Source organism: Streptomyces sp. XH2 (assembly GCF_049725035.1).
In the GTDB taxonomy this organism is placed as follows: Bacteria; Actinomycetota; Actinomycetes; order Streptomycetales; family Streptomycetaceae; genus Streptomyces; species Streptomyces roseoverticillatus.
This window is the reverse complement of sequence record NZ_JBMMMZ010000003.1, coordinates 167,887-223,638: the sequence shown is the minus strand read 5'-3', so window position 1 is coordinate 223,638 and position 55,752 is coordinate 167,887. Positions and strand designations below refer to the sequence as shown.

Annotated in this window: 52 protein-coding genes, 1 tRNA gene and 1 pseudogene (2 of these 54 cut by a window edge); 28 read left to right on the top strand and 26 right to left on the bottom strand. The window is 72.5% G+C overall.

Features of this window, described 5'->3' with window-relative positions:
* Positions 1–70, top strand: the final stretch of a protein-coding gene (locus ACOTKD_RS08015; protein WP_424888166.1) for an MFS transporter. The gene continues 1,217 nt to the left of window position 1, outside the view; only the last 70 of its 1,287 coding nucleotides appear in the window; its start codon lies beyond the left edge, outside the window; it ends in the stop codon at positions 68–70.
* Positions 71–167: 97 nt separating this feature from the next.
* Here the strand turns inward: ACOTKD_RS08015 and ACOTKD_RS08010 are convergent, their stop codons facing one another.
* Entirely contained in the window at positions 168–1,823 is a 1,656-nt protein-coding gene (locus ACOTKD_RS08010) for a long-chain fatty acid--CoA ligase (protein WP_424888165.1), read from the bottom strand.
* A 436-nt stretch (positions 1,824–2,259) separates the two neighbouring features.
* On the opposite strand from ACOTKD_RS08010, the gene ACOTKD_RS08005 reads away from it, so the two are divergent.
* Positions 2,260–2,547, top strand: coding sequence for a hypothetical protein (locus tag ACOTKD_RS08005; RefSeq protein WP_424888164.1), 288 nt, complete (start codon positions 2,260–2,262; stop codon positions 2,545–2,547).
* A gap of 273 nt (positions 2,548–2,820) precedes the next feature.
* Here ACOTKD_RS08005 and ACOTKD_RS08000 read toward each other — a convergent pair whose 3' ends face one another.
* From ACOTKD_RS08000 to ACOTKD_RS07970, 7 genes are all read right to left on the bottom strand, one after another.
* The gene (locus ACOTKD_RS08000; protein WP_030366730.1) at positions 2,821–3,360 is read right to left on the bottom strand and encodes a SigE family RNA polymerase sigma factor; all 540 of its coding nucleotides are present in this window, start codon (positions 3,358–3,360) and stop codon (positions 2,821–2,823) included.
* Between the two features lie 142 nt (positions 3,361–3,502).
* Positions 3,503–4,336, bottom strand: a complete 834-nt coding sequence (locus ACOTKD_RS07995; protein WP_424888163.1) for a DUF1906 domain-containing protein — start codon at positions 4,334–4,336, stop codon at positions 3,503–3,505.
* Positions 4,337–4,389: 53 nt separating this feature from the next.
* Complete coding sequence (locus tag ACOTKD_RS07990) at positions 4,390–5,535, bottom strand: lipid-transfer protein (RefSeq protein WP_424888162.1); 1,146 nt, start codon at positions 5,533–5,535, stop codon at positions 4,390–4,392.
* Positions 5,532–6,002 carry an acyl dehydratase gene (locus ACOTKD_RS07985; protein ID WP_424888161.1) on the bottom strand — a complete coding sequence of 157 codons (471 nt, stop codon included), beginning with the start codon at positions 6,000–6,002 and terminating at the stop codon, positions 5,532–5,534. The genes ACOTKD_RS07990 and ACOTKD_RS07985 overlap by 4 nt, the downstream gene beginning before the upstream one ends.
* A complete protein-coding gene (locus ACOTKD_RS07980; protein WP_424888397.1) occupies positions 5,999–6,976 on the bottom strand; it encodes a bifunctional MaoC family dehydratase N-terminal/OB-fold nucleic acid binding domain-containing protein in 978 nt (325 codons plus the stop codon). The genes ACOTKD_RS07985 and ACOTKD_RS07980 overlap by 4 nt, the downstream gene beginning before the upstream one ends.
* A 299-nt stretch (positions 6,977–7,275) precedes the next feature.
* Positions 7,276–7,596 (bottom strand): hypothetical protein, encoded by a 321-nt coding sequence (locus ACOTKD_RS07975; protein WP_235481427.1) that lies wholly within the window; start codon positions 7,594–7,596, stop codon positions 7,276–7,278.
* Positions 7,597–7,896: 300 nt separating this feature from the next.
* Positions 7,897–8,790, bottom strand: a complete 894-nt coding sequence (locus ACOTKD_RS07970; RefSeq protein ID WP_424888160.1) for a putative protein N(5)-glutamine methyltransferase — start codon at positions 8,788–8,790, stop codon at positions 7,897–7,899.
* Positions 8,791–9,116: 326 nt separating this feature from the next.
* Between ACOTKD_RS07970 and ACOTKD_RS07965 the strand changes: the two genes are divergently transcribed.
* On the top strand, positions 9,117–10,367 hold the full coding sequence (locus tag ACOTKD_RS07965; RefSeq protein WP_424888159.1) for a DUF2993 domain-containing protein: 1,251 nt from the start codon (positions 9,117–9,119) through the stop codon (positions 10,365–10,367).
* Between the two features lie 104 nt (positions 10,368–10,471).
* Here ACOTKD_RS07965 and ACOTKD_RS07960 read toward each other — a convergent pair.
* Both ACOTKD_RS07960 and ACOTKD_RS07955 read right to left on the bottom strand, forming a co-directional pair.
* Positions 10,472–10,558: transfer RNA gene (locus tag ACOTKD_RS07960), tRNA-Ser, on the bottom strand.
* A 43-nt stretch (positions 10,559–10,601) separates the two neighbouring features.
* Positions 10,602–12,182, bottom strand: coding sequence for a S1C family serine protease (locus ACOTKD_RS07955; RefSeq protein ID WP_424888396.1), 1,581 nt, complete (start codon positions 12,180–12,182; stop codon positions 10,602–10,604).
* 274 nt (positions 12,183–12,456) lie between these two features.
* On the opposite strand from ACOTKD_RS07955, the gene ACOTKD_RS07950 reads away from it, so the two are divergent.
* From ACOTKD_RS07950 to ACOTKD_RS07940, 3 genes and pseudogenes are all read left to right on the top strand, one after another.
* On the top strand, positions 12,457–13,281 hold the full coding sequence (locus ACOTKD_RS07950; protein WP_424888158.1) for a glycerophosphodiester phosphodiesterase: 825 nt from the start codon (positions 12,457–12,459) through the stop codon (positions 13,279–13,281).
* Positions 13,282–13,433: 152 nt separating this feature from the next.
* A pseudogene (locus tag ACOTKD_RS07945) lies at positions 13,434–14,060 on the top strand (ATP-binding protein).
* 342 nt (positions 14,061–14,402) lie between these two features.
* Positions 14,403–15,371: a DUF5926 family protein gene (locus ACOTKD_RS07940; protein WP_424888157.1), complete on the top strand. Its 969-nt coding sequence runs from the start codon at positions 14,403–14,405 to the stop codon at positions 15,369–15,371.
* 296 nt (positions 15,372–15,667) lie between these two features.
* Here ACOTKD_RS07940 and ACOTKD_RS07935 read toward each other — a convergent pair whose 3' ends face one another.
* Both ACOTKD_RS07935 and ACOTKD_RS07930 read right to left on the bottom strand, forming a co-directional pair.
* Positions 15,668–16,396, bottom strand: a complete 729-nt coding sequence (locus ACOTKD_RS07935; RefSeq protein ID WP_424888156.1) for a hypothetical protein — start codon at positions 16,394–16,396, stop codon at positions 15,668–15,670.
* 510 nt (positions 16,397–16,906) lie between these two features.
* Entirely contained in the window at positions 16,907–17,707 is an 801-nt protein-coding gene (locus ACOTKD_RS07930; protein ID WP_424888155.1) for a bifunctional DNA primase/polymerase, read from the bottom strand.
* Positions 17,708–18,572: 865 nt separating this feature from the next.
* Here ACOTKD_RS07930 and ACOTKD_RS07925 point away from each other — a divergent pair.
* The 3 genes from ACOTKD_RS07925 to ACOTKD_RS07915 all read left to right on the top strand — a co-directional run bounded on the left by ACOTKD_RS07925 (position 18,573) and on the right by ACOTKD_RS07915 (position 22,268).
* The gene (locus tag ACOTKD_RS07925) at positions 18,573–20,222 is read left to right on the top strand and encodes a PP2C family protein-serine/threonine phosphatase (RefSeq protein ID WP_424888154.1); all 1,650 of its coding nucleotides are present in this window, start codon (positions 18,573–18,575) and stop codon (positions 20,220–20,222) included.
* Positions 20,223–20,418: 196 nt separating this feature from the next.
* On the top strand, positions 20,419–21,879 hold the full coding sequence (locus ACOTKD_RS07920) for an aminopeptidase P family protein (RefSeq protein WP_424888153.1): 1,461 nt from the start codon (positions 20,419–20,421) through the stop codon (positions 21,877–21,879).
* Between the two features lie 137 nt (positions 21,880–22,016).
* Positions 22,017–22,268: an SCO4226 family nickel-binding protein gene (locus ACOTKD_RS07915; protein WP_424888152.1), complete on the top strand. Its 252-nt coding sequence runs from the start codon at positions 22,017–22,019 to the stop codon at positions 22,266–22,268.
* A gap of 52 nt (positions 22,269–22,320) precedes the next feature.
* Here the strand turns inward: ACOTKD_RS07915 and ACOTKD_RS07910 are convergent, their stop codons facing one another.
* Positions 22,321–22,791 carry an ATP-binding protein gene (locus tag ACOTKD_RS07910; RefSeq protein ID WP_424888151.1) on the bottom strand — a complete coding sequence of 157 codons (471 nt, stop codon included), beginning with the start codon at positions 22,789–22,791 and terminating at the stop codon, positions 22,321–22,323.
* Between the two features lie 222 nt (positions 22,792–23,013).
* On the opposite strand from ACOTKD_RS07910, the gene ACOTKD_RS07905 reads away from it, so the two are divergent.
* From ACOTKD_RS07905 to ACOTKD_RS07865, 9 genes are all read left to right on the top strand, one after another.
* Positions 23,014–23,838, top strand: a complete 825-nt coding sequence (locus tag ACOTKD_RS07905; RefSeq protein WP_424888150.1) for a hypothetical protein — start codon at positions 23,014–23,016, stop codon at positions 23,836–23,838.
* Between the two features lie 230 nt (positions 23,839–24,068).
* Entirely contained in the window at positions 24,069–24,818 is a 750-nt protein-coding gene (locus ACOTKD_RS07900; RefSeq protein WP_424888149.1) for a YcnI family protein, read from the top strand.
* 119 nt (positions 24,819–24,937) lie between these two features.
* Positions 24,938–25,591: an SCO family protein gene (locus ACOTKD_RS07895; protein WP_424888148.1), complete on the top strand. Its 654-nt coding sequence runs from the start codon at positions 24,938–24,940 to the stop codon at positions 25,589–25,591.
* A complete protein-coding gene (locus tag ACOTKD_RS07890) occupies positions 25,591–26,067 on the top strand; it encodes a copper chaperone PCu(A)C (protein WP_424888147.1) in 477 nt (158 codons plus the stop codon). Before ACOTKD_RS07895 ends, ACOTKD_RS07890 begins: the two co-directional genes overlap by 1 nt.
* Positions 26,068–26,084: 17 nt before the next feature.
* Positions 26,085–27,995, top strand: coding sequence for a copper resistance protein CopC (locus ACOTKD_RS07885; protein ID WP_424888146.1), 1,911 nt, complete (start codon positions 26,085–26,087; stop codon positions 27,993–27,995).
* Positions 27,995–29,284, top strand: coding sequence for an iron uptake transporter deferrochelatase/peroxidase subunit (gene efeB / locus ACOTKD_RS07880; protein WP_424888145.1), 1,290 nt, complete (start codon positions 27,995–27,997; stop codon positions 29,282–29,284). The genes ACOTKD_RS07885 and efeB overlap by 1 nt, the downstream gene beginning before the upstream one ends.
* Before the next feature lie 61 nt (positions 29,285–29,345).
* On the top strand, positions 29,346–30,281 hold the full coding sequence (gene pheA / locus ACOTKD_RS07875; protein WP_424888144.1) for a prephenate dehydratase: 936 nt from the start codon (positions 29,346–29,348) through the stop codon (positions 30,279–30,281).
* Between the two features lie 642 nt (positions 30,282–30,923).
* Positions 30,924–32,201 (top strand): serine--tRNA ligase, encoded by a 1,278-nt coding sequence (gene serS / locus ACOTKD_RS07870; RefSeq protein ID WP_302862710.1) that lies wholly within the window; start codon positions 30,924–30,926, stop codon positions 32,199–32,201.
* Positions 32,198–33,013, top strand: coding sequence for an HAD family hydrolase (locus ACOTKD_RS07865; RefSeq protein ID WP_424888143.1), 816 nt, complete (start codon positions 32,198–32,200; stop codon positions 33,011–33,013). The genes serS and ACOTKD_RS07865 overlap by 4 nt, the downstream gene beginning before the upstream one ends.
* On the opposite strand, the gene ACOTKD_RS07860 is transcribed toward ACOTKD_RS07865, so the two are convergent.
* Positions 32,955–33,776: a rhomboid-like protein gene (locus ACOTKD_RS07860; protein ID WP_424888142.1), complete on the bottom strand. Its 822-nt coding sequence runs from the start codon at positions 33,774–33,776 to the stop codon at positions 32,955–32,957. The genes ACOTKD_RS07865 and ACOTKD_RS07860 overlap by 59 nt on opposite strands.
* 106 nt (positions 33,777–33,882) lie before the next feature.
* On the opposite strand from ACOTKD_RS07860, the gene ACOTKD_RS07855 reads away from it, so the two are divergent.
* From ACOTKD_RS07855 to ACOTKD_RS07845, 3 genes are all read left to right on the top strand, one after another.
* A complete protein-coding gene (locus tag ACOTKD_RS07855) occupies positions 33,883–34,593 on the top strand; it encodes a FadR/GntR family transcriptional regulator (protein ID WP_424888141.1) in 711 nt (236 codons plus the stop codon).
* Positions 34,594–34,640: 47 nt separating this feature from the next.
* Complete coding sequence (locus ACOTKD_RS07850; RefSeq protein ID WP_424888140.1) at positions 34,641–35,915, top strand: CynX/NimT family MFS transporter; 1,275 nt, start codon at positions 34,641–34,643, stop codon at positions 35,913–35,915.
* A gap of 65 nt (positions 35,916–35,980) precedes the next feature.
* Positions 35,981–36,928, top strand: a complete 948-nt coding sequence (locus ACOTKD_RS07845; RefSeq protein ID WP_424888139.1) for an aminoglycoside phosphotransferase family protein — start codon at positions 35,981–35,983, stop codon at positions 36,926–36,928.
* Between the two features lie 74 nt (positions 36,929–37,002).
* Here the strand turns inward: ACOTKD_RS07845 and ACOTKD_RS07840 are convergent, their stop codons facing one another.
* Genes ACOTKD_RS07840 through ACOTKD_RS07825 form a run of 4 tightly spaced genes read right to left on the bottom strand, consistent with a single transcriptional unit; the run spans position 37,003 to position 40,589 of the window.
* A complete protein-coding gene (locus ACOTKD_RS07840) occupies positions 37,003–37,722 on the bottom strand; it encodes an ABC transporter permease subunit (protein ID WP_424888138.1) in 720 nt (239 codons plus the stop codon).
* Positions 37,723–37,737: 15 nt separating this feature from the next.
* Positions 37,738–38,649, bottom strand: coding sequence for an ABC transporter ATP-binding protein (locus tag ACOTKD_RS07835; RefSeq protein ID WP_424888137.1), 912 nt, complete (start codon positions 38,647–38,649; stop codon positions 37,738–37,740).
* A 52-nt stretch (positions 38,650–38,701) separates the two neighbouring features.
* Positions 38,702–39,601, bottom strand: coding sequence for an ABC transporter permease subunit (locus ACOTKD_RS07830; protein ID WP_424888136.1), 900 nt, complete (start codon positions 39,599–39,601; stop codon positions 38,702–38,704).
* Positions 39,591–40,589, bottom strand: a complete 999-nt coding sequence (locus ACOTKD_RS07825; RefSeq protein WP_424888135.1) for an ABC transporter ATP-binding protein — start codon at positions 40,587–40,589, stop codon at positions 39,591–39,593. Before ACOTKD_RS07825 ends, ACOTKD_RS07830 begins: the two co-directional genes overlap by 11 nt.
* A gap of 234 nt (positions 40,590–40,823) precedes the next feature.
* Here ACOTKD_RS07825 and ACOTKD_RS07820 point away from each other — a divergent pair, with 234 nt between their 5' ends.
* From ACOTKD_RS07820 to ACOTKD_RS07805, 4 genes are all read left to right on the top strand, one after another.
* Positions 40,824–41,687 (top strand): M24 family metallopeptidase, encoded by an 864-nt coding sequence (locus tag ACOTKD_RS07820; protein WP_424888134.1) that lies wholly within the window; start codon positions 40,824–40,826, stop codon positions 41,685–41,687.
* Entirely contained in the window at positions 41,684–43,468 is a 1,785-nt protein-coding gene (locus ACOTKD_RS07815) for an SDR family oxidoreductase (protein WP_424888133.1), read from the top strand. The genes ACOTKD_RS07820 and ACOTKD_RS07815 overlap by 4 nt, the downstream gene beginning before the upstream one ends.
* Positions 43,469–43,491: 23 nt before the next feature.
* Positions 43,492–44,406: a metal-dependent hydrolase gene (locus ACOTKD_RS07810; protein ID WP_424888132.1), complete on the top strand. Its 915-nt coding sequence runs from the start codon at positions 43,492–43,494 to the stop codon at positions 44,404–44,406.
* Between the two features lie 93 nt (positions 44,407–44,499).
* Positions 44,500–45,489 (top strand): MerR family transcriptional regulator, encoded by a 990-nt coding sequence (locus ACOTKD_RS07805; RefSeq protein WP_424888395.1) that lies wholly within the window; start codon positions 44,500–44,502, stop codon positions 45,487–45,489.
* 19 nt (positions 45,490–45,508) lie between these two features.
* On the opposite strand, the gene ACOTKD_RS07800 is transcribed toward ACOTKD_RS07805, so the two are convergent.
* Together ACOTKD_RS07800 and ACOTKD_RS07795 are read right to left on the bottom strand one after the other, a co-directional pair.
* Positions 45,509–46,861 carry a carotenoid oxygenase family protein gene (locus tag ACOTKD_RS07800; protein WP_424888131.1) on the bottom strand — a complete coding sequence of 451 codons (1,353 nt, stop codon included), beginning with the start codon at positions 46,859–46,861 and terminating at the stop codon, positions 45,509–45,511.
* An 82-nt stretch (positions 46,862–46,943) separates the two neighbouring features.
* Positions 46,944–47,501 (bottom strand): hypothetical protein, encoded by a 558-nt coding sequence (locus tag ACOTKD_RS07795; RefSeq protein WP_424888130.1) that lies wholly within the window; start codon positions 47,499–47,501, stop codon positions 46,944–46,946.
* A gap of 112 nt (positions 47,502–47,613) precedes the next feature.
* Between ACOTKD_RS07795 and ACOTKD_RS07790 the strand changes: the two genes are divergently transcribed.
* Positions 47,614–48,138, top strand: a complete 525-nt coding sequence (locus ACOTKD_RS07790; RefSeq protein ID WP_424888129.1) for a PadR family transcriptional regulator — start codon at positions 47,614–47,616, stop codon at positions 48,136–48,138.
* Positions 48,138–48,680, top strand: a complete 543-nt coding sequence (locus ACOTKD_RS07785; RefSeq protein WP_424888128.1) for an RNA 2'-phosphotransferase — start codon at positions 48,138–48,140, stop codon at positions 48,678–48,680. Before ACOTKD_RS07790 ends, ACOTKD_RS07785 begins: the two co-directional genes overlap by 1 nt.
* An 82-nt stretch (positions 48,681–48,762) precedes the next feature.
* Here ACOTKD_RS07785 and pspAB read toward each other — a convergent pair whose 3' ends face one another.
* The 3 genes from pspAB to ACOTKD_RS07770 all read right to left on the bottom strand — a co-directional run bounded on the left by pspAB (position 48,763) and on the right by ACOTKD_RS07770 (position 51,390).
* On the bottom strand, positions 48,763–49,347 hold the full coding sequence (pspAB, locus tag ACOTKD_RS07780) for a PspA-associated protein PspAB (RefSeq protein WP_359104378.1): 585 nt from the start codon (positions 49,345–49,347) through the stop codon (positions 48,763–48,765).
* Positions 49,348–49,399: 52 nt separating this feature from the next.
* Complete coding sequence (gene htpX, locus ACOTKD_RS07775) at positions 49,400–50,311, bottom strand: zinc metalloprotease HtpX (protein ID WP_424888127.1); 912 nt, start codon at positions 50,309–50,311, stop codon at positions 49,400–49,402.
* A 176-nt stretch (positions 50,312–50,487) separates the two neighbouring features.
* A complete protein-coding gene (locus tag ACOTKD_RS07770) occupies positions 50,488–51,390 on the bottom strand; it encodes an LLM class flavin-dependent oxidoreductase (protein WP_424888126.1) in 903 nt (300 codons plus the stop codon).
* A 117-nt stretch (positions 51,391–51,507) separates the two neighbouring features.
* On the opposite strand from ACOTKD_RS07770, the gene ACOTKD_RS07765 reads away from it, so the two are divergent.
* On the top strand, positions 51,508–52,398 hold the full coding sequence (locus ACOTKD_RS07765) for an HAD family hydrolase (protein ID WP_424888125.1): 891 nt from the start codon (positions 51,508–51,510) through the stop codon (positions 52,396–52,398).
* A gap of 29 nt (positions 52,399–52,427) precedes the next feature.
* On the opposite strand, the gene ACOTKD_RS07760 is transcribed toward ACOTKD_RS07765, so the two are convergent.
* The 3 genes from ACOTKD_RS07760 to cydD all read right to left on the bottom strand — a co-directional run.
* Complete coding sequence (locus ACOTKD_RS07760) at positions 52,428–53,558, bottom strand: peptidoglycan DD-metalloendopeptidase family protein (RefSeq protein WP_424888124.1); 1,131 nt, start codon at positions 53,556–53,558, stop codon at positions 52,428–52,430.
* A gap of 90 nt (positions 53,559–53,648) precedes the next feature.
* A complete protein-coding gene (locus ACOTKD_RS07755; protein WP_424888394.1) occupies positions 53,649–55,337 on the bottom strand; it encodes a GAF domain-containing sensor histidine kinase in 1,689 nt (562 codons plus the stop codon).
* A gap of 94 nt (positions 55,338–55,431) precedes the next feature.
* On the bottom strand, positions 55,432–55,752 hold the 3' end of the coding sequence (cydD, locus tag ACOTKD_RS07750; RefSeq protein ID WP_424888123.1) for a thiol reductant ABC exporter subunit CydD. The gene runs 3,357 nt beyond the window's last position; the window shows 321 of its 3,678 coding nt (coding positions 3,358–3,678); the start codon falls outside the window, past its right edge — the gene reads right to left on this strand; its stop codon occupies positions 55,432–55,434.

Here is a 55,752-nt window from a genome sequence, read left to right as displayed (position 1 = left end):
CGCCATCGCGGCCGCGGCGATCGCCATCGGCTGGGCGGGCGGCGCGGCGGTGGCGCGCAAGGGCCGCTGAGACGTGTAAGACCGCTGGCAGGGACGCCGGCAAGAGCCGCTGCACGAGCCGTTGACCCACGGGGCGGCCTCCGGATGCCGGAGGCCGCCCCGCTCCGCTACCCGAGGACGGTGACCTCCAGCTCCCCGTCCGCGTACTGCTTGCGCAGCACCTTCTTGTCGAACTTGCCCACCGACGTCTTCGGCACGGTCACGACCGACGCCCAGCGCTCGGGCAGCTGCCAGCGGGCCACCCGCTCGCCGAGGAACGCCCGCAGGGCGATGTAGTCCGCGCTCTTGCCGTCCTTGAGGACGACCGTGGCGAGGGGGCGCTCGCCCCACTTCTCGTCGGGGACGGCCACGACGGCCGCCTCGGCGACGTCCGGGTGGGCCATCAGGTGGTTCTCCAGCTCGACGGAGGAGATCCACTCACCACCGGACTTGATCACGTCCTTGGCGCGGTCGGTGAGGGTGAGGAAGCCGTCGGCGGTGATCGTGCCGACGTCGCCCGTGCGCAGCCAGCCGTCCGGGCTGAACTTGTCCTCGGGCCGGACCGGCTCGCCGGCCGCGCCGCCGTAGTACGCGCCCGCGATCCACGGCCCGCGCACCTCCAGCTCGCCGGCCGACTTGCCGTCCCACGGCAGGAGCTCCCCGCCGGGACCGGCCAGCCGGGCCTCCACGGAGGAGGGCAGCCGGCCCTGGGTGACGCGGTAGGGCCACTCCTCCTCCTCGCTCAGACCGGCCGGCGGGTAGGCCACCGAACCCAGCGGCGAGGTCTCCGTCATCCCCCAGGCCTGCACGATCCGCACGCCGTGGCGCTCGTGGAAGCCCCGCATCATCGCGGGCGGCGCGGCAGAGCCGCCGCTGATGACCGTGCGCAGCGAGGACAGGTCCCGCGGCCGGGCGTCGAGCTCGGCGAGCAGGCCGGCCCAGATGGTGGGGACGCCGGCGGAGACCGTGGGCCGCTCGGAGGCGATCATTTCGGCGAGCGGGGCGGGCTGCAGGAAGCGGTCGGGCATCAGCAGGGACGTGCCGGCCATGAAGGCGGCGTGCGGCAGGCCCCAGGCGTTGACGTGGAACATCGGCACGACGGGCAGGCAGGTGTCGGCGGGCGTCAGGCCGAACGCCGAGGCCGCGTTGACCTCCATCGCGTGGAGGTAGACCGAACGGTGGCTGTAGAGCACGCCCTTGGGCTCGCCGGTGGTGCCGGAGGTGTAGCAGAGGGCGGCGGCCTGCCGCTCGTCGAGCTGCGGCCAGTCGAAGCCCGAGACGGGGCGGCCGGCGAGCAGCTCCTCGTACTCGTGCACGCGGGGCCGGCAGCCCTCCAGCACGGAGCGGTCGCCCGGGCCCGAGACGATCACGTGCTCGACGGAGGGGAGGTGCGGCAGGAGCGGCGCGAGCAGCGGCAGCAGCGAGCCGTTGACGAGGACCACGCGGTCCGCGGCGTGGTTGACGATGAAGACGAGCTGCTCGACGGGCAGCCGCAGGTTCAGCGTGTGCAGGACGGCGCCCATGGAGGGGATCGCGAGATACGCCTCCAGGTGGTCGCTGTTGTTCCACATGAGGGTCGCGATGCGCTGGTCACCGGTCACCCCGAGCTCGTCGCGCAGCGCGTGGGCCAGCTGGACGGACCGCTCGGCGACCTCCCGGAAGCTGCGCCGCAGTGGCTCACCGTCCCCGGTCCAGGTGGTCACCGTGGCGCCGCCGTGCACGAGCGCGCCATGGGCGAGGATGCGCGTGACTGTGAGCGGTACGTCCTGCATCGTGCTCTGCACCGGGGTCCTCCCGAAGACCTGGTACGGCGGGTGTCGTCCGCTGATTGTGCTGGGGTATCTCGCGGTAAGTCACTACCCCGGGCATGCGGGGACGACGTGATCGGGACAACGCGGGGCGGCCGCGGCACGGCTTCCCGCATTCCGGCGAACGCAGAATCCCTGCCGAGCGATTAGTCGCATTTCCTGCTCATACGCACTGCAGCGTCAACAGCGGGACGCTCACCAACGAGTGAGTTCATCGATGAACCGAAGAGCGGAAAACCTCCCGGCAGAGGCGCGAAAAACGGCCCGTGAGGCCCTGCGGAAACCCCGTCAACGACGCCGGAAACGACCTCGGTACGACGGGGGGCCACCGCTGTTTCGGCCATAGCCTGAACGCCCCGCGGCCTCTTCGAAAACTCGCGGGGAATCCGAACCCCCAACACAGGAGATTGACATGACCACGAACGATGGCCCCCCTGCTGGGGGGCCGGGTGCCACCGTCGCGCGCACCCGGGAGCCAAGGCGCCTGCCCGACGGCGCGGGCCTCGACAAGGCGGTGACAAAGCTCGCCGCCACCGTCGCCTTCGTCTCGCTGATCCACGGACCCAGGATGGAGCCCCGTGCGGCGGGCCTGCTGACCCTGGAGATCATCGCCGGCATTTGCCTGATCCACTCCGCCGGTTCCGCCATGCGGAACAGCGGAACGAAGGTCAAGCAATTGCTGAGCGCAATCACCAGCTAGCCGCCCTCCCTATTGATCATATCTTCGTTGCCTCTGTTCGAGCCGGGCATCCGGTCCGGCTCGAACGGAGGTACGTCCATGCGCACATATGAAGTCGCAACTATGGAGTATCCCGCCGAGTGAACGACATGGTGGCAGTAAAAGCAGCGGCGCGCGAGCAAGTAGCCACCCGTTCGAGGGATGCGGGCCGGCCTTCGCCACCCTTCGCCACCCCGCGCCATGCTGCGCCATGCCCCTGGCCCGTACTCGGCCGTGCCGGACGCCCCGCGCGGGCTACGCCGCGCAGGCCAGCTCCGGATCCTCGCGGAGCTTCCCGAGCGCCCGGGAGACCGCGCTCTTGACCGTGCCCACGGAGACGCCGAGCAGCTCGGCCGTCTGCACCTCGGTGAGGTCCTCGTAATACCTGAGGACGACCATGGCCCGCTGCCGCACCGGCAGCCGCAGCACGGCCCGCCACATCGCGTCGCGCAGCGCCTGCTGCTCGGCGGGGTCCGCCGACGGGGCCGCGTCGGGCTCCGGCAGCTCGTCGCAGGGGAACTCCTCGACCTTGCGCTTGCGCCACTGCGAGGTGCGGGTGTTGACCAGGGCGCGGCGGACGTAGCCGTCCAGGGCCCGGTGGTCCTCGATCCGCTCCCAGGCCAGGTAGGTCTTGGTGAGCGCGGTCTGCAGCAGGTCCTCCGCGTCGCACGGGTTCGAGGTCAGGGAGCGCGCGGTGCGCTGCAGCACCGGACCGCGTGCCCGTACGTAGGAGGAGAACGACGGGTACACGGCGGTGGATGCGCTGGTGCACACAGGCGTCGTGGTTGCTGTCATGCCTCAACGCTAGGAGCGCACCTGTACCCGGCGGATCGCCCGCAGGTGCCGAAGCGCGATCCGCCTCAGGTCGTACAGGTGGGGCTGCCCCCACCTCCCGGAGGGGGAGAGGACCGGGGGACCCGTCGGGGTCGGCCCCGGCCTAGTCGATGATCGCCACCGGCGCGTCCACCAGATTGCGGTCGACGGTCAGCTTCCGCCCGCCGTGGGACTCGGTGACGTTCCCCTTGTACTGGTGGATGCGGCGGTGCGGCTGCCAGGCGCCGCGCCCGATCGAGGGCTCCTCGTCCGTCGTGGGGTCCACGCGCCAGCGGGCGAACCACAGCACGTCGGGCAGCGACGTCGCACCCGAGCGGCGGGCCCGGTCCATGTGCCGCACCCCGGACTCGGCGCTGCTGTAGAAGCCGGGCAGGTAGCCGGCGCTGCGCACGGCCGTCGCCCAGCCGCGGATGAAGGACAGCGTCGTGCGGGCGCAGTCGTCGTCCTTGTCGTTGTACGCCTCCATGTCGAGGTAGAGGGGGCTGTGGATGTCGATGCCGAGGCCGGAGGCGCGGGAGACGGCCTCCTCGCCCTCCGTCTGGCCCTGGTCGAAGGGGTAGGAGCCGATCGGGTAGCCCTTCTTGTTGGACGCCCGCACGCAGGGCGACTGGGAGCCCACGTAGATCGGCAGGATGCGCCAGCCGAGGTCGTCGGCGCCCTCCAGCCACCGCTCGCTCAGATACGTCTGCCGCGGGCAGGCACGGGCGCGGCCGGCGAAGTAGACGCCGACGGCGCGGTAGTCCGACGACTTCCACGCGCTGAGCGTGGTCAGCGCGGGGGCCTGGCAGGTGTCGAAGCCCCACCCCTTGAAGACGGACGCCCCCTCGTTGCGCGGATCGCCCCGGTCACCGGCGCCCGCGGGTTCGGCGCCGATCAACTGGGCCACCACCGCCATAAGGGCGAGGAGATATCCGATGATCTTCCTTCGTCGGTCCATACCCGGAGTCAAAGGCGCGGGGACCCGGCGCCGTTCCGTGACACGCCCTCCGTTCATCCGTCTGCCCCGAGAAGCAGCCCGGACGTGGGAACTCCGGTTCCTGCGGTGACCAGCACCCGGGCGGCGTCCGGCACCTGGTTCGCGGCCGAGCCGCGCACCTGCCGCACCGCCTCCGCGATGCCGTTCATCCCGTGGAGGTACGCCTCCCCCAGCTGGCCCCCGTGCGTGTTCAGCGGCAGGAGGTCCGACTCCACGAAGGCACCGCCCTCGCCGGGCGCGCAGAAGCCGAACTCCTCCAGCTGCATCAGCACGTACGGCGTGAAGTGGTCGTAGAGGACGGCCACATCGACGTCCTCGGGGCCCAGGCCGCTGCTGCCCCACAACTGCCGGGCGACGACGCCCGTCTCGGGGAGGCCGTCGATGCCGTCCCGGTAGTAACTGGTCATCTGCTCCTGCGCGCGGCCCGCGCCCTGCGCCGCCGCGATGATCACGGCGGGCGGGCGCGCGAGCGTGCGGGCCCGCTCGACGGAGGTGACGACCAGGGCCTGGCCGCCGTCCGTCTCCTGGCAGCAGTCGAGCAGCCGCAGCGGCTCGGCGATCCAGCGGGACGCGGCGTGGTCGGCGAGGGTGATCGGGCGGCCGTGGAAGTACGCGGCCGGGTTCGTCGCGGCGTGGCGGCGGTCGGTGACGGCGACGTGCCCGAAGACCTCGGGCTCCAGGCCGTACGTGTGCAGGTAGCGGCGGGCGGCCATGGCGACCCAGGACGCCGGCGTGAGCAGCCCGTACGGCAGTCCCCAGCCGAGCGCCGTGCCCTCCGCCGAGGGCTCGCGCGACTGCACCCCGGCGCCGAAGCGGCGGCCGGAGCGCTCGTTGAAGGCCCGGTAGCAGACCACGACCTCGGCGAGGCCGGCCGCGACGGCGAGGGCGGCCTGCTGGACGGTGGCGCAGGCCGCGCCGCCGCCGTAGTGGACGCGGGAGAAGAAGGTCAGCTCGCCGATGCCGGCCGCCTGGGCGACGGTGATCTCGGGGCTGGTGTCCATGGTGAAGGTGACCATGCCGTCGACGTCGCGGGGCCCGAGCCCGGCGTCGTCGAGGGCCGCGCGGACGGCCTCGGCGGCCAGGGCGAGCTCGCTGCGCCCTGAGTCCTTGGTGAAGGCCGTCGCGCCGATGCCGGCGACGGCAGCGGTGCCGCCGATCACGGGGCGGTCCGGGAGCGGAGGGGGTGGGCGTCGACCACGACCCGGCCGGTGACGTGACGACCGAGGCGGTTCGTGCCGACGACGGAGATCTCGATGGTGCGCTCGGTCGCGGAAGCGGGCTCGTTCACGGAAGCGGGCTCGTTCACGGAGGTGCGATCGTTCACGGAAAGGATCCTTCCGGTCAGCACCAGAACGTCGCCTGGATAGCTGGGCACCCCGAGCCGGATCGAAACCTTGCGGAGGACGGCCCTCAGGCCGGAACGGCCGGTCACGTAGTCGGTGATATAACGGCCGACCAGGCCATTGGTGGTGAGGATGTTCAGGAAGATGTCAGGGGTGCCCTTCGCGCGGGCCGCCTCGGCGTCGTGGTGCACGTCCTGGTAGTCACGGGAGGCGATGGCGCCCGCGACGACGAGCGTACGGGTGATGGGGACGGTGAGGGACGGGAGTTCTTCACCGGGCGTCATGCGGCCGCCCCTTCCGGTCCGCCCGACCGGGCGCGGAACACCGGGAGTTCCCACTCCCCGTCCACTCGTATGAATTCCAGATCGACGGACATTCCGATGCGCACGCCGTCGTACGGGACGCCGGTGATGCTGCTGATCATCCTTACGCCTTCGGCGAGTTCGACGAGCGCGACGGCGTACGGCGGGTCGAAGGCCGGGAAGGGCGGGTGGTGCACGACGACGTACGAGTGGACGGTCCCGGAACCGCAGGCCTCGACGGTCCCCCACTCGGGCGAGCCGCAGCGGCCGCAGCCCGGCAGCCACGGGAAGCGGAGGATGCCGCAGGCGGTGCAGCGCTGGATGAGCAGCTTGTGCGCGGCGACGCCTTCCCAGAAAGGGGCGTTGTCGCGGTTGATCACGGGGCGGGGGCGCGCGGGCCGGGTGGGGGAGGCGGGCTGGACGGGAGCAGCAGGCTGGGCTGAGGCACCGAGCGGGGCGGAGGCAGCGGGCTGGGCGGATGCAGCGGGCTGGGCGGGCGCCGGTGCGTACTTGAGGATCCGGAAGCGGTGGGTGCCGACGAGCTCGCCGGCGGCCCGCACGCGCATCGTCGTGGTGATGAAGTAGCCGGCCCCGAGCCTGGTGGTCTTGCGGGGCGAGACGGTCTCGATGACCGTGTCGAAGGTGAGCCGGTCCCCGGGGCGGAGCGGGCGCACGTACTCCTGCTCGCAGTCGGTCGCGACGACCGCGGCGTACCCGGCGCCGTCGAGCAGGGCGAAGAGCTCGTCGTAGGCCGGGGTGCGGGCGGAGGCGGCGCCGGAGAGCCCGGGCATCGTCCACGCCTGGAGCATGGTGGGCGGGGCGATCGCGTCGTCGCCGGCGTAGGCGGGGTTGGTGTCGCCCATCGCCTCGCACCAGTGCCTGATCATGGGGAGGTTGACGGGGTCGGGAGCGGAAGCGGAGACGGCGGCGGGCCGGCCCTCGAAGGCCTTGAGCAGGTGGTGGACATCGGGGAGGTGGTGGGCGCCGGGCGGGTGACCGGCGTCGGGCGGGTGGTGGACGTCGCTGGTGGGACGCACGGGCAACCCCCTTCTCTGCAGATCTGACTATCCGTCAGATCTGCGAGGGCGGTCAAGGGCCGTGGGCCGCCGGGCACGGCCGGGCACGGACACGGCTGCGCGGCGGCACCGAAGTGCCGCCGCGCAGCCGTCATCACCAGACCCTCTGACCCGGTCACCTGGTCACATATGCCACCCCCGGCCGTACCACCCCCGGACCCGGACCCGGCCGCCTCGGCCTACCAGCGGTCGTCGGTGAAGATGATGGTGACGTTGTCCTGGCGGATGGCCGTGTGGGCGGGGCCGTTGACGCTCGCGGTGTTGGCCGCGTTGTGGGCGCCGGCACCGGTGGCCTGCTGCTGCGTCGTAGTGGAGTTCCCGTGGTTGCTCCCACCGACGCCGCTCCCCACGACGGCCGCGGCAGCGGCGTTCGACCCCCGGTTCGCCACCTGGTTGCCATTGCCGTCGTCCGAGGCGTGGGCGACGCCGGAGAGGAGGACGGCGGCCACGGGGACGGCGGCGGCGGTGGTGAGGACGCGAGCAGTGCGGGTGCTTGCCATTTCAATTCCTCCGGAACGCTGAGCGGAACTACTGCCCAATAGACAGAACTACTCGGCAGCGCAGGGTGGTTGGCCGACCACCCGGCGAGGTTTCGACGTCGCGCTTCAAGATTGCCCGCCGAATCCCCGGCGAACCACCCGTCGCTCGCCATTCCCTCGCAAGCATGACCACTCAGGAATAAACCCTGTCACTTCCCCGCTCCCCCGGCCCGCGCCCCCCAGAGAGCCCTTGAGGACCAAGAGCCACAAGGGCAGAACCGTTCCGGCGAAATTTCGGCCAGTTCCGTAAACGTGGCCGACTCAACACGACCCGGAGGTCACAACCGCTCCGGGCCGGCCACGACCGGTCCGGGCCGGCGGCCCCGGACGCGCCGTACCGACCACCACGGTCGCGTCCAGGTCATCGCATTCGGCGACCTGGGCACGCAGCCCGGCCGCCTCGAACGCCCCGACCGTCCGCGCCGCCTGGCGCTCGCTCGTCTCGACCAGCAGGTGCCCGCCGGGCGCGAGCCAGTCCGCGGCCGCCGCGGCGACCCTCCGCTGCACGTCGAGCCCGTCCGACCCACCGTCCAGCGCCACCCGCGCCTCGTGATCGCGGGCCTCGCCGGGCAGGAGGGCGATGGCCTCGGTGGGCACGTAGGGCGCGTTGGCCACGAGCACGTCTATCCGCCCCCGGAGTTCCGGAGGCAGCGGCTCGTACAGATCCCCTTCGTACACGGCGCCGCCCGCGCCGATGTTCCGCCGGGCGCACCGCACCGCGGCGGGGTCGATGTCCGCCGCGTGCAGCTCGACGTCACCGAGCACCGTGGCCAGCGCGGCGCCCACCGCGCCGGAGCCGCAGCACAGGTCGACGACCACGGCACGCGGGGAGGTCAGGGCGAGGGCGAGCGCCGCCGCCTGTCCGACCAGGAACTCCGTACGCCTGCGCGGCACGAAGACCCCCGCGTCGACGGCCATGCGCAGGCCGCAGAACTCGGCCCAGCCGACGACGTGTTCGAGCGGCAGCCCGGCCGCGCGCCGGGCGACCATGTCCTCGACCTCGCGGGCCGTGCGCGCCGCGGAGAGGATGAGCCGGGCCTCGTCCTCGGCGAACACGCAGCCGGCGGTGCGGAGCACGGAGACGACACGAGGAAACAGCGAAGGAGAGGAAGGAGAAGAAGGAGAAAGGGAAACGAGAGGAGAGGAATCAACCATGAGAGCCTTCCGGATCACCGAAGGGCGCTCTCGCCGGTCGACCCGGCCGGCTACAGGGAGGTAGCGACCGTACAACCGTGGGGAGAGAGCACCCGGCTTGCCACTGCGGTAATGGGTCTCACCTCCTGGGACGGATTTCTGCCAACTGGCCGGGAGCCACAGTACATGATCTCCGGAGAGCCGGGCAGGTCCACGTCAAAGCGGAATCCGGAGCCGGCGACAGCCCCACGAACGGCACCACCGACAGCACCACCATTCGCGCCGTTTTCGGACGTACTGCCGGTAGCCCTTGCGTTCGAGGGGATCGCGCGTGGTGGGATATGGCGATGCGAACCCCCACACGCATACCTTCCCGTCCCCCCAACCCGTACGAAGAACTGGCCGCGCTGGCCGACCCCGATCCCCACGCCGACCCGGGCCCCCACACCGAACCGCTCCCGCTCATCCCCCTCCGCCTCACGTACCCGGAAGCGGAACCGGACGCGGAGCCGGACGACGACGCCTGGTCCCCGCCGAACCACCGCCGCGCCAAACGCGGGCGGCGCCGTCGCCGCAGCCCGTTCGCGGCCGTGCCCCGCGCCCTCAAGCTGCTGGTCGCCCTCGCCGTCTGCGCCGGGATCCTGGTCCTGGCGGACCGCTGCGCACAGATGTACGCGGAGAAGCAGGCGCAGCACAAGCTCCAGCAGGAGCTCCACCTCGCGGCCGCTCCCCAGGTGGACATCCACGGCTTCCCGTTCCTCACCCAGGTCCTGGAGAAGCGGCTGCGGCGCGTGGACGTCACCGTGCCGCACGTGGCCGCCGACCGCGTGTCCCTCGCGGAGGTCCGGGCGAGCGCGCGCGACATCCGGCTCACCGGAAGCCTCCCGAAGGCCGTACGCGGCGCGGTCGTGGGAGACCTCGACGGCGAGGTCCGGCTCTCCTTCGACGACATGAACCGCGAACTCGCGGCCTCCCAGGTCCGCTTCAGCCGCCGCGACGACCATGCGGTCGACGCCGCCGGAAAACTGACGATCGCGGGCCAGGAGCTGCGCGTACGGGCCCAGGCCCGCCTCCAGCTCTCGGGCGGTCACAGCCTGTCGACGAACGTCGACGACATGAGCCTGGACCTGCCCGGCATCGCCACCTACCGCCCCGGCAAGGGCAAGGGCCTCACTCTCCACCACGAGACCGCCGAGCGCATCAGCCGCGACGCGGCACGAGCGAAGGCCCTGCTGTCGGTGCCGGCCCTGGCGGAGCGGCTGGGCGTCTCCGGCGCCGACGTCGCGGCGGCCCTGCGGAGCGAGGAGGAACTGCACCGGCTGACGGGCGCCCCCCGCTTCGTGGAGAAGCTCACCCGCCTCAACCTGATCGACGCCGCCGTCGACCACCCCTGGCTCCTCCGGAAGCTCGGCATCGACCCCCACCTGATCGCCGCGCTGACCCGCATCCGCCCCCCGGAGCTCACGGACCGCCTGGCGTTCTCCTTCTCCCTCCCCAAGGAGGCGCACGACCTGCAACTGCGGGACGTGAGAGTCGACAAGGACGGGATCCGCGCGACGCTGTCGGCCGCGGACGTGCCGGTGGGCAAGGCGGGCTGAGGCGGGACGCACAGACGAAAGCCGCGCATGCAAAAGCGGCGCATGCAAAAGGGGCGCCCCTGGCTCAGGGGCGCCCCTTCCGGCCTGCGCTGACGCAGTGGCGGCGGAGAGTGTGGGATTTGAACCCACGGTGACATCGCTGCCACGACGGTTTTCAAGACCGTTCCCTTAGGCCGCTCGGGCAACTCTCCCCGCACCGCTCGTGCTCGGCGGTGCGGGGGCAAGCCTATCGCCTCAGCTGTCGCCCTTGCGTTCGCCCAATGTGATCTCTGCCGTGGACTGCTTGCCGTCGCGGGTGTAGGTCACGGTGACCTTGTCGCCCGGCTTGTGGGTCCAGATCTCGCTGATGAGGGTGGGGCCGCTGTCGATGGCGGTGTCGTCGAGCTTGGTGATGACGTCGCCGGGCTTCAGGCCGGCCTTGTCGGCCGGGCCGCCCGGGGTCACGGCCGGGCTGTTGTTGTCGCCGGTGGGGGCGATCTTGGCGCCCGCGCCGCCGTCCTTCATGTTCACCGAGGCCGAGATGACCGGGTAGACCGGCTGGCCGGTCCGGATGAGCTGGTCGGCGACGTTCTTGGCCTGGTTGATCGGGATGGCGAAGCCGAGGCCGATGCTGCCGGCCTGCTGCTGGCCGCCGCCGAAGCCGCCGCCGTTGTTGGCGGACTGGATGGCCGAGTTGATGCCGATGACCGCGCCCTGGGAGTTGAGGAGCGGCCCGCCGGAGTTGCCCGGGTTGATGGACGCGTCCGTCTGGAGGGCGCTCATGTACGAGGCCTTGCCCATGCCGCCGCCGTCGCTGGAGGCCACCGGCCGCTTCTTGGCGCTGACGATGCCCGTCGTGACCGTGCCCGACAGGCCGAACGGCGCGCCGATGGCGATCGTCGCGTCGCCCACCGCCGCCCGGTCCGAGTTCCCGAGGGGGATCGGGTTGAGCTTCGCGCCCGAGGGGTTCTTCAGCTTTATGACCGCGACGTCGTAGCCCTGCGCCCGGCCCACGACCTCGGCGTCGTACTGCTTGCCGTCCGAGAACGTGGCCATCAGCTTGCCGCCGCCCTGTGCGGCCGACGCGACGACGTGGTTGTTGGTGAGGATGTGGCCCTGCTTGTCGTAGACGAAGCCGGTGCCCGTACCGCCCTCCCCGCCGCCGCTCTGCGCCTCGATCGTGACGACGCTCGGCAGCGCCTTGCCGGCGATGTCGGCCACGGAGCCGGGCGTGCGGCTCTCCGTCTTCGGGTCGCCGGAGGAGGAGACCGTCGTGGAGCCGCTGCTGTCGTCCCGGCTGGCCGCCCAGTAGCCGATCCCGCCGCCGATGCCGCCCGCGACGAGCGTCGCCGCCAGCACCATCGCCACGAGGCCGCCGCCCCGCTTGCGGGGCGCCGGTGCGTACGGGTCCTGGCCGCCGGCCCACACGCCGGTCGGGCCCACCGGTCCGCCGCCTGCCGGTGCGCCGTACGGGTACGGCTGCGCCGGCGGGGGCGCGAGAGGTGACAGGTGCTGCTGCTGGGTCTGCCCGTCGTACCAGCCGCCCGGGTGACCCTGTACGCCCGTCTGCCCCTGTGCACCGGCCTGGCCCTGTGCACCGGCCTGATCCTGGACGCCGGCCTGCGGCGCACCCGCGTGGGCGTACTCCGGCTGAGGCGGGGTCACCGGCTGCTCCGGAGCGTGCGCCGGGGCGGCGGGGGCCGCAGGCGGGACGGCCGGGGCGGCGGGGGCATCCGCGGCGAGCGGTGCAGGGGCAGCGTCAGGCGGCGCGGCCTGCGCGTTCTTGCCCGGCTCCGGCTCACCGGCTGCCGGCGCCGCGTCGACGCCCTTCTCCATCGAGATGCCCGACGAGCCTCCCGGAACATCCGGAACGCCCTCCGCAGGCGCGCCCGCTGCGCCCTCGTTCTCGGTGTTCACAGCTCTCTCCTCATCAGGTGCACATCAGTTCGGTGTGACGGAGTCCACGTCGCCCCACGAACAGCTTTTCCCAACACGCGTCAGACCACCGTAAGCGGACCCTGTGCCCCACGGCAGCAGACCTTTACTCCGGGCACACTCCGCCAAATGGGACCGCATGCGTGAGGGTGCCGGGCGATGGCACGATAACGCGGTGACCTCTCCGCACCCGGCCCGGGACCTCGGCCCCGAGCGCCACCCGCTCGCCGTCGTCGCCCACCGCGGCGCCTCCGAGGACGCTCCGGAGCACACCCTGGCCGCGTACCGGAAGGCGATCGAGGACGGCGCGGACGCGCTGGAGTGCGACGTGCGGCTCACCGCCGACGGTCACCTCGTCTGCGTGCACGACCGCCGCGTCAACCGCACCTCCAACGGCCGCGGCGCCGTCTCCGCCCTGGAGCTCGCCGATCTCGCCACCCTGGACTTCGGCTCCTGGAAGGCCGACGTCTCGGCCACCGAGGCCCCGGACCTCGACGCGACGTCCGTGCTCACCCTGGAGCGCCTGCTGGAGCTCGTCGCCGACGCGGGGCGCCGCGTCGAGCTCGCCATCGAGACCAAGCACCCGACCCGCTGGGCCGGACAGGTGGAGCAGAAGCTGCTGGAGCTGCTGGGCCGCTTCGGCCTCGCCGATCCCCCGGCCGACGGTCCCTCGCCCGTACGGGTCATGAGCTTCTCCGCCCGCTCCCTGCACCGCGTCCAGCTCGCCGCCCCCGCCCTGCCGACCGTCTATCTGATGCAGTTCGTGTCGCCGCGCCACCGGGACGGGCGCCTGCCCGCGGGCGTGCGCATCGCCGGCCCGAGCATCCGCATCATCCGCAAGGACCCCGGCTACGTCGCCCGGCTGCACGCCGCGGGCAACGAGGTGCACGTCTGGACGGTGAACGAACCCGAGGACGTCGAGCTCTGCGCCCGCCTCGGCGTCGACGCCCTGATCACGAACCGGCCCAGGCGCGTGCTCACCCAGCTCGGCCGCTCGTAGCCCTCGGCCGGTCGCGCACCGCAAACGTCCCGCGGACCGATCGCGTCCCAGCAGACCGATCGCGTTTCACAGACCGATCGCCTTCCGCCCCATTACATGGAGTGCACCGGCGCGTTCGGTGCGTGTTCGAGTCGCCCGAGTGCCCCCGGCGGGTGCGGGATGGCCGGTTTCCGGTCCAGTCCATTGGGGCATCCATCCCCTGACGTGGGGCAAAGGAGGTCTCGGGGGTGGCGTTGGTGGTGGCACAGGAGGTGCCCACGTCGTCGATCATGGCCGTACCCCATGGTCCAACCGGTGTGGGCCAGGCAAGACACCGGATGCGCAAGGACCTGGGCATCATCGGGGTACCGGATTCGGTCATCGACGACGCCGTACTGATCCTCTCGGAGCTGCTCAGCAATGCGTACCGGCACGGACGCCCGCTGAGCGCCGCGGGAGGCATCCGCAGAGACGAGGACGAGGGGGAGGACGACGGGGGAATACGTGCCGCGTGGAGGGTGGACGCCCACGGCCGGCTCACGGTCGAGGTGACGGACGGCGGGGGCCCGACCCGCCCGGTTCCGGCCACGCCTTCGGTGACCGCCCGCGGAGGCCGCGGGCTCAACATCATCAGTGCCCTCTCCCAGGACTGGGGCGTCCGTGACGCGTCCGGAGAGGTGACGGTATGGGCAGCGCTCTCGGTTCACGACAGCTTCGCTACGCGCGTTGAGACGGAACCGGGCACGAAGACGGGCGCAGGCCCCCGGCCGGCATTCGCAGACATCGACGAGCTGACATGACGGCGGCGTGACGCGCGTAGATTCCCACGCAAGACGGGACCGCGCCCGCGTACCGCCCTGACCTCTGCAGAGCCGTACACACCAACCCGATATCCGTACCCGTACGGCCGGTGGGCCCCGTACCCCGGAGCCGCGTTCTCCGCGGGCGAGCGGCACCCCACCACCGGCCGGCCGTGCCGCCCTCCTCCCGACGCCCCGCGCGCGTGCCCGTCCCGGCCGCCGTGGCGAGCGCTAGGCTCGCGCCCGTACGAGCTGTACGAGCCGTACGCTCCGAATCGCACGCACGAAGCCGTGCGCGACGAGCCGTACGCACCTCCGCACCGATCGGGAGACACGCACGCCATGGCCAAGAAGCGCCGCCCCCAGACCAAGGCCGCAACGCCGCAGGCCGTCGACGGTCCGATCCCCGTCGTCGGCGCCCGTGAGTCCTGCCCGTGCGGTTCGGGCCGGCGCTACAAGGCCTGCCACGGCCGTGCGGCCGCGCACGCTGCCGCCGAGCTCGTCCAGCGGCCCTTCGAGGGGCTGCCCGGCGAGGCCGACTGGGTCGCGCTGCGCGAGCTCGTGCCCGCCGCGACGGTCGAGCTCACCCTCAAGGGCGGGCTGCCGGAGGGCGTCCCGTCGGTGACGCTGGCCACCGTGCTGCCGATGGCCTGGCCCGCCCTGCGCCGCGACAACGGCGCCGTCCTGCTGGGCCTGCAGAACGACACCGCCTCCGGCGACCTCAGCCGCGACCTCGCGGACACCCTGCAGCGCGCCCTGGCCGCCGAGCCGGGCAGCCCGGTGACCGCCGGCCGCGCCACCACCGACGGGCCGCGCCTGCAGGATCTGCTGGACCCCGAGGGCCCGTTCGAGCCGAACGTGCACACGGGCTTCGAGTTCTGGGTCGAGAACGCCGAGAACGCCACCAGCGAGGTCGCCGCCTCCCTGGACCGGGCCAACGCCGCCGCCATCCCGACGGTCCGCCTCTCGGGCGTGGATGCCGCGTACTGGTGCGAGACCCCGGAGAAGAACCACCTCCGCTGGGTGATGACCCACCCCGAGGAGCAGCTTCTGGACGCTCTGGCCCGGCTGCACGCCGCGGGCACCTCCTCGCTCGGGGAAGACACCCGTCTGGTCGGCTCGTTCCGGGCGCACGGGCTGACCGTGCCCGTGTGGGACCTGCCGAGCACGATGCGCGCGGAGGACACCGAGAAGCCGGCCGCCGCCTTCGCGGAGCGGCTGGCCACGGCCCTCGCCGACACTTCTCCGCTGTCGGGCGACGAGCGCCGGGCGCGCAGCGGTCTCACCAGCCGTCAGATCACCCTGAACTGACGCCGGTCCGCCGGTGCGGGCGCCGGCGGGTGTCGTGAGCGGGCGCGGACCGAGGCCTTCCAGGCAGTGGAGTAGTTGATTCCGGGGGCTAATCAGGCCCCATTCACGTGACTCCTGTCACAACTCCCGCTGTCAGCCCGGAAATACGCGTCCGGAAATCCACGATCGAATTTGCGAACGGCCAATCTCTTGTTACCGTTCTAGGAGCCCGGTCGCTGGTGCATCCCCCGTCGCCAGCGACCGGGCGTTTCCATACCCGGAAACGCCCGCCGGCCCCGCGGTGACCGCCCCCGCCATCAGCCCGGCTCCTCCACCGAGTTGCTCCCCGAGCGCAGCAGCAGCTTCCCGTCCTCCGAAGCGCCGTCCGCGGCGATCTCCGCAACGGCCGTGTACGGATCCTCCCCGCGCGCCCGCGCCGCCTCCGCGCTCCGGACCGTCCGCGCGCGGGGCGTCTCGCACCCGTCGGGGTCGTCCGAGGCGGTCGTGCGGCAGTGCACCTGTACGGTCCGGCCGTCGGGGCCCATGAGGGTCAGAACGGCCCGCAGGGGGGCGCCTGTCGCGTTGCGGTAGTACGTGCGGGCCCAGGTCTCGTTCCCCTGCTCCAGGACGCACGTCTGGGCCTCCACGCCCTCCGGCGAGGTGAGTTCGGGACCGCACCGCGCGGTCGCCGAGACCGCCGGTCCCGTCGCGGGCCCCGCCAGCGGCGGCGAGGCCGCCGGCCACCCGCCGGCCGCGCCGTCCGGGCCCCTGCTCAGATCCTTGTCCAGGCCCTTCCCGAGGTCCTCGCCCAGGTCCCGGCCGAGCTCCGGACCGGCCTCCCTGCCCGGACTCCTGCCGGACCCCGCGCCCAGGCTCTTGCCCTGGTCTTTACCCGGTCCCAGGCGTAGTCCGCTGTCGGCGCCCGACCGTTTCCCGGAGTTCTCCCCCCGGGCGGCCTCGGGGCCCGGCAGGCCCACGGGCCCGGCCGTGGCGGCCGCCAGCGGCAGGACGACGGCCAGCGCCACGACGCTCGCGAGCGCGACCATACGGAGGTTGGCCCCCCGCGCATCGCCGGACTCCGCGGGCACCCTCGACCCACCGGGCACTTTGGGCACACCGGACGCAGACGCACGCACCATGGGGACCACCTGAGACTCGCCGCGCGGACGCTGAATGGATCGCGGGGACGGCTGGGACGGCTCGGACCACCCCGCCCTGCGGGACGCCCCGGCCTGATCGACGGGACCCGGCCGGCACCATCCGGTCCAGGTCCTCACCCGAACATAGCGGTCAGAACAGGGCTGTCCCCGGGGCCGCGCGGTGGAATCCCGCAGAACTCGGACGGGCTTACACCCGTACGAGTGAGAGCGCGTGCGTCTCCCGTCCGTACGCGCTCTCCGTGTGCTCGTCGTGCTCCCGGTGTGCCGGTGCGCTTGCCGCGCCCGTCACGCCCTACGCGGCGCCCGGCACGATCGCCCTACGCGACCGTCGCACTCGGCGTCGTGCCCGTCTCCCGCGGCAGCGCGCGGGGTTCCCCGTGAGGGCCGTCACCGAGCTCAGTACGCGAGCCGGCTGCCGCCGCCCGGCGTCCCCGTGCCGGCGGTCTCCTCGACGAGCACGTCGACCAGAGAAGACACGTCAGGCAGCCACGGCCGCGCGGGCCCTGTCGTACGTTCCTTACGCTCCCCGCGCCCCGCGCGATCAGCGCGGAACGTACGGATTCCGCCACCGAAGGCACCCTTGACAGATTCGCCGCCGCCATCAGGGCCTCCGGCGGTCCCGGCCGGCTGCGGAGCCCGCTCCCAGCGCACCCGGCCCGCCCCCGTGGGCGACGGCGGCAGCGCCACGAAGCCGCCCTCCCCGTGGAAGAGCAGCGAACCGGGCACCCAGTCCTGGCGGTGGAGCAGTTCGCCGAGGACCTCCAGGGAGTAGGGGGCCACGAGCAGGGCCCACCGGGTGGGGGTGGCGACCACGGGCCCGAGGCGGATGCCCGCGCGGTCGAACGCGGCGAGGGCGCGGGCGCCGGCCACCGCGGGCAGGCTCACCGCGCACGGCGCGCGGCCGCCCGTGGCGAGCACCACCGGTGCGTCGGGCCGGTTGGTCCACCACCAGCGGACCATCCTGGCGTCCGTGGTGGCCGCCAGGAGCCCCGGGTCGAAGGGGTGGGCGCCGGGGGCCGCGCAGTCGGCCTGCGGGCAGCCGCACCGGCGTACGCGCCCGCCGTCGGCCCGCAGGCCCACGCCGGGCAGCACGGGCCACTGCCATTCGGTGGCATAGGCCAGGGCCGCGGAGAGGACCGCGGACCGGTCGCCTCGCCTGAGCGAGAGCTTGCGTCGCCTTCCGAGGATCTCGCGCATGAGCGCTCGTTCCTTTCCGTGAACGCCGAATTCGGGGACCCCTGCCGGTGGCAAGGGCCGTATCGCGCTGATGGTGATCCGAGCTGGTGGTGATCCGAGCTGCGTACGGAGCGAGCCGTACGGGTAGTGCGATGGAGCGGGGCCGTACCGGGCTCCCGCACAGCCCTGCGTGATCGGGCACGGCATTGCGGGACCGCCTACTGGAACTGCACGTGAACTGCTTCCGGGCCGCGTCCGAACTCCATGGCACTACGGCCCGACATGGCGCGCCGCTCAACACGCCGTGGCTCTCACCAAGCCGGCACACCACGTGGTGGATCACAAGTCACTGCTTGTACAACGCAGCGCATCACGCCACGGGCCGAGCGTGAAACATGGCGGGGGGTGGCGCGCGTATGGCGCTTCGTGCTGAGCCTGTCGCCCCTCGCCGGCGGCACGGGTCTCCCCGTCGCCCTCGGGTGCGGGCGCGGCCGTCGCCGGTTAAGACGCTCGGGCCCGCCGCCGGGTTCCGGGGCGGCCCCAACTGCCCCTGCCCTTCTCCGTGTACGTACCCACCGGGGTGGACATGACGCGCTGTCGAGCAACGTCAGTCGACCGCAAATCCATGGCCTCGGGACCATTTTCCGGCCAAGTTTGAAACCCCATAGACACCACCAATCCCACCGGTTCAATGCTGGACATCTCCTTGCCCGGGCGTGTACATGTGGAGCACCGATAGCGCGCAACGCGACAGGGGGTTTGCGATGCTATTCATGAGAAAACACAGGTCAAGACGGTGGTCAAGAGGGAGCGGCGAAGTGCCGCGCGCCCTGGTGCGCACGGCCGCCCCGAGCACCGCGCCGCCGGCCGGTCCGGGTAGCCGGCCATGACCACGCCCCACCTGCCGAAAGTGGCCGGAATCAATCCTCCGGTCCCACCCCCCGCGCAGACTCCGGCTCCCACATCCGCAGCCTCCTCCGCAGATCCCCTCTCCCCCGCCGCTCCCGGTACGCCGGGAACGGAAGGACCGGAAGGAGCAGAAGGATCAGGAGCCCCGGACGGAGCAGGCGCACCTGTCGGCACCGGCGCCCCTGCCGACTCCTCCGGCGCGGCCTCCTCCGCCCTGTACGGGCCGCTCCTCCCCGCCCCCAACGCCCTCGTCCAGGACCGCCTCGCGGGCTGGATCTCCGACCTCACCACGCTCCAGGACCTCACCGAGCGGCTCACCCGCACCGCCGGCCTCGACGCCGCCCTGCACGAGGCGCTGCGGGCGGGCGCGGCGCTCGTCGGCGCCCGCCGCGGCCTGGTGACCCTGCACCCGGCCACGGGCCCCGGCCGCGACCACCCCGTCACCATCGGCTTCGGCCTGGACCACGCGGACCTCGGCCACATCGAGACCATCCCGGAGGCCGGCCGCGCGGGCGGCACCCGGCCCGGCGACCCCCGCCCGCCGGAGACCGGCCGGCGCACCCGCCGCCCCGCCGCGCCGCCCCCGGAGGCCGTCCGTCCGCAGCCCGCCTACGGCCGGCTGTTCGACGACCTCCCTCCGGCCGGCTCCCGCAGCGGCACCGCCCACCCCGACATCGCCGCCGACGAGGCCCTCGACCCCCGCCACCGCGAGGTCGCCGCCCGCCTCGGCTACGGCGCGAGCTACGCCGTACCGCTGGAGACCGAGCACGCGGGCCGGATCGGGGCGGCCGTCTGGCTCTACGACGAACCGGCCGAGCCCACCGAGCGGCAGCGCCACCTCGTCGGCCTCTACCGCGACCACGCCACCGAACACCTCGCCCGCCAGCTCGAACTGGCCGAGGCCCGGCAGACCGTGGCGACCCTCCGCGAGGAGCTGCTGCCGAGCCGGCTGCCGCGGACGCCGGGCATCCGGCTGGCCGTCCGGCACCGCACCGGCCCGCTCGGCGGCGGCGACTGGTACGACGCGCTGCCGCTGCCCGAGGGCGCGCTCGGCCTGGCCGTGGGCGGAGTGAGCGGCTCCGGCCCGGGTGCCGTGGCCGCCATGGGACGGATGCGGGCCTCCCTCCGCGCGTACGCCGTCATGGAAGGGGAAGATCCGGTCGCGGTCCTCTCCGACCTCGAACTCCTGCTGCGGCTCACCGACCCCTCCCGCGCCGCGACGGCGATCTTCGCGTACTGCGAGCCGCCCGACCGCAAGGTCGTCCTGGCGGGCGCGGGCCACTGCCCGCCGCTGATCATCGGTGACCACCGCGCCGAGTTCGTCGAGACCTCGCTGTCCGCGCCGCTCGGGATGCTGGCCTGCTGGGAAGCGCCCAGCGTGGAGATCGAACCGGCGCCCGGAGAAACGCTCCTCTTCTACAGCGACGGGCTGCTGCACCGCACCGGTCAGCCGATGGACCGCGCCTTCGCACGGCTGCGCACGGCCGCCGCCGGCGTCCCGAAGGCGGCGCGCAGGGACCCGGACGCCGTCGTGGAGCACGTGCTGCGCACCGTACTGCCGCATGAGGACCACGGCGAGTGGGAGGGAAGCGAGGACGTCGTCCTGCTCGCGGCCCACTTCGACTGATCCCGCCGCCTCCGCTGCCCCTGCTGCCCCCGCTGATCCCGCTGATCCCGCTGATCCCGCGATCCTTTTGCCCCTGCTTCCTCTCCCCGCCCCCTTTTTTCCTTCGTCCCTCTCCCCTTCCTTGGATTTTCCCCACAGTTTCCTCGTATTTCGGTCGCACATACGATGGAAAGCGCCCCGTCCGAGGAGGAAAGCAGTGACCGAGCAGCAGCCCGCGCCCGAGAACCCCGAAGGCGACGAGCCGATCAAGCAGCGGAAGAACGGCCTCTACCCGGCCGTCTCCGACGAGCTGGCGGCCAACATGAAGACCGGCTGGGCCGACACCGAGCTGCACGACCTGCAGCCCGTGGAGCAGGCCCCGCACACGGCCCGCCGCCGCGCCGCGCTCTCCGCGCGCTTCCCCGGGGAGCGCCTGGTGATCCCCGCCGGAAACCTGAAGACCCGCTCGAACGACACCGAGTACGCCTTCCGCGCCTCCACGGAGTACGTGTACCTCACCGGCGACCAGAGCCAGGACGGCGTCCTCGTCCTGGAGCCCACCGGCGCCGGGGGCCACCGGGCGACGATCCACCTCCTGCCCCGCTCCAACCGCGAGAACGGCGAGTTCTGGCTCGACGGCCAGGGCGAGCTGTGGGTCGGCCGCCGCCACAGCCTCTCCGAGGCCGAGCAGCTGCTGGGCCTGCCCGCCGAGGACGTCCGCGAGCTCCCCGGCACGCTGCGCGAGGCGACCGGCCCGGTGCGCGTGGTCCGCGGCCACGACGCCGGCATCGAGGAGGCCCTGACCGACAAGGTCACCGCCGAGCGCGACGAGGAGCTGCGCGTCTTCATCAGCGAGCAGCGGCTCGTGAAGGACGCCTTCGAGGTCGGCGAGCTGCAGAAGGCCGTCGACTCCACGGTCCGCGGCTTCGAGGACGTCGTGAAGGTCCTCGACAAGGCCGAGGCGACCTCCGAGCGCTACATCGAGGGCACGTTCTTCCTGCGCGCCCGCGTCGAGGGCAACGACGTCGGCTACGGCTCGATCTGCGCCGCCGGCCCGCACGCCACGACCCTGCACTGGGTGCGCAACGACGGTGCCGTCCGCTCCGGCGATCTGCTCCTGCTGGACGCGGGCGTGGAGACGAACAGCCTCTACACGGCCGACGTCACCCGCACCCTGCCCGTCAACGGCACGTACACCGAGCTCCAGCGCAAGATCTACGACGCGGTGTTCGAGGCCCAGGAGGCCGGCATCGCGGCGGTGCGGCCGGGCGCCAAGTACCGCGACTTCCACGACGCCGCCCAGCGGGTCCTCGCCGGGAAGCTCGTCGAGTGGGGCCTGGTGGAGGGCCCGGCGGAGCGCGTCCTGGAGCTGGGCCTGCAGCGCCGCTGGACCCTGCACGGCACCGGCCACATGCTCGGCCTCGACGTCCACGACTGCGCGGTCGCCCGCACCGAGACGTACGTGGACGGCGTCCTGGAGCCGGGCATGGTGCTCACCGTGGAGCCCGGGCTGTACTTCCAGGCGGACGACACGACCGTGCCCGAGGAGTACCGCGGCATCGGCGTCCGCATCGAGGACGACATCCTGGTGACCGAGGACGGCAACCGGAACCTCTCCGCAGCGCTGCCGCGGGCGGCGTCGGACGGCGAGGCGTGGATGGCGTCCCTGAAGGGCTGACGCCCCCGGCGTGTGTGCCGTGGTCCCCCTCGGTGCGGGGCCACGGCACACTGCCGTTTCGCCGCCTGCGGTGGTACGCCGGAGGTGCGTGAGCGCATCATGGCCAGAAGAGGCGCACCCAGGGAGGTGTGAGGGCCATGAGCAAGTTCATGGACGTACATCACGGCATGCAGGGCATCACCGCCGATCAGCTCAAGGAAGCGCACCGCAGGGACCTGGCCATCGAGGCGGAGGAAGGCGTGCACTTCGAGCAGGCGTGGGCGGACCCGACATCGGGCACGGTCTACTGTCTGTCCGACGCGCCGTCGGCGGACGCGGTCAAGCGGGTCCACGCCCAGGCTGGCCATCCGGTCACGGAGGTCCACGAAGTGTCGCTGACGATTTCCTGACCCGGGCCGCGGCTACGGGCGGCGCTCACGGCGCGAGGGTCGCAACGCGCGGTCACGACGCGCGGAGCAGCGCCGCGTCCTCTCTCCACTTGAGGATCTTGTCGAAGGTGACGACGGCCCCCTGCCGGCCCGGGCGGTTCCGGACGCGGACGTGGTCGGTGAGCGACTCGATGAGGAAGAGGCCCCTGCCGTGCTCGTCCTCGGCGGGGGCGAGGGGCCTGGGGGGCTGGGGGAGCCGGCTGCGGCGCTCGTGCGTGCGGGGCTGCTCCGGGAAGCCGGGGCCCGAGTCGGTGACCTCGATCCGGCAGGTGTCGCCGTCGATGAACGCCGTCACGAGGTAGCCGGTCGAGGAATCGCCGCCGTGTTCGACGGCGTTCGCACACGCCTCGCTCAGGGCGAGCGAGAGATCATACGAAATGTCCGGGTCGACGCCGGCCGTCTCCATCGCGCCCACGAGCAACCGCCGCGCGAGCGGAACGCTCGCGGCCTCGCGCCGCAGATGGAGTGACCACCAAATGCTCATGCTCAGCCTCCTGGCCGCGGCTCGACATACCGATACGTATAGCCAGCGCTGACGCCCCGTAAGCCTCCCGAGTGTGTGAGACCGCTCATTCGGACGACGCGCCCGGCGGATGCATCGGTGTATGGCGGCGTACGGGAGTGCGCCGGTGCGCCCCCTCCGGGTGGAGATCGAGCGCCCCCTGCCGTAGGGGAGGAGTAAGCCCGGTGGGATGATGGCGCAGCCATGTCTCACCCCGTCGGGCGTGTCGGCGCCGATCTGCGACTGATCCGGGCCGCGGTGTTCACCGCGGTCTGCGTTCTGCTGTCCGCGGGCGGGCACGTGCTGGCCTCCTGTGCGCGGGTGCCGCTGTGGACCCTCGCGGCCGGTTTCCTGGCCGTGCTCTCCGTGGCCGTGCCGCTGGCGGGGCGGGAGCGCTCGCTGCCGTCGATCGCGGCCGGCCTGGCGGCCGGCCAGCTCGCGCTGCACACGCTCTTCGCCGTCGGTCAGCAGAACGCCGGCATGGCACCGCGGCAGACGGCCGGCGAAGGCCGGATGATCGACTTCGCCGCGAAGCTGGTCTGCAACCAGCCGCAGATGATGTCCGCCTCCGCGGCCCGCCGGGTCATCACCGACGCCGGTCTCGACCCGGCCGTCCACCCCCTGCAGGCGGGCGCCGCGGCCACGGCCGCCGGCCCGGCCACGACGGGGATGCACGGCGGCATGTCCTCCGGCTCGCTGCTCGACGCGCTCCCCCTCTCGCTGCCGATGCTCCTCGGCCACCTCCTCGCGGCGCTGGCCGCGGGCTGGCTGCTGCGCCGCGGCGAAGTGGCGCTGTGGCGGGTGGTCGCGCTCTCGGAGCAGTCGGCGCGCGAGGTCGCGGAGACCGCACTCATCCAGGCCCTGCGCACCGCCTTCGCGCTCGCCGGTGCCCTGCGCGAGCTGACCGCCGGGAAGCCGGCGGCCGCCCTTGCGCGTACGGACGCGGCCGAGGAGCGCCCGGCGGCGGAGCCGGCGCTCCAGCACTCCGTGATCAGGCGGGGCCCGCCCGTCCTCGCCCTCGCGGCCTGACGACGCACCACCGCCGTGTCTCCGGCGTACCCGAACCTTTCCTTTCCCGAGCCGCCCCGCGCCCAGGTCTCCTGAGCGCGCTCGCGTACGGCTGCGCCTGCCCGCATTCCGGCAGGCCGGGGCGGGGGAGGCGTCCCGGGCAGGAGGGCGGTCGCACCGTCGTCGCCATCACCGCGCGCGTGCCACCCCTCTTTGATCCGCTTGATCCCTCCTGCCCCTGGAGCGTCCCCATGAACGCCAAGTCCGCTCGCCTGCGCCGCCTCCCCGTCATCGGCGCCGTCGCCGCCGGCGCCGTCCTGCTGCTCGCCGGCCCCGCCTCCGCGCACGTCAGCGTGCAGCCCGGCACCGCCGAGAAGGGCGGCTACAGCACCATCGCCTTCAAGGTGCCGAACGAGAAGGACAACGCCTCGACCGTGAAGCTGGAGGTCACCCTCGACCCCAAGCACCCGCTCGCCTCGGTGATGCCCCAGCCGGTCCCCGGCTGGGAGGTGAAGGTCGAGAAGGCCAAGCTGGACAAGCCGCTGCAGATGCACGGCAAGACCATCGACGAGGCCGTCAGCAAGATCACCTGGACCGGCGGCAAGATCGAGCCGGGCCAGTTCCAGCAGTTCCCGCTGTCCGTCGGCCAGCTGCCCTCCGACGCCGACGAACTGGTCTTCAAGGCGCTCCAGACGTACTCCGACGACGACGTCGTCCGCTGGATCGACCCGTCCAAGCCGGGCGGCGGCGAGGCCGAGCACCCGGCTCCCACGCTGAAGCTCGTCGCCAAGGGCGCCGCCGCCGGCAAGGGCGACGACCACCACGACGACAAGACCAGCGGCAAGAGCGCGGACGGCAAGACCGAGAGCGCGTCCGCCGCGTCGGACAAGAGCGACGGCGGCAGCGACACCACCGCCCGCGTCCTCGGCGTCGCCGGCATCGTCGTCGGCGCGGCGGGCATCGCCTTCGGCGTGATGGCCGGGCGCCGCCGCTCGGCCTGACGCGCGGCCACCCGGCGCACAGCCGCCCGACGTACGTATCGGCCGGGGTGCGGCCCCGCCTCCGAGCGAAGCCCGCACCCCGCCCCGCACCACCGACCCACCCCCTGGAGAAGAGCTCCATGCGCACCAGAATCCTGGGCGCGGCCCTGGCCACGGCCGCCGCGCTCACGCTGACCGCCTGCGGCGGCGGCTCGGACGACGGCGGCGACAAGCCCGTCGCCGACGTCTCCGCCACGCCCAAGAAGGCCGCGATCACCCTGGACAGTCCGAAGGCCAAGCCGGACCTGGTCCTCACGGACACGAACGACAAGAAGTACGAGCTGGTCAACGAGACCAAGGGCCGCCCGCTCCTGCTCTACTTCGGCTACACCTACTGCCCCGACGTCTGCTCCACCGTCGTCGCCGACATCGCCGCGGCCGAGAAGTCCCTGCCGAAGGAGGACCAGGAGAAGCTCCAGGTCGTCTTCGTCACCACCGACCCGGAGCGCGACACGCCCAAGCGGATGCGCGAGTGGCTGGACGCCCAGGGCGGCCAGGACATAGTCGGACTCACCGGCGACTTCGCCACCATCCAGGCGGCGGCGAAGGGCATCGGCATCTTCGTGGAGAAGCCGAAGAAGGAGAAGGACGGCTCCATCACCGTCAGCCACGGGGCCGAGGTCGTCGGCTTCTCGCCGAAGGACGACGGCGGCCACTGGATCTACACGACCGAAACCACCAAGGACCAGTACTCCAAGGATCTCCCGAAGATCATCAAGGGGGAGAACCCGTAATGCGCAAGACCACCGCCGCCACCGCCGCCGCCCTGCCGCTCGTCCTCGCCGGAGGGCTCCTGCTGCTCACCGGCTGCCAGTCCGAGAAGGACGCCCTGTCCTCCGGCAAGCCCGAGCTGTCCGTCAGCGGCGCCTACCTGCCGCAGCCCGCGATGACCGACATGGCCGCGGCCTACCTCACCGTCACCAACGACGGCGGCAAGGCCGACCGGCTCACCAAGGTCACCAGCCCGCTCTCCGGTGACATCACCATGCACACCACCGAGGGCTCGCAGATGAAGCACGCGACCTCGCTCGACGTGCCGGCCAAGGGCGAGCTGAAGCTCACCCGCGGAGGCACCCACCTGATGCTCGGCAAGCTCGGCCACAAGCCGGACGTCGGCGAGAAGATCGAGTTCACGCTGCACTTCGCCACCGCCGGGCCGGTCAAGGTCCAGGTGCCCGTGGAGTCCACGACGTTCCGTCCCAAGGACTGACGAAGGACTGACGTGCGATGAAGACCCTGACCGCCGGGCGGCTGCTCCCCGTCCTCGGCACGCTGCTCGCCGCGCTGCTGTGCGCGCTCGGGCCCGGCGCGGGCAGCGCCTCGGCACACGCCGCGCTGACCTCGACCGACCCGGCCTCCGGCTCCGTGGTGCCGGCCGCGCCCCGGCAGGTGAAGCTCACCTTCTCCGAGGGCGTCCTGCTGAGCGCGGACTCGGTGCGGGTCCTCGATCCGCAGGGCGAGCGCGTCGACGAGGGCAAGCCGGCCCACGTGGACGGCAAGTCCGACACGGCCGCCGTGGGGATCGCCGGCGGGATCGCCGACGGCACCTACACGGTGGCCTGGCAGGCCGTCTCCGCGGACAGCCACCCGGTGGCCGGGGCCTTCACCTTCTCCATAGGCGCGCCGTCGAAGACGGCGGCCAAAGTGACGACGGCCAAGGCCGACCCGGTCGTCGACGCGCTCTACACCACCGGCCGGTACGCGGCCTACGCCGGCTACCTCCTGCTCGTCGGCGGCTGCGTCTTCGCGGGCGCGTGCCGCTCCTCCCGGCCCGTGCAGCGGATCGCGGTCGGCGGCTGGATCACCCTCTTCGCCGCGACGTCGGTGCTCCTGCTGCTGCGCGGGCCCTACACCAGCGGCAAGGGCGTCGGCTCGTCCTTCGACCTCACCCTCCTCGGTGACGTACTGGCCACCAAACCGGGCGCGGCACTGCTGTCGCGCCTGCTGCTGCTGAGCGCCGCGGCGGTGTTCCTGGCCGTGCTGTTCGGTTCGTACGCCCGCGAGGACGGCGACCGCACCCGCATGGAGCGCCGCGACGTCGCCTACGGGATCGCCATCGGCGGCACCGTCGTCGCCGTCGGGCTCGCGGCGACCTGGGCGATGGCCGAGCACGCGTCGGCGGGGCTCCAGCCCTGGCTCGCCATGCCGGTCGACGTCCTGCACCTGCTGGGCGTCGCCGTGTGGCTCGGCGGCCTCGCCGCGCTGCTCGCCACGCTGTGGGCGGGGGAGCCCGTGCGCCGCGCGGAGGTGCAGCGCTTCTCCCGGCTCGCCTTCACCGCGGTGTGCGTCCTGGTGGCGACCGGCCTCTACCAGTCCTGGCGGCAGGTCGGCTCGTGGGGCGCGCTCACCGGTACGGAGTACGGCCGCTGGCTCCTCCTCAAGGTCGCGCTCGTGGCGGGCATGGTCGCCCTCGCCTCCTTCTCGCGGCGCTGGACGGGCCGCCTCACCGACGGCCGCCCGGCGCCGAAGAAGCAGGCCCCGGCGGTCCGGGCGGTTCAGGCGGCCAGGGGGCCGGTCGCGGCGACGTCCCGGAAGGACAAGGACGCCTCCCCCGAGCGGGCCGCCCAGCTCGCACGCCAGCGCGAGGCCCTGGAGAAGGCCGCGGGTCGCCGGCGGCGCGACGCCGACGAGGGCCGCAGCGGACTGCGCCGCGCCGTCCTGGCCGAGGCCGGGGTCGCCGTCGTCCTGCTCGCCGTCACCACCCTGCTCACCGGCACCCAGCCGGGCCGGGCCGAGACCGAACAGCGCCAATCGGCGGCATCCGGAGGAGCCCGCACCGCGGCTCCGGCCGCTCCGGGCCCGGCCGAGACCCGGATCCCGTACGACACGGGTGGCACGAACGGGCGAGGCACGGCCCTCATACGTATCGACCCGGCCCACTCGGGCAACAACTCCATCGACGTCTCCGTGACCGACCCGGCCGGCAAGGCCGTGGACGTACCGGAGCTGGAGGTGTCCTTCACCGAGAAGCAGAAGAACATCGGCCCGCTGCGCACGGCCCTCAAGCGCACGTCCGCCGGACGCTGGCAGGCCACCGGCTTCCAGCTGCCCATGGCCGGTACGTGGCAGCTCACCCTGACCGTACGGACCTCCGACATCGACCAGATCACGGAGATCAGGAACGTGAAGATCAACTGATGGCTGAACGATCCAAGGATTCCCAGGACACTCACAAGGGCGCGGAGCAGCCCGCGAAGCCGGGCGGCGTCAGCCGCCGCCGGCTGCTCGGCACGGCCGGCGCCGCGGGCGCGGCAGGGCTCGTCGCGGGCGGCGCGGCCGGGGCCTTCGCCGCCGAGACCGTCCGCAAGGACCCGGCGCCGCTGGACGGCGTCGGCTCCGCGAGCAGACCCTTCCACGGCGCGCACCAGGCCGGGATCGCCGATCCCGCGCAGGCGTGCGGCCACTTCATCGCGTTCGACCTCGCGCCCGGGGCCGACCGCAAGGCCGCCGCCGCACTGATGCGCCGGTGGTCGGACACGGCGGCCGACCTCATGGCCGGGAAGACGCCCAAGGGGGACGACTCCGGGGTGGCGCTCGACGCGGGCCCCTCCTCGCTGACCGTCACCTTCGGATTCGGCCGGACGTTCTTCGACCGGACGGACCTCACCTCCAAGCGGCCCGCCGCGCTGGAGCCGCTGCCCGACTTCACCGCCGACGCGCTCGACTCCAAGCGCAGCAACGGCGACCTGTGGGTGCAGATCGGCGCCGACGACGCGCTCGTCGCCTTCCACGCGCTGCGGCTGATCCAGCAGCAGGCCAGGAGCACCGCACGGCTGCGCTGGCAGATGAACGGCTTCAACCGGACGCCGGGCGCCACCGCCCAGCCGATGACCGGCCGGAACCTGATGGGCCAGATCGACGGCACGAACAACCCCAAGCCGTCGGAAGCGGGCTTCCCGGCCAAGATCTACGTGCCGCAGGACCACAGCGGTGCGGACGAGTGGATGGCGGGCGGCTCGTACGCGGTGGTCCGGCGCATCCGCATGCTGCTCGACACCTGGGACAACCTCTCCCTGGAGCGCCAGGAGAAGGTGATCGGGCGCCGCAAGTCGGACGGGGCTCCGCTGTCCGGCGGCACGGAGACGACCCGGCCGGACCTCAACAAGGTCAACTCTGACGGGTCGCTGGCGATCGCGGGCGACGCGCACATCCGCGTGGCGTCGCCGGCGTCGAACCGTGGCGCGTCGATGCTGCGGCGGGCGTTCTCCTACCATGACGGCTTCCTCGACGACGGGGCTCCGGACGCGGGTCTGCTGTTCGTCGCCTGGCAGGCGGACCCGATGAAGGGGTTCGTGCCGGTGCAGCGGAAGCTGGACCGCGGGGACGGCCTCTCCCGCTTCCTGCGGCACGAGGCGAGCGGTCTCTTCGCGGTGCCGGGCGGCTGCGAGCCGGGCGAGTACGTGGGGCAGCGGCTGCTGGAGGGCTGACGGCCCGGCTCCGGGCGCTCGGTATCGTGGCGAGACACCGGACGATCGAGGAGCCAGCGTGATGTCGGCCAGCCGCTACACCTATCTCGGCCCCGAGGGCACGTTCACCGAGGCCGCCCTGCGGACGCTGCCGGAGGCGGCGACGCGGGAGCTGGTGCCGATGGTGTCCGTGCCCGCGGCGCTGGACGCCGTGCGCAGCGGCGAGGCGGCGGCCGCCCTCGTGCCGATCGAGAATTCGGTGGAGGGCGGTGTCACCGCCACCCTCGACCAGCTCACGACGGGCTCCCCGCTGATGATCTATCGCGAGGTGCTGCTGCAGATCACGTTCGCGCTGCTCGTGCGGCCGGGGACGCGGCTGTCGGACATCAAGACCGTGACCGGCCACCCCGTGGCGCAGCCGCAGGTGCGCAAGTGGCTCGCCGCGCACCTGCCGGACGCGCTGTGGGAGTCGGCGGCCTCCAACGCGGACGGCGCGCGCCTGGTGCAGGAGGGGCGCTTCGACGCCGCCTTCGCGGGGGAGTTCGCGGCGGCCACGTACGGTCTGGAGCCGCTGGTCACCGACATCCACGACGCGCAGAACGCGCAGACCCGCTTCGTACTGGTGGGCCGGCCGGCCCGGCCGGCGGCACGGACGGGCGCGGACAAGACGTCGGTCGTGGTGTGGCTGCGCGAGGACCACCCGGGCGCCCTGCTGGAGCTGCTGCAGGAGTTCGCGTCGCGGGGGGTGAACCTGATGCTCATCCAGTCGCGGCCGACGGGCGAGGGCATCGGCAACTACTGCTTCGCGATCGACGCGGAGGGGCACATCGCCGACCGGCGCGTCAGCGAGGCGCTGATGGGCCTGCACCGGATCTGCCCGCAGGTGCGCTTCCTCGGCTCCTATCCCCGCGCGGACGCGACTCCGGCCGAGGTGGGTCCCACGCGCTACGGCACGTCGGACGAGGAGTTCGTCACGGCGGCGGACTGGCTGGCGCGCTGCCAGGACGGCCGCGCCTGAGGCGATCGGGGCTTCGTTGTCCACGCGTCGACGGTAGCCGTCGGCGCCGACATCCCCAGAGTTATCCACAGGGGGTTCTCGACCTGGGGATAAGTCGACAGATTGAGGCGGGGCAGCCGCTCCGCGAATCGGTCAAGGTCGACAAATCGCTCTAACCACAGGGGCGTCATCCACAGCACCTAGGTCCACCCGATCGGGCTGCATCCTCGCCATTCGTCAGCGGAATGTCTGCGAATAACCCTTTGGAGCGAGGCGATACCACCCGAATGAGTGGCCGAGCGAGGTTTGACCAAGGAATACACGGCGCGGGACAGAAGCGGACGGAACGTTCGATTACGGCGTCCACAGATTTCACGCACAGCCTGTGGACAAAGAAAACGGAGGGATCTCCTCCTGTGGACAAGAAGTGGGCCAACTCCGGCCGCCCGCAAGCGGATCAGAGGCCGACGCCGCCGCTATGCCCGCTTTTCAGTAAAAGCGCACCCATTCTCGCCACCACTCCCCCGGAGCCTTTTCCAGCACGTCGCGATCACCCGGGCTGCTGATTATGCACAGCCTTTTCCGATCACCCAAAATGGGACAAACCGCCATCAAGAGGAATATGCCGTCGAGTGATCGCGTGCGCAACGGTAGCCTGGGGGGGTGATTGACCTTCGCCTGCTTCGTGAGGACCCCGACCGTGTGCGCGCCTCCCAGCGCGCCCGTGGAGAGGATGTCGACGTCGTCGACGCACTTCTCTCCGCCGACGAACGGCGCAGGTCGTCCAGCGTCCGCTTCGATGAACTCCGCTCCGAGCAGAAGGCGCTCGGCAAGCTCATCCCCAAGGCCTCCGGCGACGAGAAGGCCGCGCTGCTGAAGAAGGCCGGCGAGCTGTCCGCCGCCGTGAAGGCCGCCGACGCCGAGCAGGACGAGGCCGCCGCCGAGGCGCAGCGCCTGCTGCTGCAGATCGGCAATCTGGTCCACCCCGACGTGCCGCTCGGCGGCGAGGACGACTTCGTCGTCCTGGACACCGTCGGCACCCCGCGCGACTTCGCCGCCGAGGGCTTCGAGCCCAAGGACCACCTGGAGCTCGGCCAGCTGCTCGGCGCGATCGACGTCGAGCGCGGCGCCAAGGTCTCCGGCTCGCGCTTCTACTACCTGACGGGTGTCGGCGCGCTGCTGGAGCTCGCGCTCGTCAACGCCGCCATCGCCCAGGCCACGGCCGCCGGCTTCACCCCGATGCTGACGCCCGCGCTGGTCAAGCCGCGCGCCATGGAGGGCACGGGCTTCCTCGGCCAGGCCGCCCAGGACGTCTACCACCTGGAGAAGGACGACTTCTACCTGGTGGGCACGTCCGAGGTGCCGCTCGCGGCCTACCACATGGACGAGATCCTCGACGCCGACCAGCTGCCGCTGCGCTACGCCGGCTTCTCGCCGTGCTTCCGCCGCGAGGCCGGCACGTACGGCAAGGACACCCGCGGCATCTTCCGCGTCCACCAGTTCGACAAGGTCGAGATGTTCTCCTACATCGCGCCGGAGGACGCCGAGGCGGAGCACGCCCGCCTGCTGGAGTGGGAGAAGCAGTGGCTGACGAGCCTGGAGCTGCCCTTCCAGGTCATCGACACCGCCACGGGTGACCTCGGCGCCTCGGCCTCGCGCAAGTTCGACTGCGAGGCGTGGATCCCCACCCAGGGCAAATACCGCGAGCTGACGTCCACGTCCAACTGCGACGAGTTCCAGGCCCGCCGCCTGTCCGTCCGGATGCGCGACGGCAAGAACGTCCGCCCGCTGGCGACGCTCAACGGCACCCTGTGCGCGGTGCCGCGCACCATCGTGGCGCTGCTGGAGAACCACCAGCAGGCCGACGGCTCGGTGCGCGTGCCCGAGGTGCTCCGTCCGTACCTGGGCGGGCGCGAGGTGCTCGAGCCGGTCGCCAAGTGAACCCCGCTGCGGCCGCACTGCCGTACCGCCTCGTCGCGACCGACCTCGACGGCACCCTGCTGCGCTCCGACGAGAGCGTCTCGGAGCGCACCCGGGCCGCCCTGAAGCTGGCCACGGAAGCGGGTGCCGCGCACATCGTCGTGACCGGCCGGGCCGTCCCGTGGACGCGGCACATCCTGCAGGAGCTGGACTACCAGGGCCTGGCGGTGTGTGCCCAGGGCGCGCAGGTCTACCACGCGGGTGAGCACCGGCTGCTGACGTCGGTGACGCTGGACCGGCGGATCGCCGGGCTGGCCGTCGCCAAGATCGAGGCCGAGACCGGCCCGCTGCACCTCGCCGCGGGCCGTGACGGCCTCGACGGCGAGGTGCTGGTCACCCCGGGCTACCGCGTCCAGGAGGGCCCGCTCCCGGCCGTCGTGACCCACGACCGGGACGAGCTCCTGGCCGAGCCCCTCAACAAGCTCTACCTGCAGCACCCCGAGCTCGGCGACGACGCCCTGGCCGCCGCCGCCCGCGCGGCCGCGGGCGACCTGGTCGGGGTGACGATGGCGGGCGAGGGCGTCGTGGAGCTGCTGCCGCTGGGCCTGAGCAAGGCCACCGGGCTGTCCCTGGCCGCGCGCCGGCTCGGGATGAAGGCCGCCGAGACGATCGCCTTCGGCGACATGCCCAACGACATACCGATGTTCGGCTGGGCGGCGCACGGCGTGGCCATGGCCAACGCCCACCAGGAGCTGCGGGCCGTCGCCGACGAGGTCACCGGTTCGAACGAGGACGACGGGATCGCCGCGGTCCTGGAGCGTCTGTACGGCTGAGGCCGCTCCGGCCCGCCCGGCCGGAGCCGCGTCCGACGACAACTGCCGCCCGCCGCAGGGCTCCGGGAACGCGCCCGAAGTCCCACGGCGGGCGGCCGTGCGTGAACTGCCGGCAGCCCAGCCCGATCGCCGCGGCCACCGCGTGCCCCACGTCGGTGAACGTGCCTCCCGTGACCAGCGGGACGGCGAAGAACAGCACCACACCGGCGAGGTAGACCCACCGCCACGGCCGCGGCATCCGGTACGTGAGGATCCCGGCGGCGGCCGCGAGCCCGTACGAGACCCCTATGTCGACCACTCTCTTCATCGACCGCGGCAGTGAGTGGTCCTCTATGGACAGCAGCACGATCTCCTGGCTGATGAGAGTGGCCGCGATGTGCGCGAAGCCCACGGTGAACAGCCAGCGGGCGGTGCCGGTCCAGCGCTCGACGTTCGCGTGCAGCACCTCGAAGAGCGCCGCGTAGAGCAGGAACGACGAGGGGTTCTCGATCCAGAAACCGCTGATCAGGAGCGACTGCAGCGGGTGCTTGGTGAGCTGGTGGATGTTGCTGCTGTTGCGGTGCAGCAGGAACGTCTCCAAGTCCTGGCTTGCCGCGGCGATCACGAGGCTGGTGACGCCGATGACGAGCAGCCAGATGTGCGTCCCGGGAGAGGAAGCGATCCAGGAGCGCACCCCGGACCACGCCTGCGAAGCGGCCCGGGCGGCGGCGGGCGGCCACCGGCCGGGCGTGCCGGAGCCGCGGCGCCCGTCCCGTCCACGCACCCTTCGACGGTAGCCGCTCGGTCCCGGGGCCGCCCTCGGAGGGAGTTGTAGGATGACTGGGCAACCGGGTGACTCATGCGCGGCCGAGGCCGGGACCGGAGGACGAATGGCACTGCAGGCAGCGGGACGGCAGTCCCTCGTGGACACCGTCGTGGAACAGTTGCGCGCCCAGGTCGCGGCCGGCGAGTGGAAGATCGGCAGCCGCATCCCGACCGAGCACGCGCTCGCCGAACAGCTCCAGGTCGGCCGGAACACGGTCCGCGAGGCCGTCCGCGTCCTCGTGCACGCCGGAATGCTGCGCTCGCGGCAGGGCGAAGGCACTTTCGTGGTTTCCATGGCCGACCCGGCCGAGATCATGCGCGGCGTGCAGCGCGCGGGAGTGCGCGACGTGCTGGAGCTGCGCATCGCGCTGGAGGCCGAGGCCGCGCGGCTCGCGGCCCTGCGCCACGAGCCCGCCGACCTCGCCCGGATGAAGGCCGCCCTGGACGCCCAGACCGCGTTCGAGGACCCCGAGGGCCAGCCCGACTCCGGGAACCTGGAGCTCTACGCCGATCACGACGTCGAGTTCCACCGCGCGGTCGTGGAGGCCGCGCACAACACCGCGCTGACCGCGACCTACGCCTGGTTCAGCAGCTCCGTCCGCGAGGCGCTGGTCACCGCGCTCGGCGACCGCGACATGCCGCGCATCATCCACGGCGACCACCACGCCCTCATGGACGCCATCGCCTCCGGCGACCCCGAGGCCGCCTCGCGGGCCGCCAGGGCCCTCCTGGAGCGCCCGAAGCAGGCCGTGGAGAGCCTCCTCGCCGAGAGCTGAACTCCGTTCCCCCTCAGCCCCATCGCACGTCCCTGGAAAGGCAGCCCATGTCGGAAACGAGGCCGGACACACTCGACCCCCTGATAGACGCGGAAGAGGACCTCGCTCCCGCGCCGGCCGTGGCCGCCGCCCGCCGCACCCTGCGCGCCCACCCGGCGCTGCTCATGGCGGGCATCGTCCTCGCCTCGCTCAACATGCGGGCGGCCCTCGCCGGGGTCTCGCCCCTGATGGGCGAGATCGGTGACCACTTCCACCTGGCGGCGGCAGCGAGCAGCCTGGTCACCACCATCCCGCTGATCTTCATGGGCCTGGGCTCGATCGTCGCGCCGAAGCTCGCCCGCCGCTGGGGCACCGAAGCCGTCCTGTGCGGCGCCCTCCTGCTGCTGTGCGGCGGCATCCTGCTGCGCGTCGCGCCCCCGGTCGTGGCCCTGTTCGCCGGCTGCGCGCTCGTCGGCACGGCCATCGCCCTGCTCAACGTCCTGATGCCCGGCCTCGTGAAGCGCGACTTCCCCGACCGTGCCGCGAGCATGACCGCGCTGTACTCGACCACGCTGATCCTCGGCGCCACCGGTTCGGCCGCCCTGTCCGTGCCGCTGGAGGACGCCCTCGGCGGCTGGCGGGGCTCCCTGGCCTCCTGGGCGCTGCTCGCCGCCGTGGCGGCCGTCGTCTGGGTCCCGCAGGCCGTCATCGCGCGCCGCGGCACCCGGCACGGCCGGGCGGCCGCCACCCCCGTGCAGCAGGCGCAGAGCGGGCCGAAGCTGACCCGGTCGCCCATCGCCTGGCAGGTCACGCTGATGATGGGCACCCAGTCGCTGGTCGCGTACGTGTGCATTGCCTGGATGCCGACCGTGTTCACCGACCACGGCATGAGCAAGAGCGAGGCCGGCATGGTCTACGCCTTCTACACGCTGGTGCAGATGGCCGGTTCGTTCGTGGTGCCCATGGTGGCCGGCCGGCTGCGCGACCAGCGGGCACTCGGCGCCGGCGTCGTCGTCCTCATGGCCGCCGGTGTGACCGGTCTGCTCACCGCCCCCGTGGAGGGCGCATGGGTCTGGGCGACGCTGATGGGCGTGGCGCAGGGCGGTCTGCTGGGCCTCGCCCTGACACTGATGGTGCTGCGCACGCGGGACGCCCACACGGCGTCCCGGCTGTCGGGCATGGCGCAGACGTGGGGCTATCTGCTCGCCTCCGTCGGCCCGTTCGCGATCGGTGCGGTCCACCAGGCGACGGACAGCTGGACGCTTCCGATCGCCTTGCTGCTCGTCGCCTGTGCGGCGCTGCTGCTTCTCGCGATGGGCGCCGGGCGCGATCGGAAGATCTGAGACGGTGGGTGGGCTGGAGGCCCTCCGGGGCCTCCTGCCCACCCGTCGTGAGGAGACCGCTGCCCATGCACGCCGCTCACCGCATCGCCATTCCGGCCGAACTCGTCGGCTTCCACGAGAAGTACGACGGGGAGGAGGGCCGCTCCTGGATCGCCGCCCTGCCGGAACTGGCCGCCCGGTTCCTCGACCACTGGGGCCTGCGGCTCGACGGGCCCGCCTCGCACGGCATGGTCGCGCTCGTCCTGCCCGTGCTGCGCGAGGACGGCACCCCGGCGGCGCTCAAGCTCCAGCCCGTCACCGACGAGAGCGTCGGTGAGCCGGTCGCGCTGAGGGCCTGGGCCGGCGACGGAGCGGTCGCGCTCCTCGACCACGACGAGGCGACCGGCACGATGCTGCTGGAGCGGTTGGACGCAAATCGTTCACTCTTGTCCATACGCGATGCCGAGGCGTCGCTGGAGACGCTCTCCGAGCTGCTGGCCCGGCTGCTGACGGCACCGGTGCCCGCGGGGCTGCGGTCCCTCGGGGACGTCGCGGGGGCCATGCTCAAGGACGTGCCCGCGGCCCTGCCGGAGCTGCGGGAATCCTCGGAGCGCCGGCTGGTGGAGTCGTGCGCCGCGGCCGTACGGGAGGTCGTCGGCGAGCCCGGTCACCAGCTGCTGCACTGGGACCTCCACTACGACAACGTCCTCGCTCCCGTGCCGGGCTCCGCCCGCGAGCCGTGGCTCGCCATCGACCCCAAGCCGCTGGTGGGCGACGCCGGTTTCGAACTGCTGCCCGCGCTGCACGACCGGTGGGACGACATCACCGCGACCGGGGACGTGGAACGGGCCGTGCTGCGCCGCTTCGACCTGATGACCGAGGTGCTGGGCCTGGACCGGCAGCGGGCTGCCCGCTGGACGCTGGGCAGGGTGCTGCAGAACGCCCTGTGGGACGTCGAGGACGGCGAGGACTCGCTCGCGCCCGAGCAGGTGGAGATCGCCCGGGCGCTGCAGCGGTGTGTCCTACGGGGCTGAGACCCGCGGAGTGAACCTCACGGAACGAGCCTCGCGGGGTTCAACGAGCCCCGCGGGGTTCAACGGAATGAGGTTCACTCCTCCCCGGCGAGCGTGAGGGAGCGGAGCTTCCGGCCCGCGAACCACGTCGCTGCCACCGTCACACCGGCGAGCAGGACGAGGGCCAGCGGCAGACCCACGTCCGAGGCGACCGCACCGTCCGCGCCGATGCGCTGGGCGAGGGCGAGGGACCACTGCTGCACGCTCAGGGTGCGCGCGCCGGGGACGAGGCTGCCGAAGAGCGACTCCCACACCAGGGCGTAGACCAGGCCCGCCACGACGGCGTGCCGGGTGACCGTGCCCAGCAGCAGGAACACCGCGCTGTAGGCGACGGAGGCGACGGCCGCCGCGGCCGCGTAGGCGACGGCGATCTGCTGACTGTTGCCGTTGAGGATGAAGCCCGCGACGAGCGTCGGGACGGCTGAGAAGGCGACGGTGACGGCGATCGCGACGATCAGCTTGGTGAAGATGATCGTGGGTCGTTTCACCGGCTTGGAGAGGAGGTAGACGACCGAGCCGTCGTCGATCTCCGGGCCGATCGCGCCGGTGCCGGCGACGACGCCGATCAGCGGGACCATGGTGGCCAGTGCGAAGCCGCCCAGGACGCTGCCGGCGGTGCCGTCGTCCGCGCCGACGAGCACGCGGACGACGACCGAGACGGCGAGCAGCAGGGCGGGCAGCCCGAAGAGGATGAAGGCGCGGCGGCGGCCCAAAAGGCCCCGGTAGGTGAGCCGTGCGACGGTGGCGTTGTACATGGCGCTGGGCTCCTTTCAGGCCGCGACGAGGTAGGAGAAGACCGATTCCAGGGACTCGTCCGAGGGCGAGACCGTGAGGAGCCGGATGCCGTGCTCCCGGGCGACCCGGGGCAGCAGGGCGGTGAAGCGGCCGAAGTCGACGGCCTGGATGCGCAGGGCGCCTTCCTGGACGTCCACTTCGATGCCCGCCGTCGAAGGGTCGGCGATGAGGGCGGCGGCCAGGGCGCGGTCGTCGCTGGAGCGGACCAGGTAGCGGTGCGGGCGGTCCGTCATCAGCCGGCGGATCTTGCGGAAGTCGCCGGAGGCGGCGTGCCGGCCGGCGACGACGACCTCGATGTGGGTGGCGAGCTGCTCGACCTCCTCCAGGATGTGCGAGGAGAAGAGCACGGTGCGGCCCTCCGCGCCCATCCTGCGGAGCAGGTCCATCAGCTGCATGCGCTGGCGCGGGTCCATGCCGTTGAAGGGCTCGTCGAGGAGGAGCACGGAGGGCTCGTGGACGAGCGCCGAGGCCATCTTCACGCGTTGCCGCATGCCCTTGCTGTACGTGCTGATCGCGCGGTCCTGGGCGTGCTCCATCTCGACGGTGGCGAGCGCCCGCTGCGCCTCGGCCGCGCCCAGCCCGTGCAGTTCGGCGTTGGCGCGGACGAACTCCAGTCCGGTGAGGAAGTCGTACATCGCCTCCCGCTCGGGGACGATGCCGATGTGGCGGTAGATCTGCTCGTTGCGCCAGATGGCGGCGCCGTCGAGGGTGACGGTGCCGGTCGAGGGGGCGAGGAAGCCGCCCATCATGTTGATGAGGGTGGACTTCCCCGCGCCGTTGGGGCCGAGGAGGCCGGTGACGCCCGGACCGACGGTCATGGAGACGTCGTTGACGGCGACGACGTTGCCGAACCAGCGGGAGACGTTGTCGATACGAATGCTGCTCATGGGCGCAGCCCATTCCTTGAGGGGTGGTGGTCGGGTGACGGGAGGGCGGTTGTCACAGCCCGACCTTTCGGTAGCGGCGCATCAGCAGCCCGTACGAGCCGGCGATCACGGCGAGGAGCACGAGCAGGTAGACGACGCCCGCCGCGGTGCTGGGGCCGTGGCCGTCGGGGAACGCGGAGCTCGCGGAGAGGAACGCCGTCTGCACGCCGTCGATGAGGGTGATGGGCGAGAAGAGGCCCATCCAGCCGATCGCGTCGACGCTGTCGCGCTGCAGGGCGATGCCCTGGATGGTGCTCACCACGCCGTAGGAGATGGTCAGCACGGCGATGACCGCGGCGACGCCGAAGCCGCGGCGCGGGGTGAGCGCGGCGACCACCAGGCCGATGCCGGCGAAGAGCAGGGACAGCAGTGCCACGGAGACCAGTCCTTGTGCGAACCCCTTCGTCTGGTCGGCGAAGTCAAGCTTCGCGAGCAGAGCGCCGACGTACAGGATCAGCAGGGGCGTTGCGGTGAGGATGAACAGGGCGGAGAACATCGCGGCGAGCTTGGCCGTCACGTAGTCCACCCGCTCGATGGGCCGCGAGAAGTACAGGGGGACGGTCCTGAAGCGCAGGTCGCGCGAGACGGACTGCGGGGCCTGTGCCGCGAGGAAGAGGCCGATGACGACCTGCATGATGATCGCGTAGCGCGTGTACTCCACCGGCAGCTTGTTGAGCTTGGTGGCGACCGTGACGGCCACCATGATGGCGGCGGGCAGGCACATCACGCCGAACAGGATCATCGGCAGCACCTTGGACTTCGCCGACCGGCCGAGGCCGTACGCGCCGCGCAGGCTCTGCGAGAAGAGCGAGCGGCGGGCGTAGGCGCGGCCGAGGCGGGCGCCGGAGTAGTTGCGGTAGCCGATGTTGTGAATGACGTCCTGCGCGGGCGCGGAGACGGTCTCAGGCGGCATGGGCGCTGCCCCTTTCTGCGCTCTGGAAGACCTCCGCGATGCGGTGGCGGCGCTGCTCCATGCGGACGAGGCCGAGACCGAGATCGGTGACCGCGTCGCGCACGGTGTCGTAGGTGTCGTCGCCGGTGACGTCGACGAGGAGGACGTGGCCGGAGCCGGCCGCGGCGAACTCGGCGGCACGGCCGGCGGGCTGGACGGTGAGGCCGGCCGCGGTGAGCGCGGCGGCGAGGGCCGCCGTGCCGTCCGGATGGGCGTCGGAGTCGGTGACCTCGACGGCGAGGGAGGCCGTGGCCTGGGTGAAGTCGCTGGTGGAGGAGGAGCGCAGCAGCTTGCCGCCGTCGATGACGACGACGTGGTCGCAGGTGCGCTCCAGCTCGCCGAGCAGGTGTGACGTGACCAGCACCGAGATGCCGAAGTCGGTGTGGACGCGGCGGATCAGGCCGAGCATCTCGTCGCGGCCGACGGGGTCGAGGCCGTTGGTGGGCTCGTCCAGCAGGACGAGCTTCGGGTCGTGGACGAGGGCCTGGGCCAGCTTGACCCGCTGTTTCATGCCCGTCGAGTAGCCGCCCATCGGGCGGTACCGCTCCTCGTAGAGGCCGACGTGGCGCAGCGTGTCGGCGGTGCGCTCACGGGCGGCGGTGACGGGCAGGCCTGACATCCGCGCCATGTGGACGACGAACTCGGTGGCCGACACGTCGGGCGGCAGGCAGTCGTGCTCGGGCATGTAGCCGACGCGCTCGCGGATGGCGGCGCCTTCGGTCGCGACGTCGAGGCCGAGCACGGTGGCGCGGCCCTCGGTGGCGGGGGAGAGCCCGAGCAGGATCTTGATCAGCGTGGACTTGCCGGCTCCGTTGGCGCCCACCAGGCCGGTCACGCCCGGCGTGATGTCGACGGACAGCCGGTCCAGAGCGGTCACCCGGGGGAACCGCTTGCTGAGGCTTTCGGTAGCGATCACAGTCACACCTTCGACGGTAGTGGCGCGTGCCACAGCAGGCGTCAGACCGGATGACTGCTTCCGTGTACTCCTCAGGTCTGACGTTCCCGTAGGGGAACCGGCCCGGAGGGAGGACCCGGCCCGGGACGGCCGGGGAGGGTGCGCGAGGAGAAGGAGGTTTTCCACAGGCGGTGCACGACTCTTGACGCAGCCGCCGGGCATTGTCACATTCATCAGTGTCAAGTTACGGACGCGTACCGGAGCGGCACACGGGACGGACGAATGGCCATGACCTCAGCAGTGCCCCGGGGACCGGCGTCCCGGGAAGCGAACGGCGAGTTGCAGGGCTTCAGGGCGGTCCAGCGCCTGGCGTACGACTGCGCGGAGGCCGTCGCCGCCCAGCTCAGACCCGGCGTCACCGAGCGCGAGGCGGCCCGGATGCAGCGGGAGTGGCTGCGCGGCCGCGGCGTGCGGGACTGGTTCCACCTGCCGTTCGCCTGGTTCGGGGACCGCACGGCCTTCGCGGGCTTCCGGGTGCCCCTGCAGTTCTTCCCCACCGACCGGCGGCTGGAGCCGGGGATGCCCTTCATCCTCGACATGGCACCGGTCCACCGCGGCTTCACGGCCGACATCGGCTATTCCGGCTGCCTCGGCCCGAACCCGCTGCACGACCGCCTGCTCGCCGACCTCGGCGAGCACCGGGAGCTGGTCCTGCGCGAGGTCCGCGAGCGCCGCTCCCTGCGCGAGATCTACGAGGACGTGGACCGGCTCATGGTCCGTCAGGGCTACGCGAACCGGCACCGCGCCTATCCGTTCGGAGTGATCGCGCACAAGGTGGGCCGGGTCCGCGAGCGCCGCTGGTCGCCCCATGTCTTCGGGTTCGGCACCCGGGCGCTCAGGGGGCTCGCCTCCGACGCCCTGCACGGGCACCGCGAGGGCTGGTCGCCCCTGTGGAGCCCGTACCGGTTCTCCGACCACCCGCCCCGGCCGGGCCTGTGGGCTGTCGAGCCCCATCTCGGATTCCGGGGCACGGGCGCGAAGTTCGAGGAGCTCCTCGTGGTCACCGACTCCCGGGACCCGGAGGAGAGCGCGTTCTGGCTGGACGACGATCTGCCGCATGTGCGGCGCAGGCAGGAGGAGAGGGCCGCATGAGCGAGCACGCCGGGAACGGCGCCGGGCCGGAGGGCGCGCGCGAGCGCACGATCCGTACGGGCGGGATCGAGTTGTGCGTGGCCGAGCTGGGCGACGCCTCCCTGCCCACCGTGGTGCTGGTGCACGGCTACCCGGACAGCAAGGAGGTCTGGTCGGAGGTAGCGGAGCGGCTGAGCGACCGCTTCCACGTGGTGATGTACGACGTGCGCGGCTGCGGCCGGTCCACGGCGCCCAAGCCGCTGCGGGGCGGCTTCACCCTGGAGAAGCTCACCGACGACTTCCTGGCCGTCGCCGATGCGGTGAGCCCGGACGCCCCGGTGCACCTGGTCGGGCACGACTGGGGATCGGTGCAGGCGTGGGAGTTCGCCACCGTCGCCCGTACCGAGGGGCGCATCGCCTCCTTCACGTCGATCTCCGGCCCGTCCCTCGACCACCTCGCGCTGTGGTTCCGCAAGCGGGCCGCCCGTCCCACGCCGCGGCGCATGGCCCAGCTGCTGGGCCAGGGCGCCCGCTCCTGGTACGTGTACCTGCTGCACGCTCCCGGGCTGCCGGAGGCGGCCTGGCGCGGCCCGCTGGGCAAGCAGTGGCCCAAGATGCTCGCGCGGGCCGAGAAGCTGCCGGTCTCCGGCTATCCGACGGCGTCCCTGCCGGACGACGCCGCGCACGGCGCCTGGCTCTACCGCGACAACATCCTCGCCCGGCTGCGCCGGCCGCGCACCGACGCCTACGCCCACGTGCCCGTCCAGCTCATCACCCCGACCGGCGACGCCTATCTCTCCGAGCGGCTGTACGACGACCTGGAGCAGTGGGCTCCCGGCCTGGTGCGGCGCAACCTCGCCGCCAAGCACTGGGTGCCGCGCACCCGGCCCGATCAGGTCGCGGCGTGGATCGCCGAGTTCGCGACGGCCCGCCAGGAGGGGGCGAAGCCGCGCGAGAGCGCGCCCGCCAACCCGTACGCGCGCTGGTTCGCCGGGCGGCTGGTGCTGGTGACGGGCGCGGCCAGCGGCATCGGCCGGGCCACGGCGTTCGCCTTCGCGGAGGCGGGCGCCCGGGTCGTCGCCGTGGACCGCGACCCGGAGGGCGCGGCCCGCACGGCCGACATGGCCCGGCTGATCGGCGCCCCCGAGGCCTGGGGCGAGTGCACGGACGTCTCGGACGAGCAGGCGATGGAGAAGCTGGCCGCCAAGGTCGCCGCCGAGTACGGCGTAGTGGACGTGCTGGTCAACAACGCCGGCATCGGCGTCGCCGGGTCCTTCATGGACACCACCGCGGAGGACTGGCGCAAGACCCTCGACGTCAATCTGTGGGGCGTGATCCACGGCTGCCGCCTCTTCGGCAAGCAGATGGCCGAGCGCGGTCAGGGCGGTCACATCGTCAACACCGCCTCCGCCGCCGCCTTCCAGCCCTCCAGGGGCCTCCCGGCCTACAGCACCTCCAAGGCGGCGGTGCTGATGCTCAGCGAGTGCCTGCGCGCCGAGCTGGCCGGACGGGGGATCGGCGTCTCCGCGATCTGCCCCGGCATCGTCAACACCCCCATCACCGGGGCCACGCACTTCGCCGGGGTCTCCGAGGAGGAGCAGCGGCGGCGGCGCAGCAAGGCCGGCCGGGCCTACGGCCGGCGGAACTACCCGCCGGAGAAGGTCGCCGAGGCGGTCCTGCGGGCCGTGGTGCGCAACCAGGCGGTTGTGCCCGTCACCCCCGAGGCCCACGGCCTCCGCTTCATGTCCCGCTTCACACCGTGGGCGCAGCGCGCCCTCGCCAGGATCGAGCCGCCGCTGTAGCGGACGGCGGAGGAGAAGCAGAAATGACCGACGGCCACCCGGGCGGGCACGCGATAGCCCCCCGCCGCGTCTCCTTCGACTGGGACGCGACGCCCCTGCACTGGATACCGGAAGAGCCCACCGCCACCCACGTCATCAACGTCCTGCACCTGCTGCTGCCGGCCGGGGAGCGGTGGTTCGTCAAGGTGTTCAAGGAGGCCCTGCCGCTGGTGCAGGACCCCGTGCTGCTCAAGGACGTCAAGGGGTTCATGGGCCAGGAGGCCACGCACAGCGTGCAGCACGCCTACGTGCTCGGCCACCTCGCCGCACAGGACCTGGACACCACCCCGTACACCCGCCACGTCGACTACCTCTTCGACGTCCTGCTGGGCGAGAAGCCCCCGTTCGGCGCGCCGGTGACGGCGCGGGAGTGGCTGCGCTTCCGCCTCTCGCTGATCGCCGCCATCGAGCAGTTCACGGCCGTCCTGGGCAACTGGGTGCTGGAGGCGGAGGGCCTGGACCGGGCCGTCCCCGACCCGGTGATGCTGGACCTGCTGCGCTGGCACGGCGCCGAGGAGGTCGAACACCGCTCCGTCGCCTTCGACATGTACGAGCACTGCGGCGGCGAGGACCCCGGGCGCTACGCCCGTCGCGTCCTCGGCATGGCCGTCACGGCACCCGTGCTGTTCCACCTCTGGGGCCGGGGCGCGCGCTTCCTGATACGCAACGACCCGCGGCTCGCGAGACGGATGCGCTACTCGCTGCGCGAGCACAACCGGGCCGTGGCCAAGGGCCTGCTGCCGAGCTGGCGCGAGCTGGGCTCAGCCGTCCCGCGCTACCTCCGGCGGTCGTACCATCCCTCGAAGGAGGGATCGCTGCGCAGGGCCGTCGACTATCTGGCGGCCTCACCCGCGGCACGGACCGCGGCGGGCGCGATAGGCCGCGCGGCCCTTTCGTAAGGAGCGACGCACTTGTCCGAGCAGCCCGGCCATCCCGGTCATCCAGGTCGGCACGGCGAGGCCGGCCGGCCCGGCCACGACCGCGAATACCGCATCGAGGCCCTCGCCCACCACAGCGGCGCCACCGTCCGCACGATCCGCGCCTACCAGGACCGGGGGCTGCTCCCCAAGCCGGAGCGGCGCGGGCGCGCCAACGTCTACCGGGACACCCATCTGGAGCGCCTGCACCAGATCGCCGGGCTCCTCGACCGCGGCTACACCCTCGCGAGCATCAAGGAGCTCCTGGACGCCTGGGACACCGGCCGCGGCCTGGGCGGCGTCCTCGGGCTGGTCGCCGAGGTGACCGGGCCGTGGTCGGACGAGGAGGCGGGCCGGATCACCCGGGCGGAGCTCGGCGACCGCTTCGGCGGGACCCAGGAGGACGACGCCGTCGAGGAGGCGGTGAAACTCGGCGTCCTGGTGCGCGTGCCGGGCGCACCCGAGGAGTTCCTCGTGCCGAGCCCGCAGGAACTGGCCGTCGCCGCGGAGCTCCACGCCGCCGGGGTGCCCCTGCTCGCCATCACCGGCCATCTGCGCGAACTGCGCACGCGGGTCGAGCACATAGCGGGCCGGTTCCTGGACTTCACCACCGAATACGTCTTCCGGCAGTACCTCGACCACCCGCCCACCGAGGAGGAGGCCGCCGAGGCCGCCTCGCTGGTCCGCCGGCTGCGGCCGCTGGCCCAGCAGGCCATCGACGTCGAACTCGCCCGCGCCATGCGCACGATGGCCACCCGCCATCTCCGCCGGCATCTGGACGCCGAAGTCGTCGATGCCGGAGCCGCTGATGCCGGAGCCGTCGAGACTGCCGATGCCGCCGGCGCCGCGGCCGTGGAGGAGGCCGTCCCGGCGGACGCGCCTGACCACTCCCTCCCCCGTCCCGGATCCGTCCGGCTCCCCGACCGGACCTTCCGGGCCGTGGAAGCGCTCGTCGGGCCGGAGAACGTCGCCGCCTTCGTCGCCGCCGCGGTGGAGCGCGAGGTGCAGGCCCGCACCATGGACGCTCTCGTTATCGAGCCCGGGGCCGGACAGACGGCCGGATAGGCCGGACAGGCCCGTCCGCTCAGCGGTCCGCGAGCCAGTTGCCGTGGAAGCCGTAGGGCACCCGCTGCGGCAGGTGGATGGTGGCGACCGGCTCCGCGGCGAGGTCGTCGGCGTCGAGTATGACGAGGTCGCTGCGGTCGGTGGCGGCGTCATGGACGTAGGCCAGCAGCCACCCGGGGCCGCCGGGCCGGTCGTCTGCGGGGGCGAACGCCGCCTCGGCCGGGGTCCTCCCCGGTCCGAAGTCGTGGCGGGCTACGGACCCCGTCCCCAGGTCGTAGCGGAGCAGGGCGCCGCGGTCGAGGGGCCTGCCGGGCAGTGAGGTGGTGGTGACGTGGCCGTACCGGGCGGCGAGCCCGGCGAGCCGGTCGTCCACCCGGGGGAACTCGCAGGGCTGGTCGTCCAGCTGTTCCTCGGCCACCGTCCCGGCCGTCAGGTCGAGGGTCCAGCGCCAGAGGGTGGCGTGGGCGCGGCCCCGGCCGTCCTCACTGCCGAAGTGCGGATAGCGGGCCACGTACAGGACGATGCGCGTGCCGTCGGCATGCTGCTCGTCGTGGGCGTTGAGGGAGTGGAAGACGTAGCAGGGGTCGATGGTGAACCAGCGCACCTCGCCGTGGGGATCGTCGCGCCGCAGCACGCCCAGCCGGGCGCCGTAGCCGGGGTCCCACGCGTACGGCATGCCGCCGCCGGCCGCTCCGGCACGGTCGAGGTCGAAGACGACGGGCAGGTCCATGAAGACGACGTGGGAGCGGGTGAGGTGGAAGTCGTGCATCATCGTGTGCCCGGGCACCTCGACGGGCCGGCTGACCGCCAACTCCCCGCCCGCATCGGCCCGGTGGTAGGTCAGGTAGGGCGCGGAGAGCCCTCCGTAGCCGAAGAAGTGCAGCTCTCCGGTTTCCGGGCAGGTCTTGGGGTGGGCGGTCATCGGCGTGGTGAGCCGGCCGCCGAAGTCGTACGGGCCGACGGTCTCCAGCTCGTGCCCGGGCCGGGCAACCAGCTCGTACGGGTAGGAGGACTCGACCAGGGCCAGGGTGCGGCCCGCGTGCCGCACGACGTGGGTGTTGGCGGCTCCGGCGGTCAGGTCACGCCTGCCGCGCTCGTCGTAGATGCGGGCGCCGTCGGTGAAGGTCGAGGTGCGCACCCAGCGGTTGCGGTAGGAGGTGGCCCGGCCGCCTTCGAGGCGCACTCCGTGGATCATTCCGTCCCCGAAGAACCAGTGGCTGGATGCGGCGTCCTGCGGGTTGGGGCCGTTGCGCAGATACCAGCCCGTGAGCTCCGGCGGGATCGCACCGGTGACCGGGAGGTCGTACGCGGTGAGCTCTTCCGTCACGGGGGCGAAGTTGCCGGCGAGGTGGGCGGGCGGGACCGTCGTCATGGCGCGGGAGCTCCTCTGCGGTTGCGGTGACTGCGATGGATGGTGACGCGAAGGCCTGAGGCGGTGGAGACGGCTGAGGGCTTTACCGGGCTTCCTGCATGAAGCGGGCGCGGGCGCGCTCGGGGTAGCGGGCGGTGAAGAGGGCAGGCAGAGCGAAGCCTGCGACCTGGAGCGGAACGGACACCCCGCTGCCGAGACCCTCGGCGCTCACCAGAGCCAGCCCGGCGGCGGTCGCGGTGAAGGCGGCGGCCCAGACAGAAGTGATCACGACGTTGATGCGGCGGAAGACCGGGGTGTTCCACACCGCGGGAGGCGCCTGCCGCTTGGCGATGCCGGTCGTGAACGGGCGGCCGACGGCCAGCGTGACCCAGGCGGTGAGCGCGAGCCAGCCCAGGGACATGGCACCGCCGTAGTGCTGCAGGCCGCTGTCCGGAAGGGCGAAGGCCAGAGCGGTGAGTGCGGCGAAATAGCAGGCCGTGCTGCTCTCCAGGACCAGCGAGTCCCCCGTGACCCCGGCCTTGCGGTCCTTGATCAGCAGACCGGCGCCGGCGACGAGCCCCGCCACCGCGCCCCACTGCCAGCCGCCGGAGGAGACGACCGCGAAGGCGATCCAGGGAAGGAAGCTGCGCATGTAGTTCATGGAAATTCTCCTCGGACGGGTGCCGGCACCCCCGCCGACATTCCAACTCTGACATGTCAAAAGTAGAAGGTCACCACCCGACATGTCAACAGTGGAAGGTAGGGTGGGGTGCATGAGCCTGAGACACGCGATGCTGGGCCTGCTGGCCGACCGGCCGGCCAGCGGATACGACCTGATGAAGCGGTTCGAGACCTCGCTCAGCAATGTCTGGCCGGCGACGCAGAGCCAGGTCTACGGCGAGCTGGGCAAGCTCACGAAGGCCGGACTGCTGGAGGTCGCGGCGGAGGGCCCGCGCGGCCGCAAGGAGTACGCGATCACCGACGAGGGCCGCGCCGAGCTGCGCCGCTGGCTCACCGAGGCCAGGCCCGACCCGGTGCGCCGCAGCGAGGTCCTGCTGCGGGTCTTCTTCCTCAACCACCTCACGCCCGTGGAGGCGACGGCCTATCTGATGGGCGAGGCCGAGCGCGCCGCGGGTCAGCACAGGGCGCTGAAGGAAGTGGAGCGGCACGTGGACTGGGGCGACGACCCTCTGTCCGTGAACGGCCGGCTGGCCCTCGAGTACGGGCTGCGCTTCATGGCCATGCGCGAGGAATGGGCCCGCTGGGCCGTCGAGGAGCTCGGGAAGGCCCGCCGGTGATGGACGTCCAGCGCGCGACCCGCATCTCGAAGCACCTGGCCAGGCACCTGCGGCACGATCCCGGCCGGATCGGCATCACCCTGGACGCCCAGGGCTGGACGCCCGTCGGCGCCCTGCTGGAGGCGAGTGCCGCGCACGGCTTCCCCTTCAGCCGGGCCGAGCTGGAGGAGGTCGTCACCTCGAACGACAAGCAGCGCTACACGCTCGACGGCGACCGCATCCGGGCCAACCAGGGCCATTCCGTGCCGGTCGACCTCGGCCTGCCGGTCGCCGAGCCCCCAGCGGTGCTCTTCCACGGCACGGTGTCGCGCTCCGTCGCGGCCATCCGGGCCGAGGGGCTTCGTCCCATGACCCGGCACGCCGTCCACCTGTCCCCCGACCGCGAGACGGCGATGCGCGTGGGCGCCCGCCGCGGCAAGCCGGTGGTGCTGACCGTGGACGCCTACGGGATGCACCGAGCGGGCCACGTCTTCCGCATGAGCGAGAACGGGGTGTGGCTCGTGGAGCGCGTGCCGGCCGAGTTCCTGCGGTTCCCCGGCTGAGCCCGCGCCCGGGTGCGCTCCCGGGCCGGCCCCGTCGAGGGGCAGCCGGCCCGGCACCCCGGTGGGGCGTGCCCCGCACTGCTCACAGGCCGGGCGCGCCCCACACCGGGAACCAGCGGGCCAGGTCCTCCTCGATCCGCAGGTCGTCCGCCAGCAGCGCCCGCACCTGCAGTTCCAGGCCGTTGTCCCGCTTGTCCCCCGCGCCGGCCACGGGCGCGAAGGGGTAGAAGGTGCCGCGCTTGTAGAGGTAGACCAGCGCCAGGGAGCGCCCGTCCGCACCGCGGAAGCCCATCAGGGAGCAGAGCAGCTGCGGCCCGAAACCGCCTTCCTGGAGCAGGGTGTTGACCGCGTGCAGGTCGTTGACCAGTGCGGCCGTGTCCTCGGGCGGCTGCCGAGCGAGCAGCCACGTGTAGCCGTACGCGTCCTGGCTGAACTCGACGGGCTCCCCGCCGCGCTCCGTGTCCGCGTCCAGCAGGGCCCGTACGTCCTGCTGGAGCTGCCCGAAGGCCCCGCCCTCCACGCTTGCGAAGCAGACCGAACCCAGCCCGGTCGGGGTGAGGCCGGCGCCCGCCTGGAGGGTGACCGCGGCGGACGGCAGGGCGAAGAGCTGGTCGAGGTCCGGGCGGACCGGCTTGCTGCGGCCGAGGATGACGTCCAGGAAACCCACGGGCACGCGTTCCTTCCGGGCGGTGAGGGCGATCGGCGGACCGGCTGAGGGGTCAGGGACGGCCGAGCTGGGCCGAGATCCGGCCGAGCTGATCCAGCCGCTGCTCCAGCGTCGGGTGGGAGGACAGCAGGCGGCTGAAACTCTCCTTGGAGAACGCGGGCGCGAAGTAGAAGGCGTTGAACGGCTCGGCCTGGCGGAGGTCGCGGGTGGGGATCCGCGCCATCTCGCCGGTGACCTTGGTCAGGGCGGCGGCCAGCGCGGACGGCCGGCCGGTCAGCAGGGCTCCCGCGCGGTCGGCGGACAGTTCCCGGTAGCGCGACAGCAAGCGGGTGAGCAGGAAGCTGATGGCGTAGACGACGGCGCTGATCAGCGGGATCAGCACGACCAGGACGGCCGTGTTGCTGTCGCGCCCGCCCACGCGGCGGAAGCCGCCCCACAGGCCGACGCGCGTGATGATCCCGGCCAGCACGCCCAGGAAGGAGGCGATGGTCATGACGGCGACGTCGCGGTGGGCGACGTGGGAGAGCTCGTGGGCGAGCACGCCCTCCAGTTCCTCGGGCTCCAGCCTGCGCAGCAGTCCCGTGGTCGCGCACACCAGGGAGTTCTTCCGGTTGCGCCCGGTGGCGAAGGCGTTCGGCACGTCGCTGTCGGCGATGGCCACGCGCGGCTTGGGCATGTCCGCGAGCGCGCACAGGCGGTCGACGGCACCGTGCAGCTCGGGCGCCTGCTCGGGGGTGACTTCACGTGCCCCCATGCTGAAGGCGGCGATCCGGTCGCTGAACCAGAACTGGGCGACGAACATGCCTCCTGCGACGAGCAGGATGAGCGGCCAGGCGCCGCGCAGCAGCGCCAGCAGCACCCCCACGAAGACCACGTAGAGCAGCCCGATGAAGAACATCGTGCTCACCATGCGGGTGGTCAGCCCCCGGTCCGGGGCGAATCGGGTGCTCTTCGAGGAGTGCATGGGAGACCTCCCGGGCCGGCTCTCCGGGGAACGCGCCCCGGTGGTTGCCTATGCCCCGATTCTCCCTCTTCACCGATCGCGCGGGGAATCCTCGGTCGCGGAGGGAGTCCCCGGAGAGGTTCCCGGCCGCGCAGGAATCCCCGCTGCCCGGGGACCCTGCGCGATCACCGCTCCGCTCAGCCGGAGAGCTGGGCCAGCCCGTCCGTGGCGATCTTCTCGAAGACCGAGACGTCCGCGGCGAAGACCGAATCGGCGATGGGCCAGTGCACCACGATCTCGTCGATGCCGAGCTCCGCGTGCGAACCGGCGAAGTCGACGAAGGCGTCCACGGAGTCCAGCGGGCGGTCCGGGCTGAAGCCCGTCAGCATCGTCTTCCCCAGCTCCGAGACGTCCCTGCCCAGCTCCTCACAGGCCGCGCCCAGCCGCTCGATCTGGCCCGCCACGGCCGCCCGGGACTGCTCCGGCGTGCCGGTCTCGAACAGCTTCGGGTCGCCCGTGGTCACCCACCCCTGCCCGTACCGGGCGGCGAGCTTCATGCCGCGCGGGCCCGTGGCCGCCACGGCGAAGGGCAGTCGGGGACGCTGCACGCAGCCGGGGATGTTGCGCACCTCGAAGGCGGAGTAGTGCTCGCCCTCGTGCGTGACGACGTCCTGGGTGAGCAGGCGGTCCAGCAGCGGCACGAACTCGCCGAAGCGGTCGGCCCGCTCCCGCGGCGTCCACGGCTCCTGCCCGTCCTTCAGCAGCGCCGTGGCGTCGAAGCCGGAGCCGCCGGCCCCGATGCCGAGCGTGGTGCGGCCGCCGGAGATGTCGTCCAGGGAGATGAGCTCCTTGGCCAGGGTGACGGGATGCCGGAAGTTGGGCGAGGTGACGAGCGTGCCCAGGCGTATCCGGGAGGTGGCGGCCGCGGCCGCCGTCAGCGTGGGGATCGCGCCGAACCACGGCCCGTCCCGGAAGGTCCGCCAGGACAGGTGGTCGTAGGTGTAGGCGGTGTGGAAGCCCAGTTCCTCCGCACGCTGCCAGGCGGCCCGGCCGCCCTCGGACCAGCGGCGGTCGGGAAGGATCACGGTGCTCAGTCGCATGACATCGAGCCTAGGCCGTGGGGCGGGCGCACCCCCCGTGACAACGGACACACCCCCGGCTTGAACGCATGCGCGGCTTTACGCACACCTGTGCACCGCATATGCCGGTGGCCCACAATGGAATCCGTGACTTCAGCTACCGAGCAGCCCGAGACCTCCGCCGCACGGCGGCCCGCCGCCGTGCCGCGCCTGATCGCCACCGACCTGGACGGCACCCTGCTGCGGGACGACAAGACGGTCTCCGAGCGCACGGTGGCGGCCCTCGCCGCCGCCGAGGAGGCGGGCATCGAGGTCTTCTTCGTCACCGGCCGCCCGGCCCGCTGGATGGACGTGGTCAGCGACCACGTCCACGGTCACGGCCTGGCGATATGCGCCAACGGCGCCGCGGTCGTCGACCTGCGCGACGGCGCCCGCTTCGTCGACGTCCGCCCCCTGGAGAGCGCCGCCGCCCTTGCCGTCGTGCACGCCGTACGCGCCGCCGCCCCGGGCTCCTCGTTCGCCGTGGAGCGCACCACAGGCTTCCACTACGAGCCCGCGTACCCGCCGTTCTTCCTCGACCCGGGCGCCGTCGTCGCCCCGGCGGAGAAGCTCCTGGCCGAGGACAGCGGCTACACCGAGCCGATCCTCAAGCTGCTGGCCAGCCACCCCGACCTCGGCCCGGACGAGTTCCTCACGATCGCCCGCACCGCAGCCGGGGAGCACGGCTCCTTCACCCGGTCCAGCCCGACCGCACTGCTGGAGATCAGCGGCCTGGGGGTCAGCAAGGCCAGCACCCTGGCGCGGTGCTGCGCAGAGCGCGGCATCTCCCCGGAGGAGGTCGTGGCGTTCGGGGACATGCCCAACGACCTGGAGATGCTCGACTGGGCCGGCACCGCCTACGCCATGGCGAACGCACACCCCGACGTGCTGGCGGTCACCGCGCACCACACCGCGGCCAACAGCGAGGACGGCGTCGCCGCCGTCATCGAGCGGATCCTGGAGGCCCGGTCCGCAGAAGATCCCCGCTAGGCCTCTCCCGGCCGGTGTCCGGAGGCGGCCTACAGCCGCACCCCGCGCGCGTTCAGCCACGGCACCGGATCGACCGCCGATCCGAACTCGGGCGAGGTGCGGATCTCGAAGTGCAGGTGCGGGCCCGTGGAGTTGCCGGTCGTCCCCGACATGCCGATCCACTGGCCTGTGCGCACCTGCTGCCCGGGCGTCACGAACATCGCCGCCAGGTGCGCGTACTGCGAGTACCAGCCGTCGTCGTGCTGCACGACCAGGCTGATGCCGAACGCCCCTCCGCAGCCGGTCGCGACCACCGTCCCCGCCCCGATCGAGCGGACAGGGGTGCCGGACGGCACGGCGAAGTCCTGACCGCTGTGCGTGCTCGCCCAGTTGGCGCCCACGCCGCCGAAGCCCGCGGTCAGCTGGTACGAGGTCACCGGCCGGGTCCAGCGCCCGTTCGCCTGCGCCACGGCCTGGTCCTTGGCCGTCCCCCCGCCGGCGGCCGCGCGGTCGAGGGGGAGCGGGGTGCAGCGACCGCTGTCGATCGCCCCCTGCGCCATGGTGTTGAGATCCGCCCGGGCCGCCGTGAGACGGGTCTCGGCGGCCCGGACGCGCGCCTGCAGCTGCGCCCTGTCCTTATCTGCGTTGACTTGTTCAGCGACCAGCTCCTGTTCCTCCGCGGCCAGGCTCCGGCTCTTGCGGTCGTCCTCGTCCAGCATCCACGCCAGCCGGGCGCGGCGGCGCGCGTCGGGCAGCTGCATGGCCATCAGCTCGAACGGGTCGTCGGCCTCCGCATCGTCGGCAGGGACGGTCGTGAAGCCCCCCGTGCGGTACTGCGCCCGGGCGGCCGACCCCAGGTCCTCGCGCAACGTGTCCGAGACGGCCCTCCGGCCCTGCAACCGGCGGTCTATCTCCTGGGCCCGCGCCTCGTGCGCCTTGGCCACGTGCTGCGCCTCCTCGTAACGGTGCCTCGCCTCCTCGACCTCCCCGGCCAGCCGGAGCACCTCGGAAGTGACCCGGCTCGCGCGGTCCGGCACGCGCACCGCTTCCGGCGGTCCGGAGGGGAGTGACGGAAATCCGAGCGCGCACACGCTGCACAGCACGCACAGGACGGCGAGGACCGCAGCGCCGGCCTTCGGCAGCAGGCGCGGCCCGCGTATCGGTAGGCACAGGCGTCGCATGGACGCGATCTTGTCGTGTGTCCCGGGCGCGCGCGCCCGCTGAGGTCCGTTCGGTGGACGTGCTGCGGCCGGACGGGCGACCGGGGCCCTCTACAGAGGCGCTTCCCACACCACCCGGGTGCCGCCCCCGTCCTCCCCGAGCCCGGGTCCGTACGAGCTGGAGCCGCCCAGCGACTCGGCGCGCTTGGCGAGGTTCCTCAGTCCGCTGCGCCGGCCGCCCTCGGGGATGCCGACCCCGTCGTCCGCAACGGTCAGCCGCACCGCGGGCCTGCCGTCCGGAAGGGTGACCGTGGCGTCGACGACCACCTCCATCCGGGACGCGCGGGCGTGCCGGAACGCGTTGGAGAGGGCCTCGCGCAGCGCCGCGATGAGGTTCTTGCCGGTGAGCTCCCCGACCTTGGCGTCGACAGGGCCGACGAAGTTCGCGGACGGCTGGAAGCCCAGCGGCACCGCTGCCGTTCCGAGCTCGCGCAGGACGCGCGTACGGAGCCCTGCGGGCGCCTCGGCGGGCCCCTGCTGCAGCGCGAAGATGGCCGTACGGATCTCCTGGATGGTCACGTCCAGCTCGTCGACGGCCTGCCCGACCTTCACCTTCACGTCGGGGACTTCGGCATTGCGCTGGGCGCTCTCCAGCATCAGCCCGGTGGCGAACAGCCGCTGGATGACCAGGTCGTGCAGGTCGCGGGCGATCCGGTCGCGGTCCTCGTAGACGGCCAGCCGCTCGCGGTCGCGCTGCGCCTCGGCCATGACGAGCGCGAGGGCGGCCTGGGCGGCGAACTGGGCGGCGAGCGTGCGCTCGGCCGGTGTGAACCTGCGGGCGCCGCGCGCCCGCGGCGTCGCGAGCGTCCCCAGCACCCGGTCGCCGCTCTTGAGCGGCAGCAGCATGCTCGGGCCGAAGCGGGGCGCCACCTCCGTGATCATGCGGGGATCGGTGGCGGAGTCGTCGATGAAGACCGGTTCGCCGGCGAGCAGGTGCGAGACCACCGGGCTGTGGGGCGGTATCACCGTCCCCAGCAGTCCGGACGGGTCGTCGGCGGAGACGGCCACCATCTCCAGCCCGCCGTCGCCGTCCGGCAGCAGCACGATGCCCGCGGCCGAGTCCGCGAGGCGGCGCGCCTGCTCGGCGACGACCGACAGGGCGTCCTCGGCGTCACCGCGCGACAGCAGGGCCGTCGTGACGGCCACCGAACCGTCGATCCAGCGCATGCGCTGGCGCTCCTCGTCGTACACGCGCGCGTTGCCGATCGCGATGCCGGCCTCCGTCGCGAGGATCTTCACCATGTTCAGGTCGGCGAGGCTGAACTCGCGGCCGCCCCGTTTCTCGGTGAGGTAGAGGTTGCCGAAGATCTCGGCCCCCACGCGGATGGGCACGCCCAGGAAGGTGCGCATCGGCGGGTGCCCCGGGGGGAAACCGGCCGAGCGCGGGTCCGACGAGAGGTCGGTGAGCATCACGGGCGCGGGCTGGTGGATGAGCGCCCCGAGCAGCCCGTGGTGGCCGTCGGGAAGCGCGCCGATGCGCTCGTGCTGCTCCTTGGTCACCCCGTACGTGATGAAGTCGGCCAGGCCCTCACCGGTGGAGTCGATGACGCCGATGGCGGCGTAGCGGGCGTCGGCGAGCTCGGCGGCGGTCCGCGTGATGCGGTCGAGGGTGCTGTGCAGCCCCAGGCCCGTGCCGACCGAGCGCATGGCCTCCAGCAGCTGCGGGATGCGCGCGGTGAGCTCCGTGGACATGCCCTGGAGGCTGCGGGTGGCCTCCGTGGCGATGGCCAGGGGGTCCATCGGGCCCGGCCCGCGCCCGGGCGCACCGGCCCGTCCGGGACCGGCGGCGTCCCGCGGGCGGGGGGCGTCTGCCGTGGCTGCCATACCCAAGAGCCTAGTAAGCACCATTTGTCAGGGAAAGCGCTTGCAGGCGGGTGTCCGCCCCGGCGTCCGCCGCGGCCTCGCGCTCCAGCATCCGGCGGAACGGCCCGTCCACCGCCGCCAGCGCCTCGTACGGGCCTCGCTGGACCGTCCTGCCCCGTTCCAGCACGATCACCTCGTCGACCGCCTCCAGGCCCGTCAGCCGGTGCGTGATGAGCACGGTCGTGCGGCCCTCCGTGGCCGCCAGGAGATCCGCGGTCAGCGCGTCCGCGGTCGGCAGGTCGAGGTGCTCGGCCGGCTCGTCGAGCACCAGCACGGGGAAGTCCGCGAGCAG

Bases quoted from the DNA above. Each gene is read 5' to 3' on its own strand.
- ACOTKD_RS08005 (WP_424888164.1), top strand. From the start codon at position 2,260: ATGACCACGAACGATGGCCCCCCTGCTGGGGGGCCGGGTGCCACCGTC.
- ACOTKD_RS08000 (WP_030366730.1), bottom strand. From the start codon at position 3,360: ATGACAGCAACCACGACGCCTGTGTGCACCAGCGCATCCACCGCCGTG.
- ACOTKD_RS07995 (WP_424888163.1), bottom strand. From the start codon at position 4,336: ATGGACCGACGAAGGAAGATCATCGGATATCTCCTCGCCCTTATGGCG.
- ACOTKD_RS07985 (WP_424888161.1), bottom strand. From the start codon at position 6,002: ATGACGCCCGGTGAAGAACTCCCGTCCCTCACCGTCCCCATCACCCGT.
- ACOTKD_RS07975 (WP_235481427.1), bottom strand. From the start codon at position 7,596: ATGGCAAGCACCCGCACTGCTCGCGTCCTCACCACCGCCGCCGCCGTC.
- ACOTKD_RS07970 (WP_424888160.1), bottom strand. From the start codon at position 8,790: ATGGTTGATTCCTCTCCTCTCGTTTCCCTTTCTCCTTCTTCTCCTTCC.
- ACOTKD_RS07965 (WP_424888159.1), top strand. From the start codon at position 9,117: ATGCGAACCCCCACACGCATACCTTCCCGTCCCCCCAACCCGTACGAA.
- ACOTKD_RS07955 (WP_424888396.1), bottom strand. From the start codon at position 12,182: ATGGAGAAGGGCGTCGACGCGGCGCCGGCAGCCGGTGAGCCGGAGCCG.
- ACOTKD_RS07940 (WP_424888157.1), top strand. From the start codon at position 14,403: ATGGCCAAGAAGCGCCGCCCCCAGACCAAGGCCGCAACGCCGCAGGCC.
- ACOTKD_RS07935 (WP_424888156.1), bottom strand. From the start codon at position 16,396: ATGGTCGCGCTCGCGAGCGTCGTGGCGCTGGCCGTCGTCCTGCCGCTG.
- ACOTKD_RS07930 (WP_424888155.1), bottom strand. From the start codon at position 17,707: ATGCGCGAGATCCTCGGAAGGCGACGCAAGCTCTCGCTCAGGCGAGGC.
- ACOTKD_RS07925 (WP_424888154.1), top strand. From the start codon at position 18,573: ATGACCACGCCCCACCTGCCGAAAGTGGCCGGAATCAATCCTCCGGTC.
- ACOTKD_RS07915 (WP_424888152.1), top strand. From the start codon at position 22,017: ATGAGCAAGTTCATGGACGTACATCACGGCATGCAGGGCATCACCGCC.
- ACOTKD_RS07910 (WP_424888151.1), bottom strand. From the start codon at position 22,791: ATGAGCATTTGGTGGTCACTCCATCTGCGGCGCGAGGCCGCGAGCGTT.
- ACOTKD_RS07905 (WP_424888150.1), top strand. From the start codon at position 23,014: ATGTCTCACCCCGTCGGGCGTGTCGGCGCCGATCTGCGACTGATCCGG.
- ACOTKD_RS07900 (WP_424888149.1), top strand. From the start codon at position 24,069: ATGAACGCCAAGTCCGCTCGCCTGCGCCGCCTCCCCGTCATCGGCGCC.
- ACOTKD_RS07895 (WP_424888148.1), top strand. From the start codon at position 24,938: ATGCGCACCAGAATCCTGGGCGCGGCCCTGGCCACGGCCGCCGCGCTC.
- ACOTKD_RS07890 (WP_424888147.1), top strand. From the start codon at position 25,591: ATGCGCAAGACCACCGCCGCCACCGCCGCCGCCCTGCCGCTCGTCCTC.
- ACOTKD_RS07885 (WP_424888146.1), top strand. From the start codon at position 26,085: ATGAAGACCCTGACCGCCGGGCGGCTGCTCCCCGTCCTCGGCACGCTG.
- efeB (WP_424888145.1), top strand. From the start codon at position 27,995: ATGGCTGAACGATCCAAGGATTCCCAGGACACTCACAAGGGCGCGGAG.
- pheA (WP_424888144.1), top strand. From the start codon at position 29,346: ATGTCGGCCAGCCGCTACACCTATCTCGGCCCCGAGGGCACGTTCACC.
- ACOTKD_RS07855 (WP_424888141.1), top strand. From the start codon at position 33,883: ATGGCACTGCAGGCAGCGGGACGGCAGTCCCTCGTGGACACCGTCGTG.
- ACOTKD_RS07850 (WP_424888140.1), top strand. From the start codon at position 34,641: ATGTCGGAAACGAGGCCGGACACACTCGACCCCCTGATAGACGCGGAA.
- ACOTKD_RS07845 (WP_424888139.1), top strand. From the start codon at position 35,981: ATGCACGCCGCTCACCGCATCGCCATTCCGGCCGAACTCGTCGGCTTC.
- ACOTKD_RS07840 (WP_424888138.1), bottom strand. From the start codon at position 37,722: ATGTACAACGCCACCGTCGCACGGCTCACCTACCGGGGCCTTTTGGGC.
- ACOTKD_RS07835 (WP_424888137.1), bottom strand. From the start codon at position 38,649: ATGAGCAGCATTCGTATCGACAACGTCTCCCGCTGGTTCGGCAACGTC.
- ACOTKD_RS07830 (WP_424888136.1), bottom strand. From the start codon at position 39,601: ATGCCGCCTGAGACCGTCTCCGCGCCCGCGCAGGACGTCATTCACAAC.
- ACOTKD_RS07820 (WP_424888134.1), top strand. From the start codon at position 40,824: ATGACCTCAGCAGTGCCCCGGGGACCGGCGTCCCGGGAAGCGAACGGC.
- ACOTKD_RS07815 (WP_424888133.1), top strand. From the start codon at position 41,684: ATGAGCGAGCACGCCGGGAACGGCGCCGGGCCGGAGGGCGCGCGCGAG.
- ACOTKD_RS07810 (WP_424888132.1), top strand. From the start codon at position 43,492: ATGACCGACGGCCACCCGGGCGGGCACGCGATAGCCCCCCGCCGCGTC.
- ACOTKD_RS07800 (WP_424888131.1), bottom strand. From the start codon at position 46,861: ATGACGACGGTCCCGCCCGCCCACCTCGCCGGCAACTTCGCCCCCGTG.
- ACOTKD_RS07795 (WP_424888130.1), bottom strand. From the start codon at position 47,501: ATGAACTACATGCGCAGCTTCCTTCCCTGGATCGCCTTCGCGGTCGTC.
- ACOTKD_RS07790 (WP_424888129.1), top strand. From the start codon at position 47,614: ATGAGCCTGAGACACGCGATGCTGGGCCTGCTGGCCGACCGGCCGGCC.
- ACOTKD_RS07785 (WP_424888128.1), top strand. From the start codon at position 48,138: ATGGACGTCCAGCGCGCGACCCGCATCTCGAAGCACCTGGCCAGGCAC.
- htpX (WP_424888127.1), bottom strand. From the start codon at position 50,311: ATGCACTCCTCGAAGAGCACCCGATTCGCCCCGGACCGGGGGCTGACC.
- ACOTKD_RS07770 (WP_424888126.1), bottom strand. From the start codon at position 51,390: ATGCGACTGAGCACCGTGATCCTTCCCGACCGCCGCTGGTCCGAGGGC.
- ACOTKD_RS07765 (WP_424888125.1), top strand. From the start codon at position 51,508: ATGGAATCCGTGACTTCAGCTACCGAGCAGCCCGAGACCTCCGCCGCA.
- ACOTKD_RS07760 (WP_424888124.1), bottom strand. From the start codon at position 53,558: ATGCGACGCCTGTGCCTACCGATACGCGGGCCGCGCCTGCTGCCGAAG.
- ACOTKD_RS07755 (WP_424888394.1), bottom strand. From the start codon at position 55,337: ATGGACCCCCTGGCCATCGCCACGGAGGCCACCCGCAGCCTCCAGGGC.